42 protein-coding genes and 3 pseudogenes (1 of these 45 only partly in view) are annotated in these 57,671 nt (G+C 38.5%); 22 read left to right on the top strand and 23 right to left on the bottom strand.

All coding sequences use genetic code 11. The features are described 5' to 3' along the window. Nucleotides 1-317: 317 nt before the first annotated feature. Nucleotides 318-971, bottom strand: a complete 654-nt coding sequence (locus tag AAEY62_RS10130) for a GNAT family N-acetyltransferase (RefSeq protein WP_121954064.1) — start codon at nucleotides 969-971, stop codon at nucleotides 318-320. Nucleotides 972-1,124: 153 nt separating this feature from the next. On the opposite strand from AAEY62_RS10130, the gene AAEY62_RS10125 reads away from it, so the two are divergent. The 3 genes from AAEY62_RS10125 to AAEY62_RS10115 all read left to right on the top strand — a co-directional run bounded on the left by AAEY62_RS10125 (nucleotide 1,125) and on the right by AAEY62_RS10115 (nucleotide 2,511). Continuing rightward, complete coding sequence (locus AAEY62_RS10125; RefSeq protein ID WP_002958240.1) at nucleotides 1,125-1,361, top strand: DUF2789 domain-containing protein; 237 nt, start codon at nucleotides 1,125-1,127, stop codon at nucleotides 1,359-1,361. 96 nt (nucleotides 1,362-1,457) lie between these two features. Further along, on the top strand, nucleotides 1,458-1,724 hold the full coding sequence (locus AAEY62_RS10120) for a hypothetical protein (protein ID WP_350634900.1): 267 nt from the start codon (nucleotides 1,458-1,460) through the stop codon (nucleotides 1,722-1,724). Nucleotides 1,725-1,737: 13 nt separating this feature from the next. Continuing rightward, on the top strand, nucleotides 1,738-2,511 hold the full coding sequence (locus AAEY62_RS10115; RefSeq protein ID WP_002958242.1) for a Zn-ribbon-containing protein: 774 nt from the start codon (nucleotides 1,738-1,740) through the stop codon (nucleotides 2,509-2,511). A 63-nt stretch (nucleotides 2,512-2,574) separates the two neighbouring features. Here the strand turns inward: AAEY62_RS10115 and syd are convergent, their stop codons facing one another. Then, nucleotides 2,575-3,114 carry a SecY-interacting protein gene (gene syd / locus AAEY62_RS10110; RefSeq protein ID WP_197113469.1) on the bottom strand — a complete coding sequence of 180 codons (540 nt, stop codon included), beginning with the start codon at nucleotides 3,112-3,114 and terminating at the stop codon, nucleotides 2,575-2,577. 59 nt (nucleotides 3,115-3,173) lie between these two features. On the opposite strand from syd, the gene queF reads away from it, so the two are divergent. After that, nucleotides 3,174-4,019, top strand: coding sequence for an NADPH-dependent 7-cyano-7-deazaguanine reductase QueF (gene queF, locus AAEY62_RS10105; protein WP_350634899.1), 846 nt, complete (start codon nucleotides 3,174-3,176; stop codon nucleotides 4,017-4,019). 325 nt (nucleotides 4,020-4,344) lie between these two features. Here queF and AAEY62_RS10100 read toward each other — a convergent pair whose 3' ends face one another. From AAEY62_RS10100 to AAEY62_RS10090, 3 genes are read right to left on the bottom strand one after another with little or no spacing between them, the layout of a single operon-like run. After that, entirely contained in the window at nucleotides 4,345-5,232 is an 888-nt protein-coding gene (locus AAEY62_RS10100) for a peptidylprolyl isomerase (protein WP_350634898.1), read from the bottom strand. A 32-nt stretch (nucleotides 5,233-5,264) separates the two neighbouring features. Next, nucleotides 5,265-8,954 carry an autotransporter assembly complex protein TamB gene (gene tamB, locus AAEY62_RS10095; RefSeq protein ID WP_350634897.1) on the bottom strand — a complete coding sequence of 1,230 codons (3,690 nt, stop codon included), beginning with the start codon at nucleotides 8,952-8,954 and terminating at the stop codon, nucleotides 5,265-5,267. Further along, nucleotides 8,954-10,681, bottom strand: a complete 1,728-nt coding sequence (locus AAEY62_RS10090) for an autotransporter assembly complex protein TamA (protein ID WP_007378193.1) — start codon at nucleotides 10,679-10,681, stop codon at nucleotides 8,954-8,956. The genes tamB and AAEY62_RS10090 overlap by 1 nt, the downstream gene beginning before the upstream one ends. 214 nt (nucleotides 10,682-10,895) lie before the next feature. On the opposite strand from AAEY62_RS10090, the gene AAEY62_RS10085 reads away from it, so the two are divergent. After that, nucleotides 10,896-11,231: a ribonuclease E inhibitor RraB gene (locus tag AAEY62_RS10085; RefSeq protein ID WP_007378192.1), complete on the top strand. Its 336-nt coding sequence runs from the start codon at nucleotides 10,896-10,898 to the stop codon at nucleotides 11,229-11,231. 44 nt (nucleotides 11,232-11,275) lie between these two features. Here the strand turns inward: AAEY62_RS10085 and radD are convergent, their stop codons facing one another. The 4 genes from radD to AAEY62_RS10065 form a co-directional block, all read right to left on the bottom strand. Further along, nucleotides 11,276-13,027 carry a DNA repair helicase RadD gene (radD, locus tag AAEY62_RS10080; RefSeq protein WP_350586483.1) on the bottom strand — a complete coding sequence of 584 codons (1,752 nt, stop codon included), beginning with the start codon at nucleotides 13,025-13,027 and terminating at the stop codon, nucleotides 11,276-11,278. A gap of 124 nt (nucleotides 13,028-13,151) precedes the next feature. After that, entirely contained in the window at nucleotides 13,152-13,454 is a 303-nt protein-coding gene (locus AAEY62_RS10075) for an H-NS histone family protein (RefSeq protein WP_007586043.1), read from the bottom strand. A gap of 533 nt (nucleotides 13,455-13,987) precedes the next feature. After that, nucleotides 13,988-16,615 carry a TonB-dependent receptor gene (locus AAEY62_RS10070; protein ID WP_024590779.1) on the bottom strand — a complete coding sequence of 876 codons (2,628 nt, stop codon included), beginning with the start codon at nucleotides 16,613-16,615 and terminating at the stop codon, nucleotides 13,988-13,990. Nucleotides 16,616-17,799: 1,184 nt separating this feature from the next. Continuing rightward, complete coding sequence (locus AAEY62_RS10065) at nucleotides 17,800-20,685, bottom strand: TonB-dependent receptor plug domain-containing protein (protein WP_024590778.1); 2,886 nt, start codon at nucleotides 20,683-20,685, stop codon at nucleotides 17,800-17,802. A 1,881-nt stretch (nucleotides 20,686-22,566) separates the two neighbouring features. On the opposite strand from AAEY62_RS10065, the pseudogene AAEY62_RS10060 reads away from it, so the two are divergent. Continuing rightward, nucleotides 22,567-22,844: pseudogene (locus AAEY62_RS10060) on the top strand (integrase core domain-containing protein); the annotation flags it as partial. A gap of 227 nt (nucleotides 22,845-23,071) precedes the next feature. On the opposite strand, the gene AAEY62_RS10055 reads toward AAEY62_RS10060, so the two are convergent. Together AAEY62_RS10055 and AAEY62_RS10050 are read right to left on the bottom strand one after the other, a co-directional pair. Continuing rightward, the gene (locus AAEY62_RS10055) at nucleotides 23,072-25,939 is read right to left on the bottom strand and encodes a TonB-dependent receptor domain-containing protein (RefSeq protein ID WP_024590777.1); all 2,868 of its coding nucleotides are present in this window, start codon (nucleotides 25,937-25,939) and stop codon (nucleotides 23,072-23,074) included. 243 nt (nucleotides 25,940-26,182) lie between these two features. Beyond that, nucleotides 26,183-28,525 (bottom strand): DNA polymerase II, encoded by a 2,343-nt coding sequence (locus tag AAEY62_RS10050; RefSeq protein WP_024590776.1) that lies wholly within the window; start codon nucleotides 28,523-28,525, stop codon nucleotides 26,183-26,185. A 193-nt stretch (nucleotides 28,526-28,718) separates the two neighbouring features. Between AAEY62_RS10050 and dinG the strand changes: the two genes are divergently transcribed. Genes dinG through AAEY62_RS10020 form a run of 6 tightly spaced genes read left to right on the top strand, consistent with a single transcriptional unit; the run spans nucleotide 28,719 to nucleotide 33,556 of the window. Next, entirely contained in the window at nucleotides 28,719-30,794 is a 2,076-nt protein-coding gene (dinG, locus tag AAEY62_RS10045; protein ID WP_350634896.1) for an ATP-dependent DNA helicase DinG, read from the top strand. Next, entirely contained in the window at nucleotides 30,794-31,570 is a 777-nt protein-coding gene (locus AAEY62_RS10040) for a sulfite exporter TauE/SafE family protein (protein ID WP_002958254.1), read from the top strand. Before dinG ends, AAEY62_RS10040 begins: the two co-directional genes overlap by 1 nt. Nucleotide 31,571: 1 nt before the next feature. Continuing rightward, nucleotides 31,572-32,180: a primosomal replication protein gene (locus AAEY62_RS10035; RefSeq protein WP_007584039.1), complete on the top strand. Its 609-nt coding sequence runs from the start codon at nucleotides 31,572-31,574 to the stop codon at nucleotides 32,178-32,180. Nucleotides 32,181-32,193: 13 nt separating this feature from the next. Further along, entirely contained in the window at nucleotides 32,194-33,087 is an 894-nt protein-coding gene (locus AAEY62_RS10030; RefSeq protein WP_350634895.1) for a histone deacetylase family protein, read from the top strand. A 51-nt stretch (nucleotides 33,088-33,138) separates the two neighbouring features. Continuing rightward, the gene (locus tag AAEY62_RS10025) at nucleotides 33,139-33,420 is read left to right on the top strand and encodes a late competence development ComFB family protein (RefSeq protein WP_007584043.1); all 282 of its coding nucleotides are present in this window, start codon (nucleotides 33,139-33,141) and stop codon (nucleotides 33,418-33,420) included. After that, nucleotides 33,404-33,556 carry a DUF2496 domain-containing protein gene (locus AAEY62_RS10020; protein WP_007584045.1) on the top strand — a complete coding sequence of 51 codons (153 nt, stop codon included), beginning with the start codon at nucleotides 33,404-33,406 and terminating at the stop codon, nucleotides 33,554-33,556. Before AAEY62_RS10025 ends, AAEY62_RS10020 begins: the two co-directional genes overlap by 17 nt. Nucleotides 33,557-33,558: 2 nt before the next feature. On the opposite strand, the gene AAEY62_RS10015 is transcribed toward AAEY62_RS10020, so the two are convergent. Continuing rightward, nucleotides 33,559-34,080, bottom strand: a complete 522-nt coding sequence (locus AAEY62_RS10015; RefSeq protein ID WP_007584047.1) for an SEL1-like repeat protein — start codon at nucleotides 34,078-34,080, stop codon at nucleotides 33,559-33,561. Between the two features lie 105 nt (nucleotides 34,081-34,185). On the opposite strand from AAEY62_RS10015, the pseudogene AAEY62_RS10010 reads away from it, so the two are divergent. Further along, nucleotides 34,186-35,068, top strand: a pseudogene (locus tag AAEY62_RS10010) (DMT family transporter). Nucleotides 35,069-35,098: 30 nt separating this feature from the next. Here the strand turns inward: AAEY62_RS10010 and AAEY62_RS10005 are convergent. From AAEY62_RS10005 to AAEY62_RS09995, 3 genes are read right to left on the bottom strand one after another with little or no spacing between them, the layout of a single operon-like run. After that, the gene (locus tag AAEY62_RS10005) at nucleotides 35,099-35,611 is read right to left on the bottom strand and encodes a CC0125/CC1285 family lipoprotein (RefSeq protein WP_350634894.1); all 513 of its coding nucleotides are present in this window, start codon (nucleotides 35,609-35,611) and stop codon (nucleotides 35,099-35,101) included. 25 nt (nucleotides 35,612-35,636) lie between these two features. Beyond that, entirely contained in the window at nucleotides 35,637-36,377 is a 741-nt protein-coding gene (locus AAEY62_RS10000) for an anti-sigma factor family protein (protein ID WP_350634893.1), read from the bottom strand. Beyond that, nucleotides 36,374-36,865 (bottom strand): RNA polymerase sigma factor, encoded by a 492-nt coding sequence (locus AAEY62_RS09995; protein ID WP_006793586.1) that lies wholly within the window; start codon nucleotides 36,863-36,865, stop codon nucleotides 36,374-36,376. The genes AAEY62_RS10000 and AAEY62_RS09995 overlap by 4 nt, the downstream gene beginning before the upstream one ends. Nucleotides 36,866-37,005: 140 nt before the next feature. Between AAEY62_RS09995 and AAEY62_RS09990 the strand changes: the two genes are divergently transcribed. Next, entirely contained in the window at nucleotides 37,006-38,352 is a 1,347-nt protein-coding gene (locus tag AAEY62_RS09990) for a S8 family serine peptidase (RefSeq protein ID WP_350634892.1), read from the top strand. 123 nt (nucleotides 38,353-38,475) lie between these two features. Here the strand turns inward: AAEY62_RS09990 and AAEY62_RS09985 are convergent, their stop codons facing one another. The 3 genes from AAEY62_RS09985 to AAEY62_RS09975 form a co-directional block, all read right to left on the bottom strand. After that, nucleotides 38,476-39,288 (bottom strand): hypothetical protein, encoded by an 813-nt coding sequence (locus AAEY62_RS09985; RefSeq protein WP_350634891.1) that lies wholly within the window; start codon nucleotides 39,286-39,288, stop codon nucleotides 38,476-38,478. A 66-nt stretch (nucleotides 39,289-39,354) separates the two neighbouring features. Then, nucleotides 39,355-40,236, bottom strand: a complete 882-nt coding sequence (locus AAEY62_RS09980) for a hypothetical protein (RefSeq protein ID WP_350634890.1) — start codon at nucleotides 40,234-40,236, stop codon at nucleotides 39,355-39,357. A 135-nt stretch (nucleotides 40,237-40,371) separates the two neighbouring features. Next, nucleotides 40,372-42,534 carry an exonuclease domain-containing protein gene (locus AAEY62_RS09975; protein WP_350634889.1) on the bottom strand — a complete coding sequence of 721 codons (2,163 nt, stop codon included), beginning with the start codon at nucleotides 42,532-42,534 and terminating at the stop codon, nucleotides 40,372-40,374. A 129-nt stretch (nucleotides 42,535-42,663) separates the two neighbouring features. Here AAEY62_RS09975 and AAEY62_RS09970 point away from each other — a divergent pair. After that, nucleotides 42,664-42,843: pseudogene (locus tag AAEY62_RS09970) on the top strand (protein phosphatase); the annotation flags it as partial. Nucleotides 42,844-42,881: 38 nt separating this feature from the next. Here the strand turns inward: AAEY62_RS09970 and AAEY62_RS09965 are convergent. The 4 genes from AAEY62_RS09965 to AAEY62_RS09950 form a co-directional block, all read right to left on the bottom strand. Next, nucleotides 42,882-43,601: a DUF6445 family protein gene (locus tag AAEY62_RS09965; RefSeq protein ID WP_024590763.1), complete on the bottom strand. Its 720-nt coding sequence runs from the start codon at nucleotides 43,599-43,601 to the stop codon at nucleotides 42,882-42,884. Further along, a complete protein-coding gene (locus tag AAEY62_RS09960; protein WP_024608640.1) occupies nucleotides 43,594-44,334 on the bottom strand; it encodes a SapC family protein in 741 nt (246 codons plus the stop codon). The genes AAEY62_RS09965 and AAEY62_RS09960 overlap by 8 nt, the downstream gene beginning before the upstream one ends. 38 nt (nucleotides 44,335-44,372) lie before the next feature. Then, nucleotides 44,373-45,929 (bottom strand): tryptophan halogenase family protein, encoded by a 1,557-nt coding sequence (locus AAEY62_RS09955; RefSeq protein WP_350634888.1) that lies wholly within the window; start codon nucleotides 45,927-45,929, stop codon nucleotides 44,373-44,375. Between the two features lie 71 nt (nucleotides 45,930-46,000). After that, the gene (locus AAEY62_RS09950) at nucleotides 46,001-49,294 is read right to left on the bottom strand and encodes a TonB-dependent receptor (protein ID WP_350634887.1); all 3,294 of its coding nucleotides are present in this window, start codon (nucleotides 49,292-49,294) and stop codon (nucleotides 46,001-46,003) included. Between the two features lie 347 nt (nucleotides 49,295-49,641). Between AAEY62_RS09950 and AAEY62_RS09945 the strand changes: the two genes are divergently transcribed. The 7 genes from AAEY62_RS09945 (at nucleotide 49,642) to AAEY62_RS09915 (ending at nucleotide 56,426) form a co-directional block, all read left to right on the top strand. After that, a complete protein-coding gene (locus AAEY62_RS09945) occupies nucleotides 49,642-50,214 on the top strand; it encodes an RNA polymerase sigma factor (RefSeq protein ID WP_024590760.1) in 573 nt (190 codons plus the stop codon). Continuing rightward, nucleotides 50,207-51,310: a FecR family protein gene (locus AAEY62_RS09940; protein ID WP_101164372.1), complete on the top strand. Its 1,104-nt coding sequence runs from the start codon at nucleotides 50,207-50,209 to the stop codon at nucleotides 51,308-51,310. Before AAEY62_RS09945 ends, AAEY62_RS09940 begins: the two co-directional genes overlap by 8 nt. A gap of 36 nt (nucleotides 51,311-51,346) precedes the next feature. Then, nucleotides 51,347-52,777 (top strand): sugar porter family MFS transporter, encoded by a 1,431-nt coding sequence (locus tag AAEY62_RS09935; RefSeq protein ID WP_350634886.1) that lies wholly within the window; start codon nucleotides 51,347-51,349, stop codon nucleotides 52,775-52,777. Between the two features lie 379 nt (nucleotides 52,778-53,156). Then, nucleotides 53,157-54,416: an OmpP1/FadL family transporter gene (locus AAEY62_RS09930; protein WP_350634885.1), complete on the top strand. Its 1,260-nt coding sequence runs from the start codon at nucleotides 53,157-53,159 to the stop codon at nucleotides 54,414-54,416. Nucleotides 54,417-54,418: 2 nt separating this feature from the next. Beyond that, nucleotides 54,419-54,832 carry a YeeE/YedE family protein gene (locus AAEY62_RS09925; protein ID WP_007584056.1) on the top strand — a complete coding sequence of 138 codons (414 nt, stop codon included), beginning with the start codon at nucleotides 54,419-54,421 and terminating at the stop codon, nucleotides 54,830-54,832. A gap of 3 nt (nucleotides 54,833-54,835) precedes the next feature. Beyond that, complete coding sequence (locus AAEY62_RS09920) at nucleotides 54,836-55,237, top strand: DUF6691 family protein (protein WP_024608637.1); 402 nt, start codon at nucleotides 54,836-54,838, stop codon at nucleotides 55,235-55,237. A gap of 94 nt (nucleotides 55,238-55,331) precedes the next feature. Continuing rightward, nucleotides 55,332-56,426 carry a mechanosensitive ion channel family protein gene (locus tag AAEY62_RS09915; protein WP_350634884.1) on the top strand — a complete coding sequence of 365 codons (1,095 nt, stop codon included), beginning with the start codon at nucleotides 55,332-55,334 and terminating at the stop codon, nucleotides 56,424-56,426. Between the two features lie 34 nt (nucleotides 56,427-56,460). On the opposite strand, the gene AAEY62_RS09910 is transcribed toward AAEY62_RS09915, so the two are convergent. Next, on the bottom strand, nucleotides 56,461-57,671 hold the 3' portion of the coding sequence (locus tag AAEY62_RS09910) for a TonB-dependent siderophore receptor (RefSeq protein WP_350634883.1). 925 nt of this gene lie beyond the right edge of the window; 1,211 of the gene's 2,136 nt are visible here — the last part of the coding sequence; the start codon falls outside the window, past its right edge; it ends in the stop codon at nucleotides 56,461-56,463.

The raw sequence follows: 57,671 nt of genomic DNA, 5'->3' as shown, positions 1-57,671 counted from the left end.
ATCCGTTTTAGCTTGTCCTTTATGCTTCCTGCTAGCGTCCGCTATGTTGCCTATTCCGTATCCTTGGCAGTAACTCAATCATTGAGCTATGTCGTCTTGACGAAGAGAAGTTTAAAGCAATCAGGGGGGAGAAATAGGACTTAACATTAAATAAATAAACGTCACAAAAATGAAAAATAAAAATAAACTTTAAATAACAATAGCTTGAATGAAAAAAGGCGACTTATCAATAGCCTTTAACTGACAATGCTCACGATAATGTGAGATATATCTCACGGCCTTACGTCCGTTTGGGCGCATTGGCTTACATCATAATTTTAAATAGTTGGCTCAATTATTGATTTAAACAGTAACTCGCCCTCTACTTGGTTAAAAGTAAGGTGTTTAAATGCTTCAAACTTTTCGGTTTTAAAAAATTCAGTGTGTTCTCTACGCGTTACAAATACAGCCATCCCCGTTGACTCAGCGTTACATTTAACTAAATCATCAAGCCCTCGTAGTAAGTAACGACCAAACCCTTGCCCATGAAAATGTGGATCTACGGCAATAAAAGCTAAGAAGTAGTAATTGCCTTTCTCTTTAAGGGCATCTCTAATTGTTTGTTCTTTATCTATTAATTGATTTGTTTGTAAGTAGCCCGCACTCAGCATTAATTTTAAACGCCAGTGCCAATAACGCTGCGCTTGTAATTGGCTATTAGATTCAAATACACACGCTACTGCTTTTAATTTATCGTTGCGGTATAAACCAATTAATGGCTGCTTTTCTTGCCAAAAACTACTGAGCTCTTCGCGAATTAATGATCGTAATTTTTTTTCGTATACTGATTTATTTTCGTCATTGTAGCTAAGCATGTTTTGTAATACAGGATCGTCATGATAAGCCTGATAAATTAGGCTTGCTGCAGTGCTAATATCTTCTGCGGCTAAATACTGTACGCTGAACGTATCAGCTGGCGTGGTTACACTCATTGTATTTCCTTTATTATTTTAGCTGTAGACTGTTTAACTTTATACCTAACTATATACCTAAAATTATTAACCGTAAATTCAGCGAGAGTTTAACTAGCTAGGAGTAGAGTTAATCCTTAGAATAAGTTTTCATTCGTTTAAAGGAGCAATATCATGGATACGACTAAACACGACATCAATACACTATTTGCACAGCTTGGATTACCTAATTCTGATGAACAAATAGATGCATTTATTGCCTCACATGAATTAGAAGACACAACACTACTCCAAGAAGCTTCTTTTTGGGATGAGGCACAACAGCACTTTTTAGCTGAATCGCTTGCACAAGACGGTGATTGGAGTGAAGTAATTGACGAGTTAGATGTACGCATTCGTCAAAGTAAGTAATTTTATTTAATGTACCCTCCCTTATTTATTGCTAACATAGCATCTGCGCAGCATTTATATGCTGCGTATTTATTTTATTAAAGAGTTATATATCTAATGAATTCAGTTGTATTTGATGCAATCAAAGCCCTTCTCGATGAAGGCAAAACCCCTACTGTAGCACTAACTAAAAGCCGTTTGGCACAACCGGTTCCAATGCCGATGATTATTGCAGCAGTAAGCCAATATAAAAACAATCCTGATTCAATAAATAACTTCATGAGAAACCCACAGCAGTCAGATAGTACTGAGCTTAAAACAAGTCAATTAGATAGAATTGAGCAAAAACTCGATAAACTTCTTGAACTGCTAGAACAAAAATAATTTGAGACTATAAATGTTCGTTGTTGATTTAACTTTTGATTGCTACCAAGACACCACCCTAGAACAAGCCGAACAAGCAATAAATCGCTTAGTAAATGCACTGCGTTTTAATGGTCAAATAATGGGGGAAGAATTTCCAACCGTTTTAAAAGATGGATTTTTTATTACCCGTGTAATGTGCCCTACTGAAGATGCAATGCACCCGCTAAATAACAGCCCGTTTGTTAAGCACAGTATCGAAAAGTTACATAGTGCAGGGCTACTTGCGCCAAAAGTAAAAGTGATTGGACAAGATATTCACTCCAACGGCGCTGACTGCTGCAAAGAACCATCAAGTTATATTTTATACACAACCTATGTGCATACGTGTAGCCCGCTCTATTGTGGTGATGACTTTTTGCCTGTGCCGCTATTTCGTATTCCGGCAATTGCTAATGGTGACTATAAAACACTTATAAAATGGCAAGAAGATTGGCAAGCCTGCGATCAAATTCAAATTAATGGCGCAACCCGTTGTGAGTTTCCGGCACTTGAAGAAATATCGAGTATCCAAAGCGACTTATACAGACGCGGAAAAGACATAACAAAGCGAATTAGTTTTTTAACTAAAAAGCCAACCTATTATTATTTATACCGTGTAGGCGGCGTAGATAAAGCGTCTGAACTTGAACGAAAATGCCCTAGCTGCAATGGCGATTGGAAATTACCTGAATCGTGGTTTGGGTTATTCGACTTTAGGTGTGAGCCGTGTGGCTTAGTGTCGAATATATCGTGGGATTTTCAGTAACAACTTTAGTGAGCGCTTATAATCAGCTTAGTGATGACGCTAAGCTGATTTATTAAACACGTTTTAAACCTCTAATGCCTTTAAAAAAGCATTAATGTTAGGTGCAAGTACATGGTGTGTTTTTTTGCCTACGTGCTCTAAACATACTTCACCAGTGTGCACCAATACACTCACTAGTAAATCATCTTGATCTGTTAAACCAATAAATACCGTTTCTGGCTGCTTGAGCTTGCGTTTCATTAAAACGTGACCCGTTATATTTTGCTGTAACAAATTAAAGTCTTCTTCGTTCCATGCTTGTAGTAATTCAACCTGATGCCCATCAATAACTGCTGAAATGCTTCCACCGTACATATGCCCATATAGCTCGCTAAGCTCTTTTGGGAAATCAAGCTCAAGTGCGCTGGCTAAATCATTAAGCGAACCTGCAGGTTGCTGACGCGCGCCCTGCCATTGAATGTTTCCTTGCTCGTCAACCTCACCAACTTCACATGGGCTTGGCCATTGCTCGTCATGCGCAATAAGTGGGTACTTTGTAGTGTTTTTCAGGATATTTTCGCTAAATGTTTGATGAAGTTGTTCTATAAGCAATGCAACAGACATACTGTGAAACTCATTTAAATTAGATATAATGTCCCTATTGTAACTATTTAAGAGCAAACATGACAGATTACAGCAATTCTCCAGACCTTAAAGGTAGCGTATTAGGCCAATCTACTGAGTATGTAGATGTGTACACGCCAAGCTTGCTTTTCCCTATTGCGCGCAAACTAAATCGTGATGCTTTAAATATTGACGAAGCAGAGCTTCCATTTAAAGGCCTAGATATTTGGACAGGTTACGAGCTTTCATGGCTAAACAATAAAGGTAAACCGCAAGTTGCCGTAGCCTTATTTACCTTTGAGTGCCAAAGCAGCCATATTATTGAGTCAAAGTCGTTTAAGCTTTATTTAAATAGCTTTAACCAAACCCGATTTAAAAGCATTGATATAGTAAAACAGCATTTAATTGATGATTTATCAAACGCGGTTAACAGCCCTGTCAAAGTGACTTTATATAATCCAGATGATTACAATTGCTTACCGTGTACGGCGCTGCCAGGTGAATGTATTGATGACTTAGATATTGAAATTAATAATTACGATATTGATGCTAATTCACTTAAAGCAAAAAGTGATAACGTAGTTACTGAAACGCTCTACAGCCATTTACTTAAATCGAACTGTTTAATTACCTCCCAGCCTGACTGGGCAAGTGTGATTGTACGATACACAGGCGAGCAAATATGTCGTGAGTCGTTATTGCGTTACTTAATTTCGTTCAGAACACATAACGAATTTCATGAGCAGTGTGTTGAGCGTATTTATAGCGATTTAACAACACAACTTAATATTAAAGAGTTAGAGGTTTACGCGCGTTATACTCGTCGCGGCGGGCTTGATATAAACCCGTACCGCTCTACGCATTATAACGACACGCCATTTGCAGTTAAAATTAATCGTCAGTAGTTTATTTTAAATTGGAATATTAGGGTCTGTTGACCTTTCAAGGTTAAATTTGCAGCAGTCTGTTTGGTATTTAGGCAAGGCAGAGCCTAAGTAGTGTGGTTGTTCCCCATAAATAGGCGATAACGTAGCATTAATGCCAAACAGGAGTTGCCCAAAGGGTTCTGCCTAGGGGCTATTCACTCTTTGTTGCTCGGTTTTTACTTAGCCCACTAGGTTACAAACCTCGCGCCGCGATTAAATAGCCCCTAGATTGAACAAATTTTAATCCGCAAAGATCAACAGACCCTCGTATTAAAAAAAGAGCCTAGGCTCCTTTTTACATTTTTTAATTAACTTCGCGCTTAGTGGGTATAGGCATACCACACACATCAACGTAGTTATGTGCTTTAACAAACCATGGTTCAACACGGTTTTTACGAGCACTGATTAAGTTTTTAAACACCGATGAGTTTGTTTTCATCACTTTAAATATACTTTTATCGCTTTGTATATCGCCAAGGACTTGTATATTGGTAATTGGGTTAAATACTTTTCCTTCAGTTGGTGTACGCGCTAAACGATTAAAATGCTCTATACCTTCGATCACTCGGCCAAACACCGTAATGTTTTTATCAAGGTAGCGCGGGCCTTGCCCTATCGTTACAAAAAACTCCGTGCTCGCACTATTTATATCGTTATCGCGCGCCATGGCAAACACGCCACTACAATGCACTTGCCATGTTTGCGTATGTGCTGAGTTTTGAGCAACTGCAAAGCCGTTTAAAAAGCCAGTAACTGGTGCATATCCGTCGCCATTTAGCTCAGTAATTAAAAGTGGTTTGTTTGTTGTTAAATAAAACTCAGCGGGAACTGTTTTATCTGCCGTTTTAATTAACTTTTTACCCGAGCTGTCCCCGCCTTGCGCTACAAAACCTTCAACAAACCGATAAACGCTAGTATTTTTATAAAACCCTTCTCGCGCTAACTTTTTAATATTTTGAACGTGCTTTGGGGCAAGTTGTTCATTAAGCTCAATATACGCATCGCCCGTTGGCAGCGTTATCTTTAAAATATTTTGAGCGTTCACTACTCGCCAGTCATTATCTGTTGCACTAGCAATTACTTCACTCGCGCTCAATAAAGGTAGCTCTTGTTTAGCAACATCATCACCGAGTTGTTGAGCACAACCGCTCAATAAAACACTAAGCAGAGCTGGCAATATAATTTTTTTCATCGCTTATATCCTTATAATTATTATAGTTTTGGTTATTCCCAATCAAACTTATATAGCACATCAACATTTTGATATAGGCCGCTTGTTATCTCTATGTATAACTGTGAAAGTAACTGATATCGCACAGCCACTTCACTGAGCGAATCAAATACACCCACGCTATATTTAACTTGCAAACTGGGTGCTACGTATCCTGATATTTCTACTTTGGTACTATCACCACTACCTGATGAGCTTAAACTTACATCTGACAACCCAAAGGTTTCACCTACCTTAGAAACAACCCCTTCGCTGCGGCTAACACCTTGAGAGAGTAATAGCTGCGTAAGCATAGCATCGCTTGACGAACTTTCTCCATCGCCTAAAGGTTGGCCATTAAGTAAATATGCGAGTGCTTGAGCTTGATCCATCGCAGGCTCAGAAAATATTTTAAGCGTTGGTTGTTCAACATTACCCGTGAGCGTAACCCCTGCAATGACACCATTTGCAGTCGTATCGGGGTTACGTATTGCTTTAATATTTAAAAATGGTTGTTCAATTGAACCGCTAAAACCGACTTGCCCGGTGCTGATTATTAAATCTTGCCCAAAGGCTAAGTAAGTACCTTCAATTAAGTTAAGCTCACCTGTGGCTATAATTGGCGCACCTTGACTCATTTTTATCTCTAAATCACCCGCAACTTTTGATTCCAAGCCAAACGACTCTACTTTTACATCGTTTTTAACAATCACTTTTAAATCTATGTCGTAATCAAACGGGACTGTTTCGGTGGCCTCAGTTTTTTGATCAACAATAATTTCATCATCGCTAACTTGCACCGCACCCTCAGGAAGCTCTTCAATCATTATACGACCGTAAGGCACAATTACCTCACCAGCAAGCTTGAGTGCATTATTAGCCAAGCCTATTTTTAAATCCGGCGATACTTTAAAAGTAACCCCTTGCTGCGCACGTACATAAAACTGCTCGCCAACTACCGCAACATTTACAGCAGGCTGCGCACCTTGCCAATCAACGTCACCGGTTAGATTTATTTTACCGCCTTGATTGTCGTTTAAGTTGCCTTTTATTGTGGCTGTTGTTTTATCAAACAATACGTTTATATTTGAGTTTTGCAGCGCTATAGGTAATTGCTCGCCCTCTAAACTAATATCGCTAACATTAAGCTCCCCATTTAATAAAGGATCTTTTAACGTACCTGCTAACGCCACTTTACCGCTAATATCACCTTTTAACTGCTCGAGGGTTTCAAGAAAAGGTTGTAAGTCTGAAAGGAGTATTTTATCAATATTAATGGTGCCATTAAGCGCTTGCGTATTTTGTATATCGTCGATATTAATTTGTGTATTAATTTTGCCTAATACACTTGATTCTAAATTAGCTTCAAGCTTGCCAATTTGAGAATCCGAAAACGCACTAATACTTAATGTTTCGATTGGTAATTTAAAACGATCTTCTTCCGAGGTTAGCACTGCTTCTAAGTCGCTAGAATCGATATTTGCGCGTAATGTTTTAAGCGCGCCGCTTTGCCAATTAAGTGCTACATCGCCAGCTATATTACCGCGAGTACGAATGCTATTAGGTAAAAAGTGCTTAAGCTCCTCAAGTGCTAAATTGCTTAGTTTAGCATTTAGCTGACCGAGATTTTTTGACTGCGCTAAGGTGTCTATGCATAATTTACTTTGCTCAGATGCCCAACAATGTGCACTTACATCAAAGTCGCCACTTTGTGTATTAACCATAATGGCAATATTTTTAGTATTACTAAAACTAAGCTTTTTATCGCTAAGCGTTACATTACTAAGCTCGCCATTCCAAGTGGTATTATTAACTTTGCCATTAACTTCAAGCTCTATACTGCCTTGCTCGGCATCTACAGATGCCGTAAGTTGATGATCTGTTTTGTCGCCGCTAATATCAATTTTAACGCTATTAATTTGCTGTTCGGCTACAAGCGCCGAACCAACACTTACCGAAACATCGGTTTGCCAATCGGCTGCGGTATCTAACTGCCCTTTTACTGATAGTTTATTAATGTTTATTTCATCAAAAATAAAGCGATCTAGTATTAGTGCTAAATCAACAGAGGGCGTTAACCTTTCCCCTCTCACTTTTAAATTTGCGTTGCCGTCGGCAGTAAATGGAATATTAGCTTTTTCATCACTTTTTAGTGTTACTTTGCCATCAACCCGCCAAGTATCATCAACTTGCCCGCTTAGTGCTAATTTATTGGTGCCGCTACTTAAATAAAAGCTATCAATATTAGCTTTTAACGTGTTGTCTAGCTTAAAGTTTGAGGCAAATTCTAGTGGCACGTCGTTAAGTAATCCGCTTAACTTTGTATTATTCATTTGTAGCTGCCACTTGTCGTCAGCTGCATTAAACGAGCCTTTAAACTGTCCTGAAATATCACTGGTAGCGGCATCAGTTAAATACTGCGCTTTTAAGTTAGCAAGCGTGCCATTAAAGTTAGCCTGTATGCCCTTTTGCCAATCAACATTGGCTTTTATAGTTGCACTGCTTTCGTTCGCTTTAATGCTTAGCGCTTGTAAAGTTGCTTTGGTGAGACTGCCTTTTAATTGGGTATTTAAGTCAACAGCTGGGTACGCACCTAATTGGCTATTCGCCTGAAGGCTAAGCTGATAGTCGTCAGCATTACCTTGTGCGTTAAGGCTTACATTTCGCACTTTAAGCTCATTACTTTGTGCATCAATAAGCCACTGTTTAATTTTGCCATTTAACTCAAACGGATAGTTTTTTTGCTTTAAATTTGCCGTTGCCGTTAAACTAAGCGGATATTGTCCCTGCGTTTCTAAATTTAAGTTTAGATTTGATAAGTCGCCATTCAACTGCAAATTGGCTTGGTGCTCATCACTTTGTAAAACAACATCCCCTTTGACGGGCAAATTCCCTGCAAGCTCAGCGTTAAGATGCGTATTAAGCTGCCACTGTTCATACTTTGCTGAGAATGACTCTAAATTAATAACCGCATCTTCCACACTTAATTGCAGCGAGATGTTTTCAATAACATGTTGGGCTTCGTTTTGCTCAATCGTAATTTTAGCTATTTCAAAGTCTTCAACAACTAAATCAAGTGGCGAAGTAAATTCTATATTAGGCAATGCGGGTAGGTGCGTTAAAGGCGCTTGAGTATTTTGCGCCGTTTGTGTTTTCGCATCTTGTTCTTGCTCTTTTAAGGCAATAAGTATGGTGGGAATATTCAGGCTTTTAACCGTCAGCTTTGAACCCTCTGCTTTTGCTGAGAGTTTAAAGTTATTAACGCTTACGTTTGCACTTGGATGCTCTAGAGTAAATTTATTGATCGCAATGTTTTTTACAGCAATATTAAAAGGTAAGCTGATTTTTTCAAGCGGCTCTGCCGCGGCTTCTTCTTGTGACTCTGCAGTTTTTGGTAATGTTAAATTTATAGATTTAGCACTTAAGTTATCTATACAAATTCCATCGCACTGCCACCAAAACAAATCAATTTTCAATTGTTGTGCATTAAAGTCCAATCCGTTGCTAGCAAAGCGTACATTAAAGGCATCATTATAAATAAAACGGCCATCTTTAATTTCAATATGTAGTCCATCTACCGCTTTGTTTGCACTATAAGCAATAAATTGATTACCGGGTGCGGTAAATAACAAACAAAATAGTGCAACAACTAACGTGACAAAAATAGCACTTACGGCGGCTGTTATCTTTTTTAATACTGACATTAAATTTCTGGCCCTATGGTAATACTTAAACGTGTGCTTTTACTTTCTTTTGTTAATCCCCAAGCGTGGTCTATACGCACTGGGCCAACGGGAGTTAAATAGCGAAAACCAAAACCAGCACCTACTTCAAAATCATCAGAAAAATCATTAGTCGCAGTACCACCATCAACAAATAAAGCTGCTCGCCAATTTTTAGCAAACTGGTAGTTATATTCCATCGTGCCCGATAGTAAATACTTACCACCTATTAGCTCGCCGTCATCGTTCTCAGGCGAAATTGATTGGTACGCAAAACCACGAACGCTTTGATCGCCACCTGCGTAAAACCGAAGTGAAAATGGCACGTTGTTAATATCATCAACAAGCATTGCTCCTACATTCGCTTTTAAAAACACCAAGTGGCGGTCAAAATAAGTGCGTAGCCATGCATGTTGCATTTGCACCCTAATCAGATTAGTACTCGAAAGCACATCATCTAAGCCAAACTCAGCAGATATAAGCCACTGCTCTCCCCAATAAGGAGTCGTGCCGCCTTTTGATTTTTTGCGCGCGTAGCTAATGCCCGGCATTAACATTTCGGTACTTTCTTCGTCTTCATCACCAATACGGTAGGTTTCTTGGTCGCGGCGTAAAAATGCAGTACGCACCCATTTATTTTCGGTCAACCATTGGCGCTGAACTTGCCCTGTTAATATTTCACTGTAAGTGTCGTTTGTGAGCTCATCTTCTAATTTATAACCGACAGAGAATCGCCATAAATCATCATTAGGATCATCAACCGGAATTGTATAAGCCATGGAAATATCTTGCTGCTTTTGTGCCACATTTAAATTAGTTTCGAGGTAATGGCCGTCTTCTGTGATCCACGGTTTACTCCATTTAAAACGCACCTTGGGCCCTAAGTCAGTACTAAAACCACCGCCAATTTCATAGCTGTTAGCTGGCTTGGGTAATACTTCAACTTTAATCGGTACTTGGCTGTTTTTGCGCGCTGCAATGTCAGCATAAACACGTACACTGGCAAAATAAGGGGTACTTGATAAATCCAAGTTATAGTCAGCAATATGTGTTGATTTATAAGGTTGGCCCTGCGAGAAAGGCGCTATAGAGCGTATGTATTTTTCAGCGGGTGTACTACTGGCAATTTGTATATCGCCAAACTGATACCTAACTCCGGTATCAATTATAAAAGTAATAACAGCACTATTTTTTTTAAGCGATACTTCTAATTTGCGCGCTGGCCACTTAGCATCAAAATAACCTAGCTCTAGTAGCATAGATTCTATTTTTTTATGAGCAGAGTCATATTTACCATGATTTAAAACATCACCTTGCTTTAAGTGATTGCTTTTAATCAATGCCTGTAATTGGGTATCGCTTTGACCATCACCGTTTAGCGTAATATTAATTGCTTCTATGCGAGTTGCAGGCCCCCGTTCAACTTTAACAATTAGTTCGCTGTCGTCTTTATCATAAATAACCTCGACGGTCGGGCTATAATAGCCAAGTGCTTTGATGCTATTTTGTACTTGTTTTTGAGCATAACGGCGAAGTGTACGGGTTGGCTTCTCGCCAATTAACTGCTTGAGGTAAAGAGCTACGTTATTTTCTAAATCGCCACTTAACCCTTCAATTTCGTAATCTTCTATGACTTTTTCTGCCGCATAGCTATTTGTCGCAATTAAAGCGCTCACAACACACATGCAACGTAAAAACTTAATAAACAAGTAAATATCCTTACTTTTAATATCTTACAAAAAACTGGTTAATTACCCGCATATTAGCATAGCCATAATGAGCAACACATTAACTTAATAACAATCTAACGCGTAAATTTAACTTTGAATAAATATCAGCATAATTAAAATTAGTACGCGTTAAGACAATATTTTAGTTACAATAGTGCCTACGAATAAAAAATTAATTTTAAATGAGTTTTTAATGCAATTCCCTGATGATGATAACGGCCAACTTTTAGCCGAAATAGCCGCTGCTGGCATTGATTTAAATAAAATGCACCAAGTCGATTTTTTTATTTTATTTGAACAAGAAGCCGATGCTGAAAAATTTGCTAAAGAAATAGTCTCTGATGCATTAGTTCAAAATGCTGAGCTTGAAAAATGTAAAGACACTGGCGTTTGGGAAGTTATCACTCAAGTACAAATGGTGCCAGAGCACACCCTTTTAGGACAAGCAGAGCAATACATTGAAAGCATTGCTAATAGCTTTAATGGATACGGTGACGGCTGGGGATTAATGGACGGTGACGAGGCTTAGTTGCCTTTTAATTGTATTAGTTCAATGTACTCTATCAGTTAAGCTTAGCGGCTTAACTGATTTGCCTTCCTAAAATTGCCTTTATAATCAAATAGCTTATCAGCTACTTTCCAACCATATTTTTTGCTTTTTCGTGCAATAACAAAATCCGGTGGTACTAATTCAAATTGTGCTTTTACTACTTGCTCTGCAGTTTTAAAATTAATAGGTGTTTGCCCAAGCCCCACACGTTGACCAAATTGCTTATTAAATATAAATTGCCCGCCTTTATTTGCGAGGTTATATACTTCATCGCAACTTGCACCATCTTCATCAAAATACGTTATTTTAATAAGTTCATCTTTAATTTGAGTTACCGATAACCCACTACATCGAAGCACAAGTGCGTCTTTTAAGTTTAATGCATTACGTAACTTATCATCAGGGTCGGCCATAACCGCGCCACAATCATGGCATTTACGTGCAGCAATATCATTTTGGGCACCGCACTGCTCACACTCTTTAAACCTAAAACGATAATCGCACTGCTCTTTATGCCCATCATCATCTTCTAACAGCCCTTTACAGCGCCTGCCAAAGTGCTCGATTACTTTTCCTGCGGAATCAGTTTTACCCCAAAATATATTCGCAAAACCACAGCCAGGACAAAGTACCTGCACAGGTTCATTATCACTATCGCCTTTTTTATCGCCTACTTCTGGGTGAAATAAATTAAAACCATTGCCGGCATAATCTATTACTAAGCAATCCGTTTTTGATTCAGATAGCCTCAAGCCTCGCCCCACAATTTGTTGATATAAACTAACTGATTCTGTAGGTCTTAAAATAGCTATAAAGTCGACATGTGGCGCATCAAAGCCGGTTGTTAGTACCGATATATTAACTAGATACTTTAATTGCTTAGCTTTAAATTGCTTAATGATTTTATCGCGCTCAGTGTTTGGCGTATCACCTGTTATAAGTGCACTTTGCTGAGCTGGTAGGTAGCTTAATATTTCCTGAGCATGCATTACCGTGGCTGCAAAAACCATAACACCTTCACGCTCTTCACTGTATTGAATTACTTGCTGTAATATCGCTTTCGTTGCGCGCTCACTGTTTTTTAAAAGCGCATTCATATCATCAGTCGTATATTGCCCAAATGCATTGCTATCTAAAGACGAAAAATCATAATGGCTAATCGCTGCATCAACTTCGTTTGGCGGCGTTAAATAATTATGTTTGATCATATACCTGAGTGGTAATTCAAAAATACAACTTTTAAACGGGCTTTCATTAGTCCCTTTAACAAAGCCATGATAATGATGATGGTATATCCACCCCGTTCCTAGCCGATAAGGTGTTGCTGTTAAACCCAATACTTTTAACTGAGGGTTATATTCTTTTAAACTACTTATTACTTTTCCGTACTGGCTTTTTTTATCCCCATTTACCCTGTGGCATTCATCAATAATAAGTAACGAATAATGCTCATTTAATTTATTTAAATTACGAGAAAGTGATTGCACACTGGCAAAGGTTACTTGATGGTTTAATGACTTTTCTTTTAAACCTGCTGAAAATATACTCGCCTCTAAACCAAAACTTTTATATTTTTGCGAATTTTGCTCTACCAGCTCTTTTACATGAGCAAGCACTAATATTTTTTGCTTAGCTATACGCGCAAGTTCAGCAATAACAAGGCTTTTACCTGCGCCGGTTGGTAGTACAATAACGGCAGGATCATTACTCTTTCTAAAGTGTAAAACGGTTCGTTCTACGGCTTCTTGCTGGTAAGGTCTTAGTTTATAGCTCATGGGAAAACAAATAGGTTTGAGTGAAGAGATTTTAGCAAATAATAGCTGGGAGTTTTAAACTTTAATTATATTTTATTGAGGGGGAAACAAAAAAGAGAAGCCGAAGCTTCTCTTATATTTAGCTTTAGGCTAAAAATTTCTCAAGCTCAACACCTTCAAACGCTTTAGGACGACGGCCACGGCCTGTCCATTCAATAGTCTCACCATTAAGTTCCATGCGGTACTTAGGCTTAACTTTAGTACGTTTGTCTGATGCTCCATCTTGTAAATCTTCTAGCGTAAGTCCTTTTTCTTTTAAAAGATCCAAAACTTCCTGTTTCGCTTTTTGCTGCTGGGTATATTTTGAAATTGCATCATTGATAAGCTGTTGGGCTTTTTCAAGATCCGTTAATGATGCTGTTTTAATAAAAGATCGGACTTCTTTCATTTATATCTCGCTAAATTGTGTGATTGGATTTATTTAATTATTCTTTTTTAGTATAAGGGTATTTTTCAGGAATGACTATTACAAGATATAAACTAAATAATCCCTCTGTTAAATATACGCTATTAGTCCTACCTTATTAAATTAGGAGTAATTTAATATAAATTGTCGATGTATAAGGGAACTTCATTTTATAAAATATATAGTCGATAAAAAACACTACTAATCCGTTGAATAATAAATGCCAGCTTTCAGTACAATAAAGCAGCTAAAAACTTATATGTAATTTGCAAATATCATTACTTCGACTCAATTAAAAACCACATTATCTATTTTTCGTGTCAGGTGAATATAATCGGAAAATCACAAGGTAACAAACTTAAAAATAAAGTGGGCCAGTAAGTACATACAAACCATAATTAAAATTTTAAAGATAAAATTGCAAACCAAATGTAAAAAGGTCAGAAGCATAAGCAACTGACCTTTTTTTATAATCGTCAACGTATTGAAGACGAAACATAATCTATAAACGATTTTTAGAAGTTTTGTTCAACTTTTAAAAATACAGCTCGGCCTAAAACATCATATAATGATGTTGAAGCATCGCGATAACCTCTAGTGCCATCGTTTAGCTGTGGTGCTTCTTTATCAAACACATTGTTCACACCTAGTACAAACTTACCATTCCACTCATGGTTATATGATACTTGGATATTGTGTTTAATATAGCTTGGAATATCAGCTAAATATGTTACACCATACTCTTCATTACCTGAGTCTTGGTCGCCTATGTAGTATGTAGTCCATGCTGCACCAAATGCATCATTAGTCCAATCAAAAGTAACATTACCACGAAGCTCTGGGTACTCTTGTAAACCAGCGTAATCGAATGCGTCAGCACCCTCTTCTGTTACTTCTTCAAAGTCACTTACATAACTTAACTCACCTTTAAGAGCGAAGTTACCAATGCTAGATTCAAACATGTAAGCTGTTTTAAAATCAAAACCTGATGTTTCTAAACTCGCCATATTTTGGTCAAAGCTGTACATTACATCAATACGACCTGTATTTGGATCGCGAACTACTGCAGGGTTAGAACCATTGTCTTGCTCGTCTTTTAATAGACGTTCAACACTTACTGCTGCAATTCTGTTTTCTAACTTAATATTATAGTAAGAAAGCTCTACAGATAAGTCATCTGTTACATTCCAAACAAAACCTGTTGTAAATGATTCACCTTCTTCTGGCTCAAGATCTGGATTGCCACCAAACCAAGTTTTATGTTGCTGTGAAGCATTTGGGTTACAGTAAATAGCATCAGAACCTGCATTGCCTTGCGTATCACACCAAATTGTATCGTAAGCTTTTTCGAAGCTTAGTGCCTGACTAGAGAACATTTCGCCCATGTTAGGTGCACGGAACGATTCACCCCAGCTAGCTCGCACTAATAGCGCATCAGAAGGACGCCATGCAACACCAATTTGAGGGGCAACATTATCGAATGTTCCTGATACAAATTGTGAACCAACGTCACCTTCTTGCTCGTACTTGTCGTATCGAACAGCTGCTTTAATATCAACATTGTATGGTAGGTTTACTTGAAGCTCTGAATATACAGATGTTCTATCACGTTCTGCATTAACATCGTCACCACCTGAGCCACCTGACACACGACCTGAAGCCGATTGAGGGTCACTCATTTGTTCAAATTCTACTTGCTCAAATTCAGCACCAACTACGCCAGCAATCGAAACATCACCATTATCAAACAATAATGTAGATGCTACCGTATCAAATTGAGTACTTGTAAAACGAGCTTGATACACACCTGTGTGAGCAGCTTGCCCATACAAGTCTTTCATGCTGCTATCCCAGTTAGCAAAGCTCATTCCTGATGTATTAAAGATATCATATTCGCCGCTATCAATTAATTTCTGAACAACATCATCATTTATCAGGTTTGTATTGAATGAGTTAGTTGTAGAACGGCTGTGTTGTACATTAAATTCCCAGTCAATACCATTTGCAACATCTACAAAGCCGACTAAACCACCTAAGAAATCAATACTATTAATTTCAGTACGAGTATCTCGCTCACCAATGTTAGCTGAGCGCATGTATAGAGTTAAATCTTCGCCTACAGGGTTTAAAGGATTATCAGCCAACATAGTTGGTTGGTTTGTAGATACAGGTGTACCTGCATAGCGAGAATCAGTTTCAGAAAGTGATGCACTTGCGCGGCCACGGAACTTTAAGTTATCAGTGAATTCATAATTGAAATTTGAAAGCATTGAGTTCTGAGTAGTATCACCAAATAACTTAGTTACTGCACCATAGTTATATAAACAGCGAGTGCCACCATCAACCGTGTTATTTGATTCTGCACACATAGTAGGGCTTGTAACCCAACCACTAGCACCATTACCATTTGGAACTGAGCTAAATGACGAATAATCAGCATAAGTCTCATCATTTAATTTCCAAATATCTCTATCGTATACTGATTCAGCATCATAATATTCATAAGTTAATGTAATATTACCTTTCTCACCAGAGTAACCTGTACTTACGTTAAAACGATTTGTATCACCACCTTCGGCACTAGGTAGCTCAGTATCATATGAAAAACTTAAACCGTTAAAGTCTTTTTTTGTAATAATGTTAATAACACCTGCAACAGCATCTGAGCCATATACAGCAGAAGCACCTTCACGAAGAATCTCAATTCTTTCTACTATTGCCATTGGAATACGAGAAGTATCTGCGGCAGCGCCTGAAGACGAACTTGTACCAGGCATACGGCGACCGTCAAGTAGCACTAATGTGTACTCAGCCCCAAGGCCACGCATGTTAATATTACTTGTTGCTGCTGCGCCGTTACCGTAGCCAGACATACCACGCCATGAACCAAAGCTATTTACAGAAGTATTATTTAAAACATCAGCAACTGATGCTTCACCTGATAATTGTAGATCTGCAGCGGTAATAACAGTTACTGGTGATGATGTTTCCATATCAACTTGCTTAATGCGAGACCCAGTTACTTCTATACGCTCAACTTTTTCTTTTTCTGCTGCCATAGAGCTTGCAGAAAAAGCAGCGGTGGATACCGCACTAAAAGCAATCGCTAAGCGAACTGCCTTTGAAACTTTATTATTTAACATTTGATTCTCCCTAGAATACTATTTTAATTATTTTGTTTTCAAAACGGTCTGTAATTAATCACAGTACCTGTTTCGATTTGAATAGTAGTCCCAAGTTATGCAAAAGGTCAACACTTGGCTAACCAAATAAAACCCTTTATTTACAAAACCTTAAAGTAACAAAAAACAAACACAATGCTCTTTTTGCATTATTGCATTATTGCATTATTGCAAAAACTTGATTTAGAATAAGTGCTATTTACTGAAGAAATCATATCTAAGTCTCGCCTCAAACAAGTTACTTACTTCCTTATTGTGGCGAATTATGTAGGTGTAAAAGCATGCAAAAAATAAATTACCTACATAAAATTAACAAAAATGATTGAGACAACTATAGCTATTCAACTATCTGAAAAAGTACTACTTGGCCTTTCTAAAAAAGAAAAAATCCATAAAGCTATATTTTCATTGATTTCCAAAATCGTGCACAGAAAGCAGGCTAACTAAGATATCTGAGTCACTTTTTGTAGTAATTACTATTAAATATGTATAAATGCTTAGTCTATATCAGTAAGTCAGCGAGCTAGGAGTGCTAATAACTCCTTGTATAGATAAAGACGCTAGGCAAGTGACGCAAGCTTAATACTTAAACGAAGAAATGAAAGAGTTGCAGCTGTTATGCGTAATGTAATGTGATGCTGCTGATAGCTTTAATACTCAAAGATATTAAAGCACCACCCTATTCATTAGATTAGAATATAATAAATTTAGAATAGGCTTTTAAAGGATACGAAGACGTTGTTAACGTAGCTTTGAAGCACGTAATCACTCTATCAATACAGTAATTGGCATATCAGATATGATCAAGGTTGAGGGCTGTACTACCAAATAATATATCCAACCACCACATTTTCAGCTTAAGTAATGAAAGATAATCTTTTGTTGATATCCATTATGTTTTTAAACTTCTGAAGAACCGCTAAGTAAATCCAACAATTTCCAGTCTAAAGAAACGTAATATCAACTAGATATAAAAAATTTTTGCCTAGTTATAGCGAAATTTACTTATCGTTAAATAAACCCCATATATAAGCCGGTTGGTATAAACACATATTAGGGCAAGTAAAATATAAAAAAAGCCTACTGAAATTTCAGTAGGCTTTAATATTAAACACTTTCGTTTATAAACTTATTTACTAAAGATATTAGAAACGTAAGTTTAGTCCTAAGTTGAAACGTCTGCCGTATACGTCGTAATACTCACCTTCATCGTATGTGCCAGGATTTCTAGGAGGTGTAATATCAAATAAGTTTGAAACACCTAATCTTACTTCAAGCATTTCGCTAACAGTATAACGACCATTTATTGACCATTCTGTATAAGAAGGAACATCATTATAGTTGTTATTTTCAGCAGTCCACTCTCTGTCTAATACTGTTGAATGACGGTATTTACCAATCATACCTACGTATAAATCATCGTAAGTATAGCCTACCGTTAGGTTACCCTGCCAACGAGGGTATCTTACTTCACCAACTGTAGGTGTTGGTTCATAGCCTTCGCTAGAAACATCTGTATTAAACTCTCTATGCTCAAGGTAACTTGCTAGTAAACGGAAGTTAAATGAACCGTAGCTCGTTTCATACTTGTATGTACCTTCTAAATCAACACCTTTAAGAGAGTAAGATGCTAAGTTATATGGTCCATTACGAACCTCAGAAATATCAAGAGTCGTAGGATCACGGTCAACTAAGTCACAAGCACTATTATCTAAACTAGACGCTTCGTAACAATCATCAATAACACGCTGTGCACCTAAAGAGTTAATTGCATCTTCAACGTCAAAACTCCAATAATCTGCAATTAACGTGATATTTTCAGTTGGGGTATAAATTACACCAAATAATGTATCGTCAGACGTTTCTTCTTGAAGGTTTGCATTACCTGAATTCACACTTGGTGGAGTAACACTACGCCAATCATCAGATGGTCTCCAATCTCCAACTGTAGTACCTGGGTTTGGAATACCTGCAGCTTGACAGTTAGCAATTAAGTTTGCTTTTTTGCTATCACTCGCTGTAGATATATTAGTTTGGTCACATGGATCGCCATAAGACGCGAATGACTGAGTACCAGCAGAATAAAGTTGAGATAATGATGGAGCACGAACCGACTTAGACTTTGTACCACGGAAACGAAGTTCATCGTTCATTGCATAGTTAAAGCCTACCTTCCAAGCTACATTATCGCCCACTGAAGAGTAATCCATGTAACGAGCGGCTAACTCAAGGCTTAATGAATCAACAAATGGTGCATCCACTAATAATGGAACTGACATTTCAACACCAATTTCATCAACTGTAAATTCACCATCCCATGCTTTTACAAAGTTACCAAACACTAGATTATTCTGCATTGCTGCACCAGGTTCATTAGAACCAGTTTCTTTACGATGCTCAGCACTTAAAGCAAAAGAAACACCACCGGCAGGCATATCAAAAGCATAACCTGAAATAACACCACCAATAACTTGCTGCTGTTTAACTTTAGAAATTGATGCTGAGGTAGTAACGTAATCTAAAGCTTCTTGAGATGCACCATTAAGACCGAACAGGCTTAATGCCTGACAACCATCTAACGCACCAACTAAAGAACCATCTGAATCACGGTCAGCACAACGAATTGCTCCGTCAATTTCTACCGCGTCAATAGCCTTGTTAAAGTTCTCAGTAAGGAATTCACCGTTCCATGTAGTGTCGTTTTTATTACGACCGTAACTAAAATATACTTCGTAATCGAACTCTTCTAGTAGTAACCCTTGGAAAGAAAGAGTTGTATTAAGTGTTGTACGATCATCTTCATAGGTACGATTACCAAAACCCGAAGCAAGCTTATAAATTGTAACTGAATCTCTACCAGCTTCATCTAATTGTGCTTTAGCAGCTGGGTCTAAAAATGCATTATCTGAACGAATCGATTCAGCAAGGAAAATTGGGCTACTTTCTGCATAAGCACTAGCTTTTGAGAAAGAAACTTCAAAATTCATTGAATGATCATCAGCATAATTATTTACTATGTTTGTAAAAACATTGAAACGATTAAGTGGTGTTGCAAGATCTTGATGTTCAATAAATTTGTAACCATTAGAGAAGCCGTCACCAAAATATCTAAGTTGATTATTCGGCGCAGGTCTTGTTACACCACCAACTATAACGGGACTAAACTCACCATTATCACCAAATACAACATGGCCATCAGGTAAGAAAGCATCACCTGCGCGATCGTAATAGCCTAGTGTTTGCAAACCGGCAAACTCACCTGTAGCTAAAATATTCTGTGGAATTCCATCCGTGTCAGAAACGTTATCAGGGTTTAACATCCCAGAAACTGGGTTACGAAGAAAGTCACGGTCTTGAGCTTCAAGCTGTTCTGTTTCTGAGTAAGATAAGCTCGTAATAAAACTTATTTTATCGCTTTCACCACCAAACGTGAATGAAAAAGACTCTTCTTCACCACCACTTTGTTCTGTAATAGATTTTTTGTAGTTGAAGTCCATAGTATCTTGAGACTTTTTCAAAATAATATTAACTACACCCGCAATTGCATCTGAACCGTAAACTGCTGACGCGCCGCCATGAACAATATCCATACGTTCAATCATTTCAGTCGGAATGCCGTTTAAATCTACCGCAGGATTATCTACAGAAGCACCTACGTATCGACGACCGTTTACAAGTACTAAAGTACGACCTTCTCCAAGCTGACGAAGATCTGTAGTATTGATACCCGCACCAAAAATAGTGTTAGTAGTTGTTGTAGGTGCAGAGCCTACGCCAGATGAAGGCAGCTTTTGTAACAAGTCTGAGATGTTTGTGATGCCGGCATTAGATAGCTCTTCGCCAGTAATTGTAGTTACAGGAGTAGGTGAAACCTCTGAAAAACGCTTAATACGCGAGCCTGTAACCTCTATACGTTCTACTTTTTCAACGCCTTCTTCTGCCGCAATTGAATTTGCAGCGAAAACAGCCGTTGATGCTGTACCAAAAGCAATCGCTAAGCGAACTGCCTTTGAAATTTTATTGTTTAACATTTGATTCTCCCTAGAATACTATTTTATTATTTATGCTTAATTTTTAAAATTAATGCGCAATAAAGCCACTTAATAAGACTAAAAATGCCTATATGAAGGTACAGTAGGACTTTATTGTGTGACGGATGATAGCACTAGAGAAACAAAGAGGTCAACACATTATTAACTTTAAACCAGCAAAAATAACAAATGTATCTTTCACCATTACATTAAAATCAACAGTAAGCAGCTGATTTTATTGAAAAAGTAATATGTGTATATTTAAAGCTTATATCACCTTAAAATAAAATACTTTAATAACAATAACTTGAATGTTTGTAAAGATTTGTAACAAAGCATCGCTAAAATATATAAAAACATTCATATTTAGTAGACTTATCTAAAGCTGCAGGTTTAAAAAAGTGTCTCTTTTATTTAAGGTTGAATAAAAATAACTTTACTATCAACTAGATAGCCTCACTTCTATACCTTAACAATAAGATGTATATGCGATTACTTTAGTCTTTTCGAGTATATGACTTATAGTATGCTTGTAAAATTTATTATAGGAATTGACCCAATTAATGTATAAACATACATAATTACTTACTCCTTCCTTATTTTGCAATCTGAGTTGTTAATTTTATGCTTAGATATGTGAAAAAACCTTTTGAAGTAGTCACTTAAATTTTATCCTGATCTTTTCAGGGTAGGTAGATTATAACCAAGCTTCCTGTGTGGATTTTATGTAAATACCTACTACTGCCCGCATTTAATTTGTTTGAAAATTCAATTTAGAACTATTAGGTACACTTGTCAGATTACAAGTTTGGTTATATTATTTTGTAATTTCGCCTACATCGCGTTTAACCTGATTTATTGATCTAGCCAGCTGCAAATCATAAATAAACTTTCTTTGATATGTCGTAAAAATGTTCATTATCATTTTTATACTCGAAAAGAGCATCGACTGATGAGTGTTTGTTTAATGACAGGAAATTATCAACTCAATTGTGAAGGTAGTGCTTGAACATTTGGTTATTAACTGGCCAATATTATTCCTTAATACTTGTTCTAATAATATTGAAACCATCTCTTTATTTACTAATTTGATAATATTCACTTGAGTATCACATCGACCGTAAAATCAAAGTTAAAATATGCAAAATTATCAGATAAGCTGCATGTATTTGATACGGCCTTAACTGGTAATATTTAATGTACTTAAGAAGAGTTGCCCCCTCTTAAGTGTAATGCGGGATATCCTCTATATTCATATTTACAGATACTTTTGGCGGGAGCCTCTAAAATAATTATCGCTATAAATAGAACAACTAAAATTTATAATTACTCAGAATAAATAAGCTATAAATTACAAATCACTTAAAAAACTTATTACCATCAAAATCAACCACTTAATCGAGCAAATAGAAAAATAATATATAATAATTTTGTAAAACATACGTTATTGAAATACGAGAAAGCACCAACTAAATACAAAGTTACCACGTTAACAAGGTTTGGCAGATAGTCGAAAATCAATGAAATAGTGTAGCTTGGAGGAGGGGTAAGTTTAATAGCAAATAGTTTACTTAACATAGATAACCTATCTGTATTATTATTAGTACAAACACATTAAGATTTCAAACATAAGTTAAAGTATTGCAATTAAACTTAGTAGTAAAATTAGTTCCTATCTTGGTAAATATTCCCTCTTTTGTTAATTTCTCTCATTGCCTCTTGGTTTTTTTTGCGTCTTTCTTCTGCCAACTCTTTTGACATGCATGTACGCTTTTTAATATTACTACCTGTCACCGCTATTTTTTCGCATGCCATATTTTCATTACTGCTTAGAGAGTCTTCACTCAGTGAACTACAACCAGATAGAAATAGTAAATTTAAAATGATTATCAGCTCTATTTAGCTATCAACGATATCGACCATACGAAAACTAAAGCCATATCACCGCAGACGAACGGTATCTGCGAACGCTTCCATAAAACGATATTGCAAGAGTTTTATCAGGTGACATTCCGTAAAAAACTATATAGTTCACTGGATGAATTACAGAAGGATCTAGACGAATGGATGGTTTACTAAAATAATGACTGAACTCATCAGGGGAAAATGTGCTGTGTAGAACAACATTAGAAAAATTATTAGACGGAAAATCGATTTAGGCTGAGAAAAGTTTAGCTCAAATCTAAACTGACAGTCACCGATTAATAAACGGGTAACTGTCAGATCGAGTCTGATCTAGTACATTTAATAACTGGCGAGTATCTCATTTAGAGCAAATTCGATGGGTGATTGATTTCTTATTAATCACACTAATACAGTTAATAGCTTTAAATTAAAAAACCCATAGTGAAATTCACTATGGGTTTTATTTAGCTGTAACTTAAAGTTAGAACTTCAGATTAAAGCTTACATGAACAAAGCGACCTAGCGTGTCATAAAAACCTGCAACTGTGTTTGCATTAGAAGCTACAGTATTACCAACTAACGGTGGCTCTTTATCGAAGATATTATTCATACCGCCAGTAAAGGTTAAATGCTCGTTATATGAGTAGCTACCTGAAACATCAATAAAGTTATATGCTTCAATACCGCCATCATCAATTAATAACGTATCTGCAGTTCCTTCATAATCTACAGATCCGTAATAACGCCATTTAACACCAACACGCCAATCATCGCGTAGGTAATTTACATTAGCCGTGTGACGCCATTTTGGAGATGCAAAACAGTCTGTACTAATAGTGCCTGAACAATCGTAAGCTAATTCCGCATCACCTAAAATAGGTTCAACTTCTTTTTGAATGCTGTAGTAACCATTAATATCAAAGTTTAACGCACCTTCTTCTAGGTCCATTTTGTAAGCTGCTGTAAAGTCAACACCTTCCCATGTTTGACCACCAATGTTATCGCTCAAGTTTGTAACGAAACCAGCTTGGCCTAACCATAAGCTGCCAGATGGGCTACGAGTAACATTGTCACAGAAGAATGCATCGCCTGTTTCAGCACAGTTGTTAATAATTCTTTCTGCACCTACAACACCAATTACTTTTTCAATTTCAATTTTGAAATAATCAATTGAGAAGTTAAATCCATCTAATGGATTTGCAACTAAACCGATTGTGATTGTATCGCCTTCTTCTGGCTCAAGTAACTGATTACCACCAGCGAACTGATTATATTGACCAGCTGGAGACTCACCAATACCGCCGTACTGTGAAGCACTTACACCTGTATTAGCACATTGGCTAGCAGAATAAGTTGGACGGTCACCTACAGCAGCAGCATTTGGATCACCAGCACAAGGGTCATCACCACTCCACAAGCTAATGCTTTGTGCAGAAAATAACTCACCAACATTTGGTGCACGCACAACTTTTGCATAACTTGCTCTTAATTTGTATGCATCTGCAATCGTGTAATCTGTACCAATTGAGTATGTAGTATCTGAACCTGTTGTTGAATAATCAGACCAGCGAGCAGCAGCAGATACATTTAATTCATCAAGTACAGGAATTTGTAATTCACCATAAACTTCATTTACATCAATAGCACCATACAAGCTCGGAGAAGGACCACCTTGACCTAGCAGTTGACCTTCTTCATAAACAGTATCTGAAACACGTTCGTAATCTTGCTCACGACGCTCAAAACCGAACACTGCAGCGATAGGAGTTGATGCTGTTGGTAATGTCCAATCAAATTCACCAGTAACATAACCGCTATAAATAATTTGCGTTACTAAGCCTGTTTGTGTTCCAACACCAGCTAATTGTGCTGCCTGCTCTGCGGTAACACCATCTAGTTCAAATACGTTGTATAATAAACAACCATCTGCAGTATCACACTCTGTACCTACAGCACCAACGCGTGGAGCAATTTTCGGCGAAAGTAAATCATTTTTATAAACTGAGCTTGATGTTGTTGCAGAGTAGTTATAGCTAATATCGTAAGACCAGCTATCGTTAATCTCACCTTCCATACCGGTTAAGATTCTGTATGACGTATGCTCAAGGTTATCTTCTCGTGGACCACCTTCAACGTTACGCTTACCAATATAAGCAACAAATTGATCATCGCCGTCTTGGCTAAATAAAGTTTGTAGCTGTTCTTTTTGAAGATCAGATAACAATGGGTTGTTATAATCGAATAAGATTTCTTCGTTATAAAAAGTACCAGATTCAGCAATTTGGCCAGCTGTTCTGTTGTGCATAAATGAGAATTCTAAATACGGTCTAAAGTGCTCATTTATTTCGTAATCAATAAATGTACCAAACGTAAAGCGCTCATTTGGACGTAAGAAGTGGTTTACCGGTGCAAAGTTATAACGGTAGCCATCATCTTCCATAAAACCTTGGCCATTTGGATTCAAATAACCAAAAAGATTCTGATCGTAATCAACTTCACCATCTACAACCGGATAAATATCAAAATGAGGATTTGGTGTTGTAGCAGAACCACTACATGATTGACCATTACCACCCAAAGCACACGATGAGTAGTCGCGAGTACCTTGTACTAATTCGTTCTGACGGTTATAAGTAACATAACCTACGGCATGACCTTTTCCGCCATCAAATCCACCACCAACAGTAAAGTCGATGCTGTAAGCTTTACCATCGATTCCAGTATTACCTGTATCGTAGTCATAGCCTTTATCATCCATCAAGCCTTGCATGTATTTATTATCATTGTTGTGCTGGAAGCCAGATGTACCCACATTTAGTGAAATACCATCAAACTCATCATCCATAACAAAGTTAACAACACCAGCTACGGCATCTGCACCGTATACTGCAGCTGCGCCACCTGTTAGCACATCAACGCGTTTAATTAAAGAGGCTGGGATTTGGTTAATATCAGCAACTTGAGACGTTATGCTACCGGCCTGCATTCTACGACCATTAATTAACACTAGGGTTCTGTTTGAGCCTAAGCCACGTAAATCAACAGTTGCAGTACCTGTTGCGCCATTAGCTAAAAATGAACTTTGAGCAGCTTCTATTTGTGGAAGTTGATTTAAAACATCTTCAACACGAGTAAAACCACTTAACTTAATTTCTTCAGCAGTCATTACTGTTACAGGGCTAGATGTTTCTAAGTCAGTTCTTTTAATTCTAGAACCAGTAACTTGAATACGCTCTACTTTCTCTATTTCATCTTCAGCTGCAAAAGAATTTGCTGAAAAAACAGCTGTTGAAGCTGCGCCAAAAGCAAGTGCAATACGCACCGCTTTAGCTACTTGATTATTTAACATTTGATTCTCCCTGGTGTCACTACTTAATCGTAGCAATCATTATTTATTTATTTTTATAGTTACAGTTAGTTAACAGTAACTAAAACAAATAATAAACAAAAACCACTAAAAAGCCAATAAAAGTTAATGGGATTTTGCAAAAAAGAAGATTAAAACGATATAAAGAATAAATAACGAGCTAAATTAGAATTAATTACAAATATGCAGGTTAAAAACCCAAGATAATTGCCATTTTGGGTACAGTCAAAATAGCCCCCCTTGAAAACCTAACCCTAAAGCAACATTTGAGTTCACTATAAGACCAATCATTTCAATTAACGGTACAATCTGTTTTTCTACATAAATTGCATAGTCATAGCTATGAAAGCCTTGATACAGTTCAACTCCAGCAGTTGTGTAAACGAATGTAACAAATTCCCCCCTATTGACCGTAAATTCGCTATTTTTTTTCTGGTGTTTTTTAACTGCTTGAACATGAGGGGGGATATTTTTTTTATAATCGATTAAGTTTTGACCTAATCTCTTTTTAAAAATGAGTAAATGATCAAAATCACCTTGGTATAACTTTGTTGTATAGTCTTTAACAAGGTCATTTATATTTAAATTTCCATCAAAAAGACTAGTAAATAGGTCGAACTGGAATTGTTGAGCAAGTTTAGTCCAATCACTTCTTACTGTTTCTAATCCTTTAAATACTAGTTTTGATTCGTTTGGTTTAATTAATTTACCGACATAGCGCTTTTTAGAGCCAACTAGCTTCCCCCTTATGGTTGGCAAAAAGAAAGGGCTATAAAGAGATTCAAATTCTATTTCTAAATGACTTGTTAAGTTGTGCGTTTGTTTAATCTCGTTAATCCAATCTGTAGTTATCTTTTTAGCTAAAAACACGCCAATTTCATTACACTCGTCGTGGGTTAAATCATCATCCAACTTAATAAATGTAGAATCGGTATCACCATAAATAACGCTATAACCAAGCTCTTCTATCCACCTTTTAGTTTGTAGCATTATTTCGTGCCCTCTTAACGTAATAGAGCTAGATAACCTAGGATCGTAAAACCTGCACCCTTTTGAGCCTAAAACACCATATAAGCTATTCATTATTATTTTAATTGCTTGAGAAAGCATTTGATCTTGATTGTCTTTGGCGAGCTGCCTTTGGGACGCTAAGCTTTTAACAAGTAAAGGTAAGTGATGCTTGTCTCGCGAGAATAGGGCTTCATTAAAACCCTGCACACTTTGGTTTGGATTTTTTAAACCTTCTATCAGTCCAAGTGGATCAATGTAGAAAGTTTGCATAATACTGGGGTACAAGCTTTTAAAATCTAAAACAATGACATTTTTATAAAGCCCAGGAATAGACTCCATTACATAACCGCCTGGGCTTTCAAATGTAAGTCCATGATCGCCCATATTAGGGGCAACATAACCGCTGCGATGCAGTAATGGTAAATACATATTAATAAAAGCAGCGACAGAGCCGCCCTTTTTTTCAAGCTCTAATCCTGTGAGCTTTGTTCTTATAATAGAAAAATCGAGTAGCTTTAATTTATCAAAAATTTTATTTACCAAAATACAATCTTGTCGATTATATTTTGCTAAAGAAAGCTTATCTTCATTAAATTGCCTAATAATTTCCTGCAGACTATTAGCCGTGTCTATTAATTTGGACTCACCCAACACTTGATTTGAAACATTAGCTAAAGAAAAGCTCTCAAAACTATATGTACCATTTTTTAAAGTGTCTATTCCATCAACCACACATCGCCCAGGGATCGATACTCGAGTAAAGTGTCCTTTACGAACATATAAAGGTTGATCTCCCCTACCCAGTAATAACTTAATGCCTAGTGCTTCCGCTCTTTCATGAATAACCGAAAAATCGAACTCAATTACATTCCAGCCAATTATGACATCAGGATCGCTAAGCTTAATAAAATGCTCGACCCCCCTTAACAGCTCAGCCTCATCTACACACCAAATAATATCGAACTCTAGGTTTTCAGCTTCTCTATCTGGCTCGCCAATCATTAAAACACAGTCTAAATTACAGCCCACAAGTCCAACAGAAAACAAAACGCCACTTTCGTTACATTCAATGTCTAACGAGAGTTTATTAAGAGCTGGGGAATACTCATCATTTGCTTTTAATTTTGCCTCTGTTACTAATGTATAACCATTTTGATAAAAAACATTACCCGTTATCCAAGCACCTCCTTTTATAAAGCGCTCCATTAGGTAGCGCTCTATTGGTCGAATATCTTCTTCAAATAATACAACTCCACGTTGCTTTAAAGCTTTAGCAGCAGAATAAAAATGTTTAAGTGATTTGAAGTAGCAGGCCGACATATCTTCTTGCTGAAAGTTTTTTAACCCAAGACTTTTAATATTAAAGATAAGTGACTCAGCTGCTAATATTTCATGCGCTATTTCAGCATCTTTACTTTTGATAAAAAACAGCGCATTTTCGTTAACTGATATAGTTTTTATAGGCCCTTTATCACTGCAAAACCACGCTTCGTAGCAGATGCCGTTAGCAGTATCATAAGCATGAGAAGAAACAATAAAACCGGCTGTTAAGTACATTATTACTAAACCTTATTCATATATATGTAAGTTTTTACTTAATTCAAAATGCTTTAAAGCCATACATTCAACCTAAATAAACACTCAGATACTTTATTTGCTAAATTAATCTCATCACTTCTTGTAGTTACACTCTTATAACTCTAAAATCCATAGCACTGTAATTATATACATACTTTAGGTAAATCATCCCATGCTTTCTGACTCACTAAAAAAAACAATTAGGCAAGTACACCAGCATGTGGCTAGCAACCTAAACGATTATCGCCCTCGTAGCAGTCAAAACTACCTTGTAGCCGAAATAGCAAAAACGCTTGCTGGCGAATACCATAAAAAGCAGCGCATTTGCGTAATTGAAGCAGGCACCGGTACCGGTAAGTCTCTTGCCTATTGTTTAGGCGCATTACCGCTTGCCTTAGCGCAAAAAAAGAAGCTAGTTATTTCTACCGCAACCGTTGCACTGCAAGAACAATTAATAGCAAAAGAACTCCCATTTTTTAAAAAGCATTCAGGCCTCGACTTTAAATTTGATTTAGTAAAAGGTCGCCATCGTTATATTTGTGCCCACAAATTACATAATGCTGTAAACGGCGATAGCCAAACACAAATGGACTTTATGCCAACGCTTACTTCACCATTGAGCGCAATGGAAACCAAGTGTTTGAATGAGCTATATAACGCCTATGTGAATAAAAAATGGCAAGGCGATAGAGACAGCTGGGCTGATACCGTACCCGATAGAGTGTGGAACTTAATAGCGTGCGATAAACATTCATGCCAACGCCAAATGAAGGCCCATCAAACGTGCCCGTTTCAGCTTGCTCGTAATCAATTAATGCAAATGGATGTACTGGTAATTAATCACTCTTTATTACTTGCCGATTTAGACTTAGGCGGTGGTAAAATTTTACCAGAGCCCGACAACACCATTTACGTAATTGATGAAGCGCATCATTTAGCACATATAACACGCGATTTTTCATCGGCCGCAGCAACAATTAAAGGCACGATAGAATGGCTTGATAAGCTCACCAAGTTTAGCGGGAAAATGGCGAAGGTTTTAGTGGGGCAAAGAGCTATTGGGCAAAACTTTAAACTTTGCGACAGCATTAATGACGCGAATAAAGATTTAAAAGTAGTGCGCGACATTCTTGATAATGCCGATTTTGAATACTCAAAAGACGATACTTATCGCTTTGAACACGGTGAAATTCCACAATCATTGCACAGTAAAGCAAAAGACATAAGCGAAGCCACGCAAGATGCGCTGCGCTGTTTAAACAAAATGCACGACACCCTTACCCAAGATGTAAGTGATGGCGACATAAAACCTTACGTTGCCGACCCAATACTAGGCGAAAGCGGTCAATACATAAACCGGTTAGAACAACTAAACAAACTATGGTTTAGTTACGCAAAAAAAGGCGAAGGTGCTCCTCATGCACGGTGGATAAAACGCCTTGAATACAAAAGCCATCACGACCACTTATTAAGCGACTGCCCTATCGAGGTCGGTTATTACTTAAAAGATAAATTGTGGCGAGAATGCGCGGGCGCTGTTTTGTGCTCTGCTACATTAAGTGCACTGGGCTCGTTCGATCACTTTGCTTACGAAACAGGACTTGCTAAAGAAGAAGGCGTTAAATTTATTAAAGTACCTTCTCCTTTTGATTACCCCAAACAAGCCACTTTACGTATTCCGGTATCTAAAGTAGAACCAACCGATAAAGACTTTAGTGATCACCTAGCTAAAACATTACCAGAGTACCTAGATGATAAAAAAGCGAACCTTGTACTATTCGCTTCTTACTGGCAAATGGACCACGTAACAAAGTTTCTTAGAACAAAAGGTTTTAACTTATTAGTACAAGGTGAGATGTCGCGAGAAGCGTTGCTTAAATTACACACCAAAAATGTAGACGAAGGCAAAGGCAGTATTTTATTTGGAACGCAGAGCCTTTCGGAAGGTCTTGATTTACCTGGTAAATATTTAGAGAACTTAATAATTACCAAAATTCCGTTTGCTGTACCTACTTCGCCAATAGAAGAAGCGCAAGCAGAATTTGTACAAAGCAAAGGCGGTAACCCATTTTTAACGATTACCGTACCAGACGCCGCAAAGAAATTGGTACAAAGCTGTGGTAGACTGCTGCGAAAAGAGAGTGATGAAGGCTGTATTACTATTCTCGATAGGCGCTTAGTTACTAAGCGATACGGTAAAGCCATGCTCGACACTCTACCACCTTTTAAAAGACAAATAGATTATTAATGTTTGAACTCGCACTCGATCCAACAACTTGGGCTGTTTTATGTGCTGTTGCACTTGCCGCAGGTTTTATAGACGCTATCGCCGGTGGCGGTGGTATGTTAACTGTGCCCGCTTTATTAACTGCAGGCTTACCTCCACATTTAACATTAGGCACCAATAAATTAGCGGCTAGCTTTGGCTCTTTAACGGCAAGCTATACCTATTATAAAAAGAACTTATTTAGTCCTAAGTTTTGGGCAGCCTCTATTATTGCTACCGCAATAGGTGCATTGATAGGTACTGTTATTGTTGATCATTTAAGTATCGATTTTTTAAACAAACTACTACCCATTATTATTATTTTAGTTGCTGGCTATAGCTTATTTGGTAATTTAAGTACTACCGAAGGCGATGAACTCCCTAAACTAAACAAAGCGATGAAAATAAAACAATGGCTACAGGGTTTAGCATTAGGCTTTTTTGATGGTTTAGCAGGCCCAGGTACGGGGACATTTTGGACCGCTTCTAATGGCATGCTTTATAAAATGAACTTGCTACTCAATTGTGGTTTAGCGCGTTCAATGAACTTTGTTTCTAATTTTATATCGCTCATCACCTTTGTAGCACTCGGACATGTAAACTTTTTACTTGGCATAACAATGGGCTTTTTTATTATGCTAGGCGCATGGTTTGGAGCACATTCAGCAATACGTTTTGGTAGTAAATTTATTCGCCCTGTATTTAATACTATGGTTATACTTTTAGCATTAAAACTAATTTACGAGGCTTACTTTTAATATGCATTCAATGGCTTTAGATAAACTACGTCAACAAGTTGCAACGCTAAAACAACAAGCTGAGCAATTTGATAAAGCTAAACTTTTTTCTAAAAATCGTTACATGCAAGCGCAACCTAGCTTGTTTGACCGCGCAGTTTTTAGTACAAAAAGCATGAACCTAGTCGATTACGTAATAGAAATAGAAGATGAAGTGTCACGATTACCGCCAAGTGAGCATCGCCATGCTTATACCTACGCGCTTGAACGTATAGGAGCTCAGGTACAAGCTGTATTCAACGTTATTAAATCAACGCCTATTTGGGTTAAAGAAAACAAAAGCCATTATAAACCACGCCCTAAGCAAACCGTTTATAAGCAAGCGGTACAAAAAATAATGCAATCATCGCACGAGCTTTACGACGAATTAAAACAAAACCATGAGTTTGAACGCCGTTTAGTGCTCATGATTGAAGAGCGTAAAATGCAAATGGATAAAGCATCGCCAGCTAAAGCACAAAAGCTTAACCTTGAAATATTAAGCACACATGCTCGATTAGGCCGCTGCAGAAAAGCAATTTCTGCCACCGAAGATAAAATTCAACAAGTAGAAAAGCAGCAGCTGCGTTAAGGCGCACTTTACTATGCAGCTTTATTATCATCCGCTATATTCTGCTTTAACGCTTCCTGAGCGCCATCGTTTTCCAATACAAAAATACCAAAAGCTTAAAGCAGAAATTGAAGGACTAGGCTTAACGCCCAATAATTTTACTTCACCTATAAAAGCAACGCCTGCTCAGCTTTCGCTGTGCCATAATCAAACTTATATAAATAACTTTTTAAACGGCACGCTTAGCAATAAAGCCATAAAAAAAATGGGTTTTCCTTATTCAAATGAATTGGTAGAGCGCACATTACTATCAGTTGGGGCAAGCATCCAAAGTAGTGAACACGCGCTAAAACATGGTTTTTCGGCTAATTTAAGTGGTGGCTATCATCATGCATACAGTGATTACGGTAGCGGTTTTTGTATTTTTAACGATCTAGCTATTGCAGCAGCACATTTAATAAATACAGAGCAAGCCGACACTGTTTTAATTTTTGATTGCGACGTACACCAAGGCGATGGCACAGCACAAATCACTCAAAACCATAACCAAATTATTACCTGCTCAATTCATTGTGAGCAAAATTTTCCTCTTAATAAACAAGAGTCCACTTACGATTTTGCATTGCCCGCTAAAACAGCCGACGATGAGTACCTTGCTACATTAAAGCAAGCACTCAATTTTTGCGTGCGCATACATAACCCTGATATTATTTTGTATAATGCAGGCGCTGATATTTACACTAAAGACGAGTTAGGCTTGTTTAATATATCGCTCAATGGCGTATATGAGCGCGACTTGTTTGTTCTCAACTTCTGTAAGCAACATCAAATCCCACTAATGTGCGCTTTAGGTGGCGGTTATCAGCGTAATTTGAGTTCACTAATTAATGTTCATAAACAACTATTTAAAGCCGCTATCGATTTATAGTAAGCCTTAGTATAGACTCAGTTAAACGGATTATTTTAAAGCGGTGGGAATATGCGATTACACGAAGACATACACAACTATTACGAAAAGATTGTAGTTGAAGAAATCATCAAACTTAAACTTGATGAAAAATATGATGAAGATGTAATGGCTGACTTTTGTTGTACGGTACTAAATCAGCTCCCGCCACGATATATTCGCTACGATGTAGATATGGCGTTTTATTTACCGCAATCAGAACGCATACATATGGAACAACGTGTGCAAACAGCAATAAATGTCGCCATTAGCCAAATATCAAAAAAGAAAGAGTTAAATGACAAGTCCACTTGATCAAGCCCCTACACATATTAAACTTGCAGTAGATTTAATTATGATACTAGAGCAACACGATGTTGCTCCAGAAGAGGTCTTAAAAGCACTCGATATTGTTAAAAGCGACTTTGAAAAAAAGCTAGAAAAGCCATAACTCTATTCTATTATTTGTATGTCGTGCTCGGTAACGCTACCTTCGTGCTTAGTGCAATCAATTTTAACTTCACCAAATGTACGCCTAGGCGAAGTTGAACGACGACAGGTCATATTTTGTGCTTTAACGCCAAATTGCGTTATATACAACGCAACTGTTTCGTCTATTTGTTGTTTTTGCTGCGTAGTCGCTGCACTGTAAAATACATCGTATTGCGCAGACCAATTTTCAACCCCCGCTTCTTTTGCAACGCCTAGCCAGCCCATCCCTAGTTTAGTAGATTGCTCCAAGTATTGGCCTTTCAAAAACATAAACGCCAACGTGTATTGTGCGCTTTTATAGCCTAGCCCAGCAGGCTCTTTTAAATAATTGAAAGCGGCCTCAAACTGTCCTTTTCGATACGCTTTAATACCATTGTATTCATTCTTTTTCATGGTGGTATCACTGTAAAGGTTGATTGAGCTTGAATTACATCCACCCAAAAAAGTGATAAATACCATAGAAACTACTGAGAACGTTTTCATTCTTATCCTTAATTTATTATTTTTATATGCCAGTTCCGAATATGGCTTACACTTTTTATAAACCCTGTTATTCTAAAAACCAATCAGCTTAATTAAAATACTATCATGAGCTTAGCAAGTTTACTGCGATTATTTTTTCTGGCCGCTATATGGGGCGCTTCTTTTTTATTTATGCGAATGGCAGCTAACAGCTTGGGGCCTGCGGTATTAATTGAGTTTAGAGTAGGCTTTGCTGCAGTTACTTTATTTATTGTTGCTTTGTATTTAAAACGCCGCTTAGCGTTTGTCCAACATAAAAAACACTTTTTTATTATAGGCGCGTTTAATTCTGCCCTTCCGTTTTTATTTTTTGCTTACGCAGCCCAAACTATTAGCGCATCCACACTCTCAATTTTAAATTCGACAACACCAATATGGGGTGTTGTCGTTGGAATTTTATGGACGAAAACAAAGCCCAATAAAAGTATGGTGCTTGGTTTACTACTTGGCTTAATAGGCGTTGCAATACTCGTTGGGCAAAATCATTTTGTATTAAATAGCCAATCAATAATGGCTATAATAGCAGCATTGAGTGCTTCACTTTGCTATGCCATTGCATCGCATTACACTAAAAACGCGCCTAAACTGGCCCCATTTGATAACGCCCATGGCTCAATGTGGGCTTCGAGCTTTATGGTATTACCGCTTATCTTATTTATGCCAATACGAGAAATACCAAGCACCAACATTATGCTAGGTGTATTAGTACTGGGCGTAGTATGTACCGCCCTTGCTTATATTTTTTTTTAAATTAATCGACGATATTGGCCCAACCTCAGCGTTAACAGTCACGTTTTTAATTCCATTATTTGGCATATTTTGGGGGCATTTATTTTTAGATGAGCAAATAGGGCCAAATACATTACTAGGCGCACTATTTGTAATTGTAGGCACTATGCTGGTTACTGGTTTCTTACCACGAAAAAAGCACTTAGCTAAAACAAGCTAAGTACTTATATCAAGCGCTTTTACCAAACGCTTACTTTTGCGCCTTTTTGCTTAAGTTTTCAATTAAGTCTTGGGCGCTAAAACTGTTGTCGCTTGGTTTTATACCTTTGCCCATTTTAATATCAATCAGGGTGTGCACTTCTTTGCGTTTATCATTATTGCTCACTTGTAAGCCTACGCTGCTTGTTGGGCGTGCGCGTGTTTCGCAGGTTAATAAACCACAGTTTCGCTCATATTGCTGGCTGTGTGACGCACTAATAGATGACGCGGGAGCTTGCGATTTAGACTCAACAAAGGTTTCTTTGTTAGTTACAACAAACCAGTCGTAGCCTTGTGCTTGTGTAAGCTCAGCCGCGCGTAATAATGCATAGTCACCGGCATCGGCTACGTTGTTTGACACACTTTTAAACTCTACTCGGTATTGATCGTCGCTAATTTTTTGCTCGCTATAACCTTGCGATCCATTATTCGCGGCGCGGTAATCCGGTTTAGATGCACAGCCCGCCATAAGTAAAATACTGATAATTAAAATAGATGTTTTCATAGTTCACCTCGTTTTATACACATTATTATTTGTTTAACTGCCACTTTGCGCTAATTGCTTGCTGCTCTTGCGCTCTATCTAGTGGTGCGCCGCTGATCATGCTATCTATAACAGCATCTAACTCACTATTATTAGACGCCGTTTGATATTGCGCGCCATTATCACTTTGCTGCGCGGCTGTTTGCGCTTTAATTTGCCAACCGCTTTGCGTTTTACAAGCAATGCTTGTTTGCGTTGTATTGTTTGAGCTTAGTGCATACTGCCTACAAAGCTCACCTTGCTGATTTTTAAAACTAAGCTGCGCGCTAAATACTGAGCCATCACTTTGCTTATACTCACCACTACTTAGCTGCGTATTAAGGGCGGAGGCTGTATTACTGGCTACTAAATTTTGCGACTCATTGGGTTGTAAATAGCTAGTCATTGCAATACCAAATACCACAGCAATGCTTGCTGCTATTGCTAAACTTTTATTAGCCGATTGCTTAACCTTTTGCCAAGGCGTTAACGTTACTACATTACTGTTTAACGTGTTTTTTTTCGTTGCTATATCAAGCTTTGCAACCGTTTTAGCTAATGAGTCACTAAGGGGTGCGTCGTCAATACTTGTTGCGTGCTCTTTTACTAACATGTCTACTTCGCTAAATTCTGCAAGTCGCATTACTAGCGCATCATCGGTTTCAAGGGCTTTACGCAATTGCTCCATTTCGTGCTCACTTAGCTCTGAGTCTAAAAAGGCGCTAAGTGTTTCGTCGTTAATGTTCATACTTGCTCCTTTTTAAAGTCGGGTTTTATTAAGTTATAAAGCGTGCTGCGTGCGCGCGATAATTTACTCATTACACTGCCTATAGGTATATCTAGCGTATGTGCTACTTCTTTATAGGCCATGCCCTGCACTGCCACCAGCGATACTATGGCGCGTTGCTCTTCGGGTAATTGCCCAAGTGCTGTATTTACATTTTTAAGCATTTGTTTATTTTCGAGTGTTTGGTGCTCATTGCTTGTAATTGGCTCTGGTAAAATATCGGCCTGAGCCGTATTTTGCCTTACCTTGCGTGAGCGGTATTCGTCTATCCACACATTACGGCAAATTTTAAATGCCCATTTAGCAGGCTCAACGTCATCCGGAATGCCTTTTACTAATAGTTTTTCAATTGTTATTTGCACTACATCGTCTGCATCTGCTTTACTACCCGTTAGCGAATAGGCAAAACGCCTAAGCATGGGCAATAAGGTTTTTAGAGTTTCGTTCATTGATTTTTACCCCTTTTATAAAGAAGACGATTCAAAAAAACATTTATTCCCAAATAATCAAAATAATTTAAATAATGAAATATTTCTATGTGTTAAACGTTAACTAACCAGCATGATAAATTTAATAGAAGTAACCCACTATGAATATTAAAAACACACGCGTTAAACACATAATAGCCGCTTCGCTTTGCATATTTAGCGCAACGAGTTCAGCCAACATAGTAAGAGTCGATCAGGTGCTTGGGCAGCTAAGCCCAATAGAGCAGCGTATTGAGCAAACTATAGAGCGAGCACAACGCCTGCCGCTCCCAGTGCCTGTACCACAAATATCGATTGATGAACTAAAAGCACAAATAAGTGAGCCAATTAGCAGCTTACCTAATGTGCTTAACATTAATATAAATAGCCAAAACACTGCATTTGTTGAAGTAGAGCTTGAAAACGGCTTTAGAGCAATAGAGCGCCAATGGTTATTAATGGCAAATAGCCAACAACTTAATACCCTAAAGCAGCAAAATGTAACCATTGTATCGGTAAAAAATTACAACGCACTTAACATGAGCTTAGTGCGCTTTAACGTACCCCAAGGTGTTAATTCTAAAAGTGAGTTATTAAAAGCGCTTAACTTAGATGAGTCTGCAATACTTGACCGAAACCACATTTACCAAGCGCAAACAGGCGAACCTACCGCAAAAGTAACACCAAATAAGTCTATTGCCCCCTACTGCACACAAAGTGTAAAAATTGGCATGATCGACAGCGCCATTAATACCAAACACAGTGCTTTTAAAGGCGCAAATATCACCACGCAAAGCTTTTTACCTAAAGGGTTAAGCTCGCCAAATTTACACGGCACCGCCATAGCGGGGTTAATTACAGGTAAAGGAGCATCGCTCAGCCCGCTTTTAAGCAGTGCCAAGCTTTACAGTGCCGAGGTGTTTTATAGGCAATCTGAATATGCGCAAGGAGCTACTTTATTTGCCATAGTAGAAGCACTTAACTGGCTAGTAAGTAATAAAATACCCGTAATAAATATGAGCCTAACAGGGCCAAATAACGCAATTTTAGAAGCAAGTATTACTGCAGCAATAAAACAAAACGTATTAATTGTAGCTGCTGCGGGTAATCAAGGTCCGGCGTCGCAGCCGTTATACCCAGGTGCATATAAAAGCGTGATAGCGGTAAGTGCTATTGATTCAAAAAACCACATTTATAGATGGTCAAATAAAGGCGATTACATAGACTTTACAGCCCTTGGTGTAAATGTTGTTACAAGCCAAAGTAATGGAAAATTTGGGAGGGAGTCGGGTACGTCAATGGCGGCGCCGCATGTAAGCGCGGCATTAAGTTGTTTATTGTTAAAGCATGGTAATAATAAAACTAAAGCACTTAACGAGCTTACTTCGCTGGCCGTCGATTTAGGCGAGCAAGGCAAAGACGCCACCTTTGGTTATGGCGCCATTTACCCACCTAAAAGTGCACTTTAACTGACGCCGATAAAACCGACTGAGTATAGGTATTGCTACTAAGCTTTGATTGGTAATCGCCATATTCAGCCTCGGCTATTAGTGTTACGTGCTCAAACACAGCTAGGTTATAAAACGCATTGACTACATTTCGGTGCTCATCTCGCGACGGTATTTGCTCAAAAAATCATCCGTTGTTTGCTCATCATAATCTTTATTTTGATAACGCCAGCCAGCCCCTACTTTGTTAGCCACATTAAAGGCCGTAAATTTGTGCGTAACTTTAGTAGTAAAGCCGTAACCGTTAAAGTCGTATTGGTTGTCGTCGGCGTTTTCTTTATCGGCACTTAGCGCTGCCATTAGCATGGTTTGGCCATTATTTATAAAATGATAAAGCGCTACATCGGCACCTACACCATCGGCATTACGTGCTTTTGCAGTAGCAAAACGTTTAGCTTTGGTTTTTATGCTCATACGCAAATACGTATGTGGGTTTAAAAAGTGGCCATAGTAAGCACTAGCTTGATTAAAATGTAAAAATGGTTCGCCATCTACATTTGCTTTTGCGCCATCGTAACGAACTCCTACCTCATGGCTATTAAAGCTGTAGCTGCCATCTAAACCATATTGATGAAGGTCTAAATCGTATTGATCAAATTCATCGTAGTCTTGTTGTTCAAACCGGTAGCTTGAAGTTAATTTAGTGCCTTTGGTTAATTGCCATTTTGCATTAACACCGGCTGCGGTTTTTATGCCGCTGTCGCTTTGCGACGAAATATCGTCAAGCTCCTGAACAGAGAGCGCCGAGTTACTTAATACCCCAACTTCTGCATCTGCATTGACTTCAAAGCTACTTTTAAACGGTTTATTTTGCTCAGCTGTTTTAACGTGGTTGGTTTGTGCAAGCACCGCTTGGGCACTAAAAACACACAATGTGGCGGTTATAACTGCTTTCATATTTATTCTCCAACAGGCCGAATAGGTTTCCCTATTCGGCATTTGTGCAAACACGCTTAGGGCGTATTAAAGACCTAGGTCTAAATCGTTAGTAATGTTGGTAACTACTTCACTTGCAGTGCTAAGTGCTACATCGTTACTAATTTGATCAGTGACCGCTGCACTCACCTGCCCGCTAACACTTTGCTGTACCGTGCTTTGTAAACTGCTAACCGTACTATCTTGCACGCTGGCAATTAAAGATTGCTGAACACTGCTTACAACTTCATTACTGGTATTAATTGCATCACCTACTTGCAGTGCAGAGCTCACTGAATTTTCAGCCGTATTAGTAATTGCTAATTGGTTTGTAAGCTCACCCGCATTAAGCGCATTTGTTGCATCAGCTTGTGTTACTGAATCTGTAGAGCTACTCACATTTGAAAGTAAAGAGGCATTTGTTGGTGTATCGGTAGTATCTGGCTGAGCGGCTTGATCAGAGGTAAGTCCAAGTAATGACGATTGGCTCACTGCAGTCGTTAAATTACCCGCCGATGAGGTTAACTGCGCGGTTACATCAAGTGCTGTATTGACTGTGGTATTGCCTGTGGCATTTAAAGACGATGCCGATGCGTTCAATGCGTTATTTAAAGATGAGCTGCCAGAGGCCACTAATGAATTTGCAGGCTCTGCGGCCTCGCTGCTTTCTTGCGCTGGGGTTTGTGTATTATTTGCCGTTGAATCTGTATTTTGCGAGTCATCAGCCGTTACTTGTGTATTGCTAGATGCGTTTGTATCATTGCTACCACTGGCTGTTAAACCGTTTTGTGAAAGCGCAATAGATGTAGATGTTTGTTGCTGCGCCGACGTTGACTGAGATATTTCAATATCAGCGGCGTGCACTGCACCTGTAAAAGTACACACACCGCTTAACATCATTACGCTTACAATTTTATTTAATTTAGTCATTGTTTTGTCCTCTAGTTTGTCGGATTGACATAAAGAAGACGATTTACAAAAACACTTTATTCCAAAATAAATTAAAAAATTACAATAAAATCACTTATTAACTAAATTTCAAATACTTAAAGGTAAGCCAATACCCTACGGCGTTTGCGTTTCACTATTTTGTATCAGCAATAACAGCTCGGCAGTGGCGGTTGCGTCGGCCAATGCGCGGTGATGGCTGGTTAAATTTAAATCAAAATGCGCACTAAGGTTACCAAGCGAATACGACTTTAAGCCTTTAAACGCTTTGCGCGATTCAACCACGGTGCACATTTTTGGCATTTTAAAAAAGTGCCCTGCCATCTCGCACTCTTTTTTAATAAAGCCGTAGTCAAAATTAACGTTATGGGCTACAAAAATACTGCCTGCGAGTTTATCTAATAGCGGCTTAACTATATCGACAAATACAGGCGCGTTGTAAACCATACTGTCGCTAATACCGGTTAATGACGTAATAAAGCCAGGTATATGGCGCTCGGGGTTAACTAAGCTTGTCCAAGTATCAATGACTTTACCGTGCTGCACTTTAACAATGCCAATTTCGGTAATTCGGTTGCCGCCTTTTAAGCCGCCCGTGGTTTCTATATCAACTACGCTGTAAACACGGTTTGGGTCTACAAACCACTTAACTGCGGCAATATGTACCGTAAAGCCCACATTTTTTAAATTATCTATGGTGGTTAATTGGTTGCGCCTAAGCTTATCGCCTGGGGCTTTTACCTCTTCAAAGTGTACTTGGCCATTATTAATGACCATTAAATCGGGGTAACCGTCTTTTAGCTGTAAATAATGTTTACTCATGGCTGCTAAGTGCGCAATTAGTGCCTCAAGTGGGCTGTTTAAAATAAGCGCTTCTAGTGGCTCTAATAAATTGCTGCGCCATCTAAATAAGCCATTGGGCTGATCAAAGTATTGCGCTGCATTTTTGCATACTAAATTAAGCAATGCTTGCGACGTTTGGCACTTTGCTAAGCGCTCATTTATCTGTATTTGCTGCGCTTCATAAAAATTACCAAGCCTTAATACTTGCGGATAAATATCAAACTCATTGCATGGCGGATAAGGCGACTCCACAAATAGCTCATGCCAAAATACCAAACCAAACAAACTTTGCCAAAGCGTGTTTTCGGTATTAAATACCTGCATACCTTGGCGAGTATAATAATCGTTTACGCCCTGCTCTACTTCACCTCGGTACAGTTCATCTATTTCTAGCACGCACTGAGTATCGGCAAGCATGGCACTTAAACGAGAACGTGTTTTTTTATTAAACTTACGCATTAAAAAATCGTCAGCAAAATACAGTAAATCATCAGTGAGCGGGTTTTCGATAATGGCTTCTAATCGAGCTTTTACCCACTCTTTATTGCCAAGCCTGTATTGCTCTCTTATTTGAATTTCTTGTGCTTCGCTATCATCCGCGCACCCTTCTAGTAAGCTAAAAGCAAGTTCGCTATCAACTGCTTTTAGCTGCCTATAAAGCCTAACTAATAATTTATTTTTTAATGCAACGGCTATTGCACCATGTGCAGCTTGCACTAAAACCTGTGACGCTAAAGCAACATAGTCGCTCTCATCTGTTATATTTTTAAATGCTAACCGGTAACGGTTTAATAAATAGTTTGATTGCGCTTCGTCAAGTGTTTCAAAGCGTGACAAGCTCTCACTGTGCCCTTCGCGTGTAGCGGTTAAGCCTAAGTCTCGCATTACAAAACGATTTTGATGATTCACATCTCCACTGCTTAGTTTGCCTGCAAATAAAAACTCAAAATACTCGTAGTAATCACTGCGGTTATTAATTACATACTGGCTATAAAGTGGCGCAAGCTCTTGTGGGCATGCTTTAAAAAACTCACGCGCAATATCCACCAGCGCGCCTTTACCGGCGCTCTTTTTAAAGCTTATTTGCTCGTCGTAATTACTTAGCAACTCAACCAAAGAAGGTTTGGTTAAGTGCGCTAAAAGCTGCGAATAATGCTGCTCGTTTGGCTCAAATAAAATATCGGCTTTTTTAAGCGTATAAATAGCCTGATGCGGTGATGTTATTTCTTCATAATTAAGCGATTGCGCCTGCACCAAATAAGGCTTTCGCGAGTACACACGCGCCAACATGCACTGGCTTTGTTCATCTAGCTGGTTAATTTTACTAATAAATTCACTATGTTTAGGCTCAAGTAAATGCATACATTTACTAGTTACAAACTCAATAAGCTCTCTAAAATGCGCTAAATAGTATTTTGCTGGTAATTCTTTTTTCATAATATCGCCATAACTGTATATAAAAACAGTATCTAGTATTTATGCTTATTATTCAATCTTAAACTTGTAATCGGTAATGCTTATAGTTGCCATATCAAAATAATGTAGAGTCAATAAGCACTAAATGTAAAAAGCGACATATTACAAGCCATACAACAAAAACAAACCATTGCCATACATTGCAAAGGTGGCACCTGCGGCACAGGGTTGGTCGCTGCACTTATTTTAAACTCGACAGGTTACACATAAGAAGAGGTATACAACCTAGTACAAGGCATTCGCCCTAAAGCACTCACTATAGAGCTGTAAAAAGAGTACTTTGAGAGTTTTAGTCGGTAATAAAAAAGCTAGCGTAAAACAGCAAAGCTACTAATAGTTAAACGCCCATTAACTGGGTCGCAGGCATAACCATTAGACGCGTTTATATTACCGGAATGCAATAAGTTACTTGGGTATATAACTGCGCGATTTAGCTTTGCCTCTACTCTGTAAACTTGCTCAAACAAAGTTGTACTTCCATTTATATATTGTGGATTTTTATGAAGCTTTTGCGCCATGGCTTGTTGCTTAATAGCTTGTCTATAAAGCATAAGCCGCTCTTTTGTTATACGTTCATACCCTAAGGATTTATGCTTATAAAATGAAGTGCCACCATGAGTTTCATCACATAAAAAGTGCACCATAGCAAGTTGATTCATATTAGGTGTATCAAAATGAGGGAGCATTTGTATTGGCCTGAGCTTATCAGGCTCAGTGCATGCAATTGAAAAAGCAGAAAGAATTACATCAAACTCGCTTTTATCCGCCATATCAAAGTGCGAATTAATAATTGGCGCAAGCGCTTTTAACCGCTCGATATAACTAAGCGGTGCGGCTTTTCTTACTCCTGGGTAAAAATCACTTTCTTGTGCGCAAAACGATTCTCTAGCACTTTGAGAAAACACAGCAAAATTAATAAGCGCATCTACATTATTTACAAAATCATCAATAACAATAATTGGGGTTTTCTCTTCCCCTACAGTATGTATGTGTAACGCCGTATTTTCGTTTAGTTTAAAATCAATCATCGGCTAAATTAAGCACTGCATTTTTACGCTCTATCAATGGGTATATTTGGCCAAGTGAGGTTATAACAGTATAAATAGCGGGTAATAAAGCGCTTTGATGTAAAAGCGTAATTTGATCACTATTAAGTTGTGCGAGTCTTTCTTGGTTAATAATGTATAGGCCGTTTAACTTTATTTTTTGACTGTTCTGAAACGTTACCTCAAGCGATAATGGCTGCAGTAACTCATACTGTAACAAGGTATCAATTAACTTTTTATTGTCTATTTCGCCTTGTAATAAATGCCCTAAACACTGCTTTATTTGTTTGAAATAGCTACTTTCTTCTGCGCTTTGGGTATAAATTGGTTCTAAATTATTCTGGCTTTGCGCTCGATTATTAACGACTGCTGGGCTATTTAAATTAATACACACAGGGTATTGAGTTTGCTGCGCATGAGTATCACCAACAAAAAATGGCTGACGCTGTAATTGAAGCGGTAAATACACGCCCTGCCACTGCGAGTTCTGATAAAACAAGTTCTCATGTTGCTCAAAGCCTAATAAAGCATTGAGTGTAAACTCCCCTGTTTCTGAGTTTTTTGCAAAAACTATAGGCTGCTGAACGGCAATTTGATTAAGTTCCGCCATAACAACAGGAATCATATTAATGTTTTCAGCGTGTGATTGTGCTTTTTGTGTGTCTATTTTTATATGCTGATGAGCACTTTGCTCTAATGCGACTAAATTTTCCATGCGTGTCTCTTTATTGTTTTTATGTGTAAATTTTTAAGCTAAATAGTGCTAAAGCCATGATTCTTAATTTTATTTAACAATTCTCGGTTACTAGGTAAGTTAGTGACTGCTTGGTTTATCATGCTTTTATTTTTATCAAACTGACTTTTAGCAAAAGCAGTGTCTTTAAGCATATAGGCAGTTGTGCTGTAGTCACTTTTAAAGCCCATACCATATAAAACATATTGATAACTCGCCGCTGGAAACACCTCATTGTTACTTGTAAAGTCGTGGTCAGCAGGGGCGCGGTATTGCCATAATTTCATTAGATCTTGTAGGCTTTGAGGAATCGTTTTTGGGTTTCTGTTATCGCTCCAAAATGCGTTATCGTCACGGGTTGATAAAATATAGTGTAGCTTTAAAAAGTCGATTATTTTCCCCCACCTATAACTAAACGTCTCATTAAAGCGCTTGGCGGTAATATCCATAATATCGCGGGTGTGGGGGAGTTGTTCGCTGATCATTTGCGCTGACATTTCTACTAATACCAATGCAGAAGCTTCAAGCGGTTCCAAAAAGCCAGCCGAAAGCCCAACTGCAACACAGTTGTTTTGCCAAAAGTGTGAGCGATGACCACTTTTAATAGGGATTTTTCTGATGGTGAGCGAATCAATTTTATCGCCTACATATTCTTTGAGTTTTTCTCTGGCTCGCGCTTCTGTACTATATTTACTCGAATATACGTAACCTACACCACGGCGGTGCTGTAAACCTATATCCCAAATCCAACCCGCTTCTTGCGCTGTTGAAATTGTGTGAGACGCAATGCTCTCATCTTCATTCTCATAAGGGACTTGCACTGCTAAGGCGGTATCAATAAACAGCACGTCATCGCAGGGCTTAAAGGGAACCTTGTAATGCTCGCCTAATAACAATGATGAAAAGCCGGTGCAATCGACAAATAAATCACCGCTAATTTCACCTTGTTGTTTTGTGGTAACGCTTGCAATATCGCCATTTTTAGCACTATTGACCTGCGTTACATCGGCTAAAATATGTTTAACGCCAAGCTGCTGCGTACAGTGTTTTTGTAAAAAAACAGCAAATTTTGCAGAGTCTAAATGGTAGGCATAATTGGCTATAGCAGCATATTCTGGTGTACAAATTGTTTTAGGGGCAAGTCCTTGCTCACAAATAGCTTCTTGATAACACACTGCGTTTGAAAAAGAAGTTAACTCAGCTGTGTTATTTAACCAATGCCCTGCCATATCAGTTTTTGAAAAGCCCTGCGGCAGAACTAATGGGTGATAATAAAAATCATCATCGCTGCCATCCACCCATTTGGCAAATTTTGCACCTTGCTTAAAGCTTGCCTCACACTCGCGTATAAAATCGGTTTCGCTAATACCAAGTGCTATTAATGTACTGCGCATGGTGGGCCAAGTGCCTTCACCAACACCTATAATTGGTACATTTGGTGATTCAACTAGCACAACATTAAGACCATCGGGCGTATTACTCTTATGATGTGCCGCTAATCGACCTGCTGTTAGCCAGCCCGCTATACCGCCACCAACGACAACCACTGTTTTTATTTTTTTATTTTGCTGGTTCATACTTGTTACCTATAAAGGCATATTTAAAAAGTGGCTATTACTAAATGTAAAAGCCACTTTTATTATTTAAGTTAGAAACTACCACGAACACCTAACGCAAAACGTCGCCCGCTATCTTCAACCATTAGTAATTGATTAGAAAAGCGACCACGTTTGTGTACGTATTCTTCGGTTAAGTTTATACCTTCAAAGAACACCGATACATTTTCGGTAATATCATAGCTTCCACTGGCATCGAGTTGTGCATAGTCTTCCACTATAGTGACACCATCACCATTTAACTGCGTAAGCGACTGTACAAAACTGTCACGCCAGTTATAAGCTAAACGCGCCTGAAATGGCCCATTTTCATAAAAACCAACCACATTGTAAGAATCGCTTAAACCCGTTAATGCAAATACCTGCGTTATATCTGCTGGGTCTAATTCTGCATCACTATCAACAAACGTTGCATTAACCATAAAGCCAAAGCCACTATCAAAGCTATGCTGTAGAGCCAGCTCCCAGCCGTCAACAATTGCCGACTCGCTATTATTTGGTAACGTATTGGTAAACACGGCTGTAGAGTCGGCAGCATCAGAGTTATCTACATCATTGCCTGTAGAAGGGTCTGTAAGTAACCCACCACCAGCAAGCTCGAACGTTAAGTCTTCAGTGGTGTTTATAATGAAGTTAGCAACGTTTTTTCTAAAGTAACCAGCTGATAAGTAACTTGCGTCGGCGTAGTACCACTCTAGTGATAAATCTAAGTTATCTGAGGTAAATGGTTCAAGTGCAGGATTACCTGAGCTTGATGTTAAGTTGCCACCTTGGCGAGTAGTTTCGATAACAGTCACTGGCGACATACTATCGAGCGTTGGGCGCGTTATCGTTTGTGATACGGCAGCACGGGCTATCAAATCGTCATTAATTTCAAGCTTTACACTAAAGTTAGGCAAAATAGCTTCGTAATCTGAGCTTGATGAAATATTTTTTACTGCACCAAAGTTAGCCAACATCTCGGTTTTATCTAAAATAGTTAGCGCGCTAACTGGCTCATCTGTGCCTTTTACTTTTACATCGGTACTTTCATATCTAAACCCAGCAGATGCGTATAATGGCATGCCTGCAAGCTCGGCCTCAAAATCAAATTCAGTATAGAATGAAAAAGTATCTTCGGTGATTTCAAACGATTTGTTACGCTTAACAGCATCAAAGCTGATAACTTGCCCGTTTGCAGCTGCAATTTGCTCTAGGTATGCAAAGTTAGCTTCCCCGTCGTGTGCTAGCCATGATGTCGGCATACGTCCGCTACCACTTACATCGCCTAAAAAGTCATCTCCAGCATCAAATACAAACTGCGCTAAGCCGTCCATGCTCGGAGCATCTGGGTAACCACAAAAAGTACAATGAATACCAACGCCTTCGTTATCCCAACGATCTAGGTTCTTAGTTTCAGTTGAGTACATGGCACCAAATTTAACCGCGATTAACCCCGATGTACCTTCGTTATTCCATACACTATCCCAGCGAAATTGATCAACAGTATCCTCAACAGCCCAACCACGGCGGAGCATTACATGTGCTCGGCTATTTGCTGTATCTAAATGATTAGACACTCCATCAGGCGTTACCCCTGGATCGTAAGCCACACCATTCAGTTCTTGTTGGCCACTGTAAATATTAGGGTTAGCTGAGGCAAATTCACTGGCGTAAGGCAAAATGCCACCGTCTACTTCAAAGCGCACTCGGTTAGCATAGCCAATCAACGATAGCTGATCGCCACCGCCATTATTAGCCTCACGCTCGGCTTTTGAGTGGCTCAAATCAAACTTCATATTTAAGTTATCGTTTACATGCCAATCAAAGTTTAAACCTAATGCGCTAGAGTTGGTTAAACGATCAAACTTTTTAGCGTGCATATCGGTGGCAAGGCCTACCTCTTGATATAAATCAACCACAGTGCCATTTTCATCAACAGTTGGGCCTGCTGCATCACCAAAGCCTTCTAAGTTTGGTGCTGTAAACCAGTGCCCGTATGAAGTTGTATCGGCCTCTACATCAAAATCGGAGTAAAGTGCGTCAGCAGTAATCACTAAATCATCTGATGGGGCATACTGAATAACTAAGTTGGCATTAGTTCGTGTGCGTGTTTCTGTAGTAACTTTGTGATCGTAATTGCGTGGCGAAAATATATTACCACTGTAAGCTTGCCCACTTTGAGTTTGCGGGTTTGAAACACCGACGTTTTCGAGCCATCCATCTACTTGAGCTTGGTTTAAGCGTGTTTCGCGTTCTTGACGAGACACAGCAAACAACAAACCCAGTGTGTCATCATTAAATGTATTACTAATTAACCCTGAAATTTCTGGTGTGGTTTCTTCGCTATTTTCATCGTAAATACCTTTAACACTACCCGCTATTTTAAAGCCACTAATCGCAAATGGACGTGCCGTATTAACGTTTACTGTTGAGCCAATACCACCAGATTGCATAGTGGCCGTTGAGGTTTTAAATACATCTAGGCTTTTAACCAATTCTGATGCAATGGTATCAAAGCTAAATGCACGGCTTTGATTCTCTGATGCCATTTGGCGTCCGTTTACTAGTACAGTATTAAACTGCGGGCCAAAACCACGCACCGTAATAAGCTGCCCTTCGCCGCCTGAACGGTCTATTGAAACCCCAGTAATACGTTGCAAAGACTCGGCTAAGTTTGTATCAGGAAATTTACCAATGTCTTCCGCTGAAATGGAATCAACCACGCCACCGGCTTCTCTTTTTGCATCCATGGCTCGACCAAGCGAGCCTCTAATTCCGCGTACTTCTATTATTTCTGGATCTTGTACTGCTGTTTCTGCAACTGCAGGAAGGGTTGCCATTGTGCTTAATACAGCTAGTACAGCACTCGACACGCCATTTTTTTTATAGTTAGCCATGTTGTCAGTTCTCTCGAAGCTAGGGTCTATTAAAATAGAAATTTGCCCATCTTCGCTAACTTGCATTTGCAAGCCGGTACTGTCGAGTAAAATCTGTAATGCATTTATTATTGAATACTCGCCAGTAATAGTATTTGTTTGTAACTGTTGAATTTTATCCAACGGAAAAAGCAAAGTAATATCGGCTTGCTCGGCAAAGTTTATTAGCGATAAATCGGCCCTTTGTCGAGGAATGTTAAACATTGCTTTTTCGTCCACCGAGCTCGCTTTCACCTCTGTGGTGACTAAGCTAAAAACAAGCACATATAGCGGTAAACAAAGTGGCAAATGTATACATTCCATGCGTATAGTTTTTGGCCATACACAGAATGAAGACGAGTGACTTTTTATTTTCCTCCATAAATATTTTTTATTTTTTTCAAATAATTTATTTTTTTGACTAGCCATACTTATTATTACTAAACCTTTATTATTTTTTGGTGTGCAAAAAAAATGTTGTGGGGTTTCAACTAAAAAAGTTAAATATATTTTTATATTAATTAATTGGTTATATGAACACGTATAATTATAGAGCTAGCCTATACGTGTTAATAATTTGAAAAACTGTAGTACACTTGGTATTCAAATTACAAGCTTTTAACAACAAGGATTGATAGTGCCTGCAATTTTACAAATAGAAAAACAATTTATTTTAAAATTGAGTAGCGGATTTTTTATTACCAATCGTCTTAAGCTGTAATGGCAAAACAATAACAACAATTGCCAAAACCACACACACACGAGACACACACTCAATGACAAAAGACACACTATTTTATAAGGCTTATCTGGCCTCGCGCAAAGGTCTCTCAAATGTAGTGGCACGCATAGTACCTCCACATGAAATTGAAGACATTGTGCAAGAAACTTACGTGCGAATTTGTCAAATAAAAAACACTGAAAACATTAGCTCACCAAAATCTTTTATTTATAAAACGGCGCGTAACCTAGCGCTCGATTATCAAAAGCAAGCCAATATACGACTAGTCGATAGTATCGACAACATGGAAGCATTAGAGCAACTCTTAGCAGAACATCAGAAAGACGAAATGTACGAAAATGCGCTAACCGATTGCGAATTTTCAAATTTTTGTGAAGCTGTCAGGCTTTTGCCTGTTCAATGCCGTAAAGTGTTTGTATTAAAAAAAGTGTATGGTTATTCGCAGCGAGAAATTGCTGCTCAATTAAACCTTAGTGAAAGTACCGTGGAAAAACATATAGCAACCGGCGTAAAACGTTGTACGCAGTTTATGCGTCAATCTGAAAAAAGTGTGTATGGCAAACCGAACTCTTCTTCACAAAAAAGTGCTGGAGGTAGTCATGAGTAATGTCCACCATATAAGCGAACGAAATAATAAGGCCGTCGAAGACGCACGCCTTGATTGTGCTAGTGAATGGCTTGCCAAGCTCGATAGAGGTTTAACTAAACCCGAAAAAGACGCATTGCAGCTATGGTTAGCTCAGTCATATAAAAACGTCGAAGTATTGCTTGAAGTTGCACACCTATGGGACAAGATGGGTGAACTTAGCCGCTTATCTGATCTATTCCCGCAATCACAATCTAGACAAAAACGCCTCCCTGTGTGGTTAGGTGCAACGGCCGCTTCTGTTTTATTGGCTGTTGCACTTAGCTTTTTTCAAGAAGCATTTAATTTTTCATTTTTTTATCCCGTTAATCAGTCAGCTGTTGTCGCTAAGCAACTTAACTTTCAAACGGGTGTAGGTGAAAGCAAAGACATAATTTTGCCAGATAAAAGTGAAATCACATTAAATACTAATAGCTTTGTACAAATAAGATATACCCGAGACTCTCGAGTAATTAACTTACTGCGGGGCGAGATACATATAAATGTGGCGCATGATAAGACACGGCCTTTAAGTGTTATTGCTGGTGATAAAGTTATTCAGGCAGTAGGCACTGCGTTTAATGTTGAAGTGGGTAAAAAACAAATAGAGTTAATAGTCACTGATGGCAAAGTGCTTGTTGCCGAACAAACTAGTTCGCAACCATCAAACCTCCAAAAAAATGGAACAAATAAGCTTGGTAAATATTTATCAAATAACTCTACAGCAGTTTCTAAAGGTGAAAAGCTCGATTTAAGTTTCAAAGGTAAAATAGCTAAGCACGTTGAAAAAGTAGACCCTATAGATGTAGCGGCTAGTCTTTCTTGGCGTAAAGGAAGCCTTATTTTTAGAGGCGAATCTCTTGCCGATGCCATGGCCGAGATTAGTCGATATACGAATATAGACTTTGAGCTTTCTGATGATGAGCGTTTAACAAGGGTACAAGTCGCTGGTATGTTTAAAACAGGCGATGTTAAGGGCTTATTAGAAGTATTAAATAATAATTTTAATATTAGTTATGAAAGAATTAGCCCAGATAAAATTCGTTTAAATTACGCAGATCCAAGCGCTTCAATATAGTACAGTACACAATAATAAAAATCAGGACACACAATCATGACATCATCTTTATCGCCGAGGAATAATAGCTCGGCGCACACATCAAACACGTGCTCACTTTTTTACGTAATTTTTATCTCTGCCGTTGCTGCTATTGGTGGCTTTTTATTTGGTTTTGACTCGGGCGTTATTAACGGCACGGTGTCGGCACTCGGTAATGCATTTAATTCAAGCAGTGTAGCTACGGGCTTTAATGTAGCGTCTGTGTTACTAGGGTGCGCCCTAGGTGCGCTGGCTGCGGGGCCGCTGGCTGATAAGTTTGGTCGCCGTGCAATTATGATCATCACCGCGATTATTTTTGCCATTAGTGCATTTGGTTCGGGCATTAGCGAAAGCTCTGCGGAGTTTATTTTTTACCGTTTATTTGGTGGTTTAGGTATTGGTGCTGCATCGGTATTAGCGCCAGCTTATATTGCAGAAGTTGCGCCACCAGCACTACGTGGTCGTTTAGCTACATTGCAACAACTCGCTATTGTATTGGGTTTATTTGCTGCTTTTTTAAGTAACTACTTAATTGCTGATGCAGCAGGCAGCGCGCAAAATATTTTAATGCTTGATATAGCCGCTTGGCGCTGGATGTTTTGGGCTGAGCTTGTGCCTGCTGTACTGTTTTTAGTGGGTGTTTTGTTTATTCCTGAGTCGCCTCGTTATTTAGTGGCGCAAGGTAAAGTAGGCGATGCAAAAGCGGTATTTAGTAAAATATCGAACGACAATGTTGATGCGCAAATAAGCGATGTAAAACGCTCATTGCACAGCGATACAAATCCAAGTATTCGTGATTTATTTATTGATGGCAGTAAAAAAGTACACCCAATTGTTTGGGTGGGTGTGGCGCTGAGTGTGTTTCAGCAATTTGTGGGTATTAACGTGGTGTTTTATTACGGCTCTGAGCTTTGGCAGGCCGCTGGGTTTGATGAATCGCAATCGCTATTTATAAATGTGCTCGCAGGTACTACTAATATTGTATCGACCTTTATTGCCATTGCCCTAGTTGACAAAGTTGGCCGTAAACCACTGTTGCTTGTAGGCAGTATTGGTATGTTTATCAGCTTAAGCGCGCTTACTTATATATTTGGCAGTGCAGGCCTTGATGAAGCAGGCAAACTTGCCCTTAGCGATAACATGGGTACTTTTGCGCTTATTATGGCTAACTTATTTGTGGTATTTTTTGGCTTAAGTTGGGGCCCAATTGTATGGGTATTATTGGGCGAAATGTTTAATAACCGTATTCGTGGTGCTGCCCTTGCCGTTGCTGCTAGTGCGCAGTGGATTGCTAACTTTGCAATTACCATGACCTTCCCTATTATGCTGGCTAACATTGGACTTGCAGGCGCTTATGGCTTTTATGCGTTATCGGCACTTATAAGCATATTTTTTGTTGTTAAATACATTAAAGAAACACGCGGTAAAACGCTCGAATCTATGTAATTTTTAAAAGCGGTGATATTAATCGCCGCTTTGCTTTTACATACCATGGCGTTATTTAAGAGTGATTGTTTGGATGAGCTAAACATTAACTAATAAATATATTTTAAACTGCTGTTGATACGTAAACCCTCCTTTTACCTGCACACTTTTAATACCAAAGTGTATAGCTACCGATTGCATACTTAAATATCGCTATAACTCAATACGTTAGCGAACCTTTTAACTTAAGCTAAGATTGAATAGCAATCTACGCTCATTTATTTTAGCTTTATAACTATTGCCGTATTACCTTTTATTATAACTAATCTATTTAAATTCCTTTTTAGAATATCAAAAATTAGCTATTGTCCGCCCATTCCAACTTTATGTATTTACTAAAATGAAAAAACAGTTAATTTCAGGTTTAGCTTTAACGTGTACGTTAGGTTCGTTCAGTGCATTTGCTACTAATGGTTATTTTACTCACGGCTATGGCATGACCCACAAAGGTATGGCTGGCGCAGGTGTAGCGCTGTCAGAAGAATTAATGTCTGGCGCTAATAATCCAGCAACCTTTTTACCTAATGGAACAGAGCTATCTCTGGGCTTAGAGCTTTTTTCACCTGAACGAAAATATACTGCATCAAAAGTAGATACTTTTTACCCTGGCGCATTTTATCTTGAAGCAAAAACACAAAAAAGCGACAACACTGTATTTGCAATTCCAGAGTTTGCTATTGGCCATCAATTAAATGAAAAAGTAAATATTGGCTTATTAGTGTATGGCAACGGCGGTATGAATACCGAGTACGGCGCAGAATCCTCTCCTGAGGGGACTTTTTACGCTGGTACGACGGGCGTTGATTTAAAACAACTCTTTATTAGCCCAACAGTAAGCTATAAGTTGAATGAACAAACACGCCTTGGTGTATCCCCTATTTACGTGGTGCAACAGTTTGAAGCGCAAGGGCTTGGAAACTTTGCTCCTTTTTCGCAATCACCAGAAGCGCTTACAAATAATGGCACCGATACAAGCACAGGCCTAGGCATTCAACTGGGTATTAGCCAAGATATAAATTCGTCATTAAGCTGGGGGGCAAGTTACCGCTCATCAGTGTCTATGCAAGAGTTTGATAGCTATAAAGGTTTATTTGCAGAGCAAGGCGGATTTGATCTGCCAAGTTCGTTTCAACTTGGCGCAGCCTACAAGCTTACCCCAAGTAATCAGGTTGTATTTGATTGGCAAAAAATAAATTACAGCGAAGTAAAAAGTATTGCAAATCCAGTCAATAACTTGATGTCAGCGCCTTTAGGAGCTAACGCCGGCGCTGGGTTTGGCTGGAACGATATGACTATTTATAAGCTTGGCTATCAGTGGCAGCGTACATCGCAACAAAAAATTCGTTTTGGGGTGTCTTACACCGAGCAGCCTATTCCTTCTTCTCAAGTTATATTAAATATTTTAGCCCCGGGTGTTCAAGAGTGGCATTTTACTACTGGCTTTAGCCATTCTTTTACCAACAAGGTACAATTAAACGCTATGGCTTTTTATTCGCCAGCAAAAAAAGTAACGGGTGCTAACTACTTAGCGCCTAATCAACAATTATCAATCGAAATGAAACAAACCGGTTTAGGCGTTTCTATTGTTTGGGAAATTTAAAAATGATAACAGAATTCACCCCAGTATCGGCTGCAATAGGCGGTGCATTAATAGGTATAGCGTGTACGTTATTACTGGTTTTATACGGAAAAATTGCGGGTATATCAGGCATTGTTAAATCTGTATTCGCTAAAGCAAATTCAGACTCTCGTTGGCAGTTATACTTTATTTTAGGGTTGTTGTTGGCAGGAGTCGCTGTAAGGGTATTTGCGCCATCTTTATTAGAAGGCGAATTGCAATTACCGCCTTGGCTTATTGTTGTTGCAGGGCTTTTAGTTGGCGCTGGTACAACTTTAGCTAATGGGTGCACAAGTGGCCATGGTGTGTGCGGCATGTCGCGCTTTTCTGCTCGCTCTTGGGTTGCAACATGCACATTTATGCTTGTCGCCTTCATTACAGCAAACCTTGTAGGATAAATAATGAAAGCAATTATGATGGTTGTTATAGGCTTTATATTTGGCTTAGGACTTATTATTAGCGGGATGACAAACCCCGCTAAAGTGATTAACTTTCTTACCTATGGAAACCAATGGGACGCAAGCTTAATTATAGTGATGGCTGTTGCCATGCTAATAATGATGTTTACATGGTTATGGGTTGCAAAAAAAGAAAAGCCACTTATTTCAGGAACGTTTAATTTAAGTAATTTAAAAAATATTGATGCGCGCTTAATTATCGGCTCAGTACTTTTTGGTTTAGGCTGGGGTTTAAGTGGTATATGCCCAGGGCCTGGTTTGGTTCAATTGGTGTCTCTTAAAATGGAGTTTTTATTATTTTTTGCAGCCGTACTAGGCGGTATGTGGTTAGCCAAAAAAGTATAATATTTGCTGCCGACTAAACTCGGCAGCTACTTTACCCAAACAAAGGTACATAACTTGCTGCAATATATAAAACTATATTGAACAGGTTTAAGTTATGCTAAATAAAGCGCTGGAATTTTCTAACAGCACACCTTGGTTAAGCGCAGCGTCCTCCTTTTTACTTATAGCTATACTACTGTTTTTAATTCGTTTTTTTGTAATGTACTGGCTAAAAAAATGGACTTCAAAAACCAAATTTATATTCGATACTTTACTAATAGAGTCAATATCTAAGCCGCTAACACTGTGCACAATTATTGTGCTACTCACCATTTTAGAGCACGACACCTTCATTATTAGTACTTCTATTTCTCAGCAGATCCCTTTTAATAGCATTAATATTGTATTAGCGCTGCTTGCACTTATTATGTTTTTAGACCGCTTTATTATTGGCACTATTAATTACTATGGTAAACAATCAGCCGTGGTTTTTAATTCAAAAAGCATAATTAAAGGCGTGATACGCGTTACATTATCGTCAGTGGGATTACTGGTATTAATGGGCACGCTAGGTATTTCTATTACGCCTATTATTGCCTCGTTAGGTATTACGTCTCTGGCTGTTGCTCTTGCTTTGCAACCTACCCTCGAAAACTTTTTTTCTGGCGTGCAGCTAGTAATAGATAAACCTATGAGGGTGGGTGATTTTATTGAGCTTGAATCTAAGGAGCAAGGCTTTGTAGATCATATAGGCTGGCGATCTACATGGGTTAAAATGCTACCTAACAATATGATTATTATACCTAATAGCCAATTATCTAAATCGCGTATTATTAATTACTTTTACCCTGAAAAAGAGCTAAGCGTACCTGTTGATATAAGTGTGCATTACGATTCAGATTTAGAGTTTGTTGAGCAAGTAACACTTGAAGTGGCTCGCGAAATACTTATTTCACACGAATGGGGCGTTGATGATTACAATACCTTTGTGGTTTTTCATACCTTTGATAGATCAAGCATTAACTTTACGGTAATGCTTAGAGCTAAAGAATACTTTAATCGCTTTTGGGTTAAATCTGCTTTTATAAAAGCCCTGCATAAACGCTATAAAAAAGAAGGTATTGTAATCCCCTTCCCTATTACGGCTATTAACACTACTCAAGAAGGCGCTAAATTTAATAGTGATAAAAAGGTGCAAGGCGATACTTAAAACAAAGCGCGAGTGACTCTCGCGCTAATAAGTATTAAAACTTGTAGGTTATTTGCCCAATAATTTCACGAGGGCTGCCAGGAAAGTGACCGTTTCGCTCACTAAATCCACTAACCGCGTATTCTTTATCAAACAGGTTATTAATATTTACACTCAGTAATACGTCGTCAAAGCGACTCGTCCAGCTCATATCAAATACGGTAAATGGTTTTACTTTTTGACCACTTGTACTAAGTTGCTCACTTACGTAATTTGCACCAAAGGCAATTGATGAGTCAATTGAATCAATTGCGTAGCGAGTCCATAAACCTGCCTGGTGGCGTGGTGCATTAGCAAAGCGCGAACCATCTCCAAATGTATTTGAAAGCGTATCACCCGTTACGCCGTCTACCACTTGCGTATCGTTGTATGCGTAGTTAGCCGTTACGGTCCAGTGCGCTGATAAATCGCCGACTAAAGTTGTTTCAAATCCTCGGCTTTCTACTTCACCTATATTTAAAAGTGCAGCAATTCCATCCCCCGCTCCCGTATCGTCAGGGTTGCTCATTACCACGTTTTCTTTATTAATTTGGTAAATTGCAAAGGTGCTCATTATTTTGCCGTCGAGCCATTGGTTTTTCATACCCAGCTCGGTTTGCTTGCCGGTTTCTGGTTCTAAATTACCTTCGCCTTCTACATCTTCTTGGTCGGCTGACGATGTAGGGTTAAAGCTCTCTGAGTAATTAATATATACCGATGTGTTTTCTACTGGTTGATAAGTAACAGCAACGCGCGGCGTTATGTCGTTATCTGAGTAACTAAAACCAGTTTCTTGATTAAACTCTTTAAAATGGTCATAGCGTAGGCCTGCAATTATTGTCCACTGCTCGCCTATGCTAATTACGTCTTGCGCATACACACCAAATCGGTCGGTATCAACGCCATCGCGGTTCATGTCGGTGAGGTTATAAGTACTTGGATCGGTTTCACCGTAGTTTAAATTAAAAATATTTAAATTAGCGACGCCATCGGCCTCATATCGGGCACGTAAGTAGTCATATTCGGTATCAACGGTGTGGTAATCACCACCAAATAAAAACTGATGGGTTAATTGTCCTTGTCCAAAGTTATAAACAAAGTCGGTGGTTATACTTGCTTCTTTATTAGCGCGATATTGCTTGCGGTATTCACGCTTAATCGTTTCGTCGTCAATATTGGCAATGCCATCGCCGTTTACATCTACCCAACTTTGCGACTCATGGTAGC

This window comes from Pseudoalteromonas sp. GW168-MNA-CIBAN-0100 (genome assembly GCF_040309225.1).
GTDB classification, from domain to species: domain Bacteria; phylum Pseudomonadota; class Gammaproteobacteria; order Enterobacterales; family Alteromonadaceae; genus Pseudoalteromonas; species Pseudoalteromonas arctica.
The sequence above is the reverse complement of the archived record's forward strand: the minus strand, read 5'-3'. Positions and strand labels throughout refer to the sequence as shown.

Coding starts and splice junctions, on each gene's coding strand:
- AAEY62_RS10130 (WP_121954064.1), bottom strand. CDS start 971: ATGAGTGTAACCACGCCAGCTGATACGTTCAGCGTACAGTATTTAGCC.
- AAEY62_RS10125 (WP_002958240.1), top strand. CDS start 1,125: ATGGATACGACTAAACACGACATCAATACACTATTTGCACAGCTTGGA.
- AAEY62_RS10120 (WP_350634900.1), top strand. CDS start 1,458: ATGAATTCAGTTGTATTTGATGCAATCAAAGCCCTTCTCGATGAAGGC.
- AAEY62_RS10115 (WP_002958242.1), top strand. CDS start 1,738: ATGTTCGTTGTTGATTTAACTTTTGATTGCTACCAAGACACCACCCTA.
- syd (WP_197113469.1), bottom strand. CDS start 3,114: ATGTCTGTTGCATTGCTTATAGAACAACTTCATCAAACATTTAGCGAA.
- queF (WP_350634899.1), top strand. CDS start 3,174: ATGACAGATTACAGCAATTCTCCAGACCTTAAAGGTAGCGTATTAGGC.
- AAEY62_RS10100 (WP_350634898.1), bottom strand. CDS start 5,232: ATGAAAAAAATTATATTGCCAGCTCTGCTTAGTGTTTTATTGAGCGGT.
- tamB (WP_350634897.1), bottom strand. CDS start 8,954: ATGTCAGTATTAAAAAAGATAACAGCCGCCGTAAGTGCTATTTTTGTC.
- AAEY62_RS10085 (WP_007378192.1), top strand. CDS start 10,896: ATGCAATTCCCTGATGATGATAACGGCCAACTTTTAGCCGAAATAGCC.
- radD (WP_350586483.1), bottom strand. CDS start 13,027: ATGAGCTATAAACTAAGACCTTACCAGCAAGAAGCCGTAGAACGAACC.
- AAEY62_RS10075 (WP_007586043.1), bottom strand. CDS start 13,454: ATGAAAGAAGTCCGATCTTTTATTAAAACAGCATCATTAACGGATCTT.
- AAEY62_RS10070 (WP_024590779.1), bottom strand. CDS start 16,615: ATGTTAAATAATAAAGTTTCAAAGGCAGTTCGCTTAGCGATTGCTTTT.
- AAEY62_RS10065 (WP_024590778.1), bottom strand. CDS start 20,685: ATGTTAAACAATAAAATTTCAAAGGCAGTTCGCTTAGCGATTGCTTTT.
- AAEY62_RS10055 (WP_024590777.1), bottom strand. CDS start 25,939: ATGTTAAATAATCAAGTAGCTAAAGCGGTGCGTATTGCACTTGCTTTT.
- AAEY62_RS10050 (WP_024590776.1), bottom strand. CDS start 28,525: ATGTACTTAACAGCCGGTTTTATTGTTTCTTCTCATGCTTATGATACT.
- dinG (WP_350634896.1), top strand. CDS start 28,719: ATGCTTTCTGACTCACTAAAAAAAACAATTAGGCAAGTACACCAGCAT.
- AAEY62_RS10040 (WP_002958254.1), top strand. CDS start 30,794: ATGTTTGAACTCGCACTCGATCCAACAACTTGGGCTGTTTTATGTGCT.
- AAEY62_RS10035 (WP_007584039.1), top strand. CDS start 31,572: ATGCATTCAATGGCTTTAGATAAACTACGTCAACAAGTTGCAACGCTA.
- AAEY62_RS10030 (WP_350634895.1), top strand. CDS start 32,194: ATGCAGCTTTATTATCATCCGCTATATTCTGCTTTAACGCTTCCTGAG.
- AAEY62_RS10025 (WP_007584043.1), top strand. CDS start 33,139: ATGCGATTACACGAAGACATACACAACTATTACGAAAAGATTGTAGTT.
- AAEY62_RS10020 (WP_007584045.1), top strand. CDS start 33,404: ATGACAAGTCCACTTGATCAAGCCCCTACACATATTAAACTTGCAGTA.
- AAEY62_RS10015 (WP_007584047.1), bottom strand. CDS start 34,080: ATGAAAACGTTCTCAGTAGTTTCTATGGTATTTATCACTTTTTTGGGT.
- AAEY62_RS10005 (WP_350634894.1), bottom strand. CDS start 35,611: ATGAAAACATCTATTTTAATTATCAGTATTTTACTTATGGCGGGCTGT.
- AAEY62_RS10000 (WP_350634893.1), bottom strand. CDS start 36,377: ATGAACATTAACGACGAAACACTTAGCGCCTTTTTAGACTCAGAGCTA.
- AAEY62_RS09995 (WP_006793586.1), bottom strand. CDS start 36,865: ATGAACGAAACTCTAAAAACCTTATTGCCCATGCTTAGGCGTTTTGCC.
- AAEY62_RS09990 (WP_350634892.1), top strand. CDS start 37,006: ATGAATATTAAAAACACACGCGTTAAACACATAATAGCCGCTTCGCTT.
- AAEY62_RS09985 (WP_350634891.1), bottom strand. CDS start 39,288: ATGAAAGCAGTTATAACCGCCACATTGTGTGTTTTTAGTGCCCAAGCG.
- AAEY62_RS09980 (WP_350634890.1), bottom strand. CDS start 40,236: ATGACTAAATTAAATAAAATTGTAAGCGTAATGATGTTAAGCGGTGTG.
- AAEY62_RS09975 (WP_350634889.1), bottom strand. CDS start 42,534: ATGAAAAAAGAATTACCAGCAAAATACTATTTAGCGCATTTTAGAGAG.
- AAEY62_RS09965 (WP_024590763.1), bottom strand. CDS start 43,601: ATGATTGATTTTAAACTAAACGAAAATACGGCGTTACACATACATACT.
- AAEY62_RS09960 (WP_024608640.1), bottom strand. CDS start 44,334: ATGGAAAATTTAGTCGCATTAGAGCAAAGTGCTCATCAGCATATAAAA.
- AAEY62_RS09955 (WP_350634888.1), bottom strand. CDS start 45,929: ATGAACCAGCAAAATAAAAAAATAAAAACAGTGGTTGTCGTTGGTGGC.
- AAEY62_RS09950 (WP_350634887.1), bottom strand. CDS start 49,294: ATGGCTAGTCAAAAAAATAAATTATTTGAAAAAAATAAAAAATATTTA.
- AAEY62_RS09945 (WP_024590760.1), top strand. CDS start 49,642: ATGACAAAAGACACACTATTTTATAAGGCTTATCTGGCCTCGCGCAAA.
- AAEY62_RS09940 (WP_101164372.1), top strand. CDS start 50,207: ATGAGTAATGTCCACCATATAAGCGAACGAAATAATAAGGCCGTCGAA.
- AAEY62_RS09935 (WP_350634886.1), top strand. CDS start 51,347: ATGACATCATCTTTATCGCCGAGGAATAATAGCTCGGCGCACACATCA.
- AAEY62_RS09930 (WP_350634885.1), top strand. CDS start 53,157: ATGAAAAAACAGTTAATTTCAGGTTTAGCTTTAACGTGTACGTTAGGT.
- AAEY62_RS09925 (WP_007584056.1), top strand. CDS start 54,419: ATGATAACAGAATTCACCCCAGTATCGGCTGCAATAGGCGGTGCATTA.
- AAEY62_RS09920 (WP_024608637.1), top strand. CDS start 54,836: ATGAAAGCAATTATGATGGTTGTTATAGGCTTTATATTTGGCTTAGGA.
- AAEY62_RS09915 (WP_350634884.1), top strand. CDS start 55,332: ATGCTAAATAAAGCGCTGGAATTTTCTAACAGCACACCTTGGTTAAGC.